This window comes from Microbacterium sp. EB106-03-03-XG65 (assembly GCF_058791955.1).
Map to the genome: position 1 here is coordinate 29,279 of NZ_JBYTEB010000001.1, position 57,377 is coordinate 86,655.

Here is a 57,377-nt window from a genome sequence, read left to right on the forward strand (position 1 = left end):
CGACGAAGCCGATGCGGCCCCCTGGTCGTTGAGCGAGGACGACGAAGTCGACCGAGACGAAACGCCCTCACCGACGCGGGACGCCACCTCGGCGACGGCATCCGCCGGCGGCCACGGCTCGCCGCCGGGCACGCGCGGCAGACCGCGCCTGAGCATCCGCGTCGCCATCGCTACTTCTTCCGGGCCTCGAGGCCCGCGATCACCTGCGGGACGATCGTGAACAGGTCACCGACGATCCCGAAGTCGGCGACGTCGAAGATCGGCGCCTCGCCGTCTTTGTTGATCGCGACGATGTTCTTCGCCGTCTGCATGCCCGCGCGGTGCTGGATCGCACCCGAGATGCCGAGCGCGACATAGAGCTGCGGCGACACCGACACTCCGGTCTGGCCGACCTGATGCGACTGCGGGATGTATCCGGCATCCACCGCGGCGCGGGATGCGCCGACCGCTGCGCCGAGAGCGTCGGCGAGCTCCTCGACGAGCACGAACTTCTCCTTCGAGGCGAGTCCGCGGCCGCCCGAGACGACCCGGGTCGCGCCGCGCAGCTCGGGCCGCGACGAGGTCGACTCGACTGCTTCGATCGCGCCGACGGTCGCCGCGGCGGCACCGGATGCCGTCACGCTCAGCGTCTCGACGGCGGGCGAGGCGACCGCCTCGGCGCGTGCATCGACCGCGCCCTGACGCACCGTGATGACCGGAGCGCCGAACGTCGGAGCCGACTCGGTGAGGTACGCGCCTCCGTACACGGAGTGGTGCGCGACCATGCCCTCGTCATCGCGCGAGACGCCCACCGCGTCGACCGACAGCGCCAGCTTCGCGCGCACCGCGAACCGCCCGGCGACATCCCGTCCGCTGATCGAGTTCGAGATCAGCACGGCATCCGGCCGCACCTGCTCGAAGGCCGCGTGCAGTGCGTCGACGATCGGCGCCGTGAGCACCGTCGGGTCGGCGTCGGCCGTGAGCACGACAGACGCGCCGGCCGCAGCCACCTGAGCCGCTGCGTCGGCGGAGCCTCCGACGACGAGCGCGACCGGAGCGCCGACCGTCGACGCGGCGCCGATCAGTGCCGCCGTGCTGCTGGCGGGGGCACCCGCGGGGTCGAGGTCGACCAGGACGAGGATCGGGTTCTCGGGGTAGGTCATGTCACACCAGCCTGTTCTGCACGAGGTACTCGACCAGCTTCTCGGCGGCATCGCCCTCATCGACGATCTTCACGCCCGCCGCACGCGGCGGCTTCTCGGCGACCGCGGTCATGATCGTGCGCGGAGCGAGGGCAGGATCGGCGGAGACGCCGAGGTCGTCGAGGGTGAGGACCTCGAGCGGCTTCTTCTTCGCCGCCATGATGCCCTTGAAGTTGGGGAAGCGCGCGTCGGGCAGCGCCTCGGTGATCGAGATGACGGCGGGGAGGGATGCCGAGATGGGCTGCGCTCCGGCATCCGCCCCTCGGGTTCCGGTGATGCCGTCCGCGGAGATCTCGACCGAGGTCAGCGCGGTCGCCTGCGCCCAGCCGAGGTGCTCGGCGAGCATCGCCGCCATCACGCCACCCGAGCCATCGGTCGACAGGTTGCCGGTGATCACCAGGTCGGGCTCGCCGCGACGGATCGCAGCGGCGAGCGTCTCGGCCGTGAGTCCGAGGTCGGCCCCCGCGAGCTGCCCGTCGGCGATGTGCACTGCGGAGCCTGCGCCGATCGCGAGAGCCCTGCGCACCGACGCCGTGGAACCGCCCGGGGCCATCGCGACCGCGACCACCTCGGTGCCCTCGTTCTTGTCGGCATGACTCAACGCCACTTCGAGCGCACGCTCCGTGATCTCATCGAGCACCACGTCGCCGGCGCCTCTGTCGGCCAGGCCGGTCTCGAGGTTCAGCTTGCGGTCGCCATAGGTGTCAGGCACCTCTTTGACCAGGACGAAGATCTTCATCGATTGCTCCTCACGACTGCGTCGATTCTAGTCCCTTGATACTGAGTTCCACCCGACGAGCGACTGAGGACCACCCGCCGTCTCGCGGGCGAGGTCCCGGCTGCGGCGACGCGATGGCCTACCGTAGAACCGTGAACCGACCGCGTCCGCTGCCCGTCGATCCGCTCGCCGAGGCGAAGCGGCAGTGGCTCGCGCACGGATGGACGGATGCCGCCGACGGCATGACCGTCGTGACCTCCGTCATGCGTGCTCAGCAGCTGCTGCTCGCGCGGGTCGATGCGACGCTCAAGCCCTTCGCGCTCAGCTTCGCCCGCTACGAGATGCTGCGTCTGCTGGCGTTCAGCCGGTCGGGTCGCCTGCCGCTGTCGAGCGTCGTCGCCCGACTGCAGGTGCACGCGACGACCGTCACGAGCACCGCCGAGAGACTCGTGCGCGACGGACTCATCGTGCGCGAACCGCATCCGCACGACGGCCGTGCGGCACTGCTCGCCCTCACCGAATCGGGCCGAGAACTCGTGGGCCGCGCCACGGATGCCCTCAACGCCGACGTGTTCGCCGACCCGGGCATGAGCCGGGATGATGCCGCTGAGCTCGTCGCGATCGTCGCCCGAATGCGCAAGGCCGCCGGCGACTTCGCCGACCCCAAGCCGCAGCCCGAGCCGCTCTGACATGGCAGAAGGACGCGGGCGTACACTGCCCGCATGAGCGAACTGCGCCTGCACACGATTCTCGAAGGACGCGGCCCCGCGGCCGCGGTCATCCTCACCGACGAGCAGGTCGCCTCGTTCGGAGCGGGGAAGACGTTCCCCGTCGCGGTCACGATCGCCGGCCGCACCGCCCGCCTGCGCCTGGCGCGCATGGGCGGCCAGAACATGATCGGGTTCAGCAAGGTCGTGCGTGCTGACCTCGGTGTCGAGATCGACCAGGAGGTCGATGCGGTCATCCGGCTGGATGCGGCCGAGCGCACTGTCGAGGTGCCCGCCGCCCTCGCCGAGGCGCTCGACGCCGACGCTGCGCTGCGGACCGCCTTCGAGGCACTCCCCTATTCCGTGCGCAAGGAGCACGCCCGTTCGGTCGCGGAGGCCAAGCAGGATGCGACCCGCGAGAGACGCGTCTCGAAGATCGTCGAGGCGTTGCGCGGCTGAGGTCCCCCGCAGAAGAAACCGTGCCTCAGCGGTTCTGGAAGTCGGGCGCACGCTTCTCCCGGAAGGCGGACATGCCTTCCTTCTGGTCAGCGGTGTCGAACAGCTCGGCGAACGCCCGCTTCTCATGGGCGAGGCCATCGGCGAGCGTCGTCTCCATCGCCGCGTCGAGCGCGGCCTTCGCGGCGAACACCGACGGCAGCGATTTCGACGCGATGGTCTCGGCGAGCGTCGTGGCCTCGGCGAGAAGCTCGGATGCCGGCACGACGCGCGACACGAGGCCCGAGCGCTCCGCCTCATCGGCGCCCATGAACCGGCCGGACAGCACGAGTTCGGCAGCCTTGTAATAGCCCACGGCACGGATCAACCGCTGCGTGCCGCCCATGCCGGGGATCACGCCGAGGTTGATCTCGGGTTGGCCGAACTTCGCCGTGTCGGCAGCCAGGATGATGTCGCACATCATCGCGAGCTCGCATCCTCCCCCGAGTGCGAAGCCCGAGACGGCCGCGATCACGGGGGTGCGCACCGCCGCGAAGTCACGCCAGACGCCGAAGTGGTCGGTCTCGCGCATCTCGGAGGCCGTCATGCCCTCCATCTCCTTGATGTCGGCGCCGGCGGCGAACGCCTTCTCCGACCCGGTCACGACGATGGCGCCGACCCCGTCATCGAGGTCGAACGCCACGGCGGCCGCGGTGACCTCGTCTGCGACCCGGCTGTTCAGGGCGTTGAGCGCCTCGGGGCGGTTCAGGGTGATCCACCCCACTCGTCCGCGCTGGTCGACCAGGATCGTCTCGTACTCGGTCATGAAAGGTCCCTCTCCGTTCGAATCGCGCACTTTGCACATCTGAGGGCCGGATCACTGCATAGTGCGCGATTCGAAAGCGCCTCTGAGACGATCGTCACACACGACCGTCGCGGATGTCGGTGATGATGCCGGAGAAATCTCGGTTCGCGCCCTCCCCGGCGGCGAAGGCGGCGTAGAGCTGCTGTGCGAGTCGGCCCATCCGCGCATCCGTCGACGTCTGCTCGATCGCCTGCAGCGCGAGGCCGAGGTCCTTGGCCATCAGCGCACCCGCGAAGCCGGGCTGATAGTCGCGGTTCGCGGGGCTGGTCGGCACAGGTCCCGGCACCGGGCAGTTCGTCGTGATCGACCAGCACTGCCCGGATGCCTGCGACACGACGTCGAATAGCGCCTGGTGCTCGAGCCCGAGCCGCTCCCCCAGCACGAACGCCTCGGCGACGGCGATCTGCGAGACCGCGAGCACCATGTTGTTGCACACCTTCGCGGCCTGGCCGAGTCCTGATCCGCCGCAGTGCACGATGCGCTTTCCCATGATCTCGAGCACCGGCAGCGCGGCGGCGAAGTCCGCGTCCGAACCGCCCACCATGAACGCGAGCGTGCCGTTCTCGGCGCCGACGACTCCCCCCGAGACGGGAGCATCGATGTTGCGATGCCCCGCGGCGAGCGCGAGCGCGTGGGCCGCCCGGGCCTCGTCGACCGCGATCGTCGACGACTCGATGAACAGGGTGCCGGGCCGGGCGGCGGCGGCGAGCAGCTCGGTACGGTACGCGTCGATCACGTGCCGTCCCGCGGGGAACATCGTGATGACGACGTCGGCGTCGGCGACGGCATCCGCTCCGCTGGCCGCGATGGGGATGCCGGCGACCCGTGCCGCCTCGACAGCCGCGGGCACCAGGTCGAAACCGCGCACCTCGTGCCCTGCGGCGACGAGGTTCTTCGCCATCGGCAGCCCCATGTGACCGAGACCGAGGAAGGCGATGCGGCTCTTCGACGACTCGTTCATGATGCGCTCCGCATCGAGGTGGACCCCGCCGGTCGGAGCATCTCGCGTCCGACGATCAGGCGCATGATCTCGTTCGTGCCCTCGAGGATCTGGTGCACCCGCAGGTCGCGCACGACCTTCTCGATGCCGTAGTCCTGCAGATACCCGTAGCCGCCGTGCAGCTGCAGCGCGCGGTTGGCGACGTCGAATCCGGCATCCGTCGCGAAGCGCTTGGCCATCGCGCAGCGCATCGTGGCATCCGGGGCGTGCTCGTCGACCGCAAGCGCCCCGTCGGTCACCATGAGGCGAGCGGCCTGCAGATCGGTGCGCATGTCGGCGATGGCGAACAGGATCGACTGCTTTTCGGCCAGCGGCTCGCCGAAGGCCACGCGCTCGTGCACGTACTGCACCGCCCGGTCGAGGGCCCACTGGGCGCCTCCGATGGAGCAGGCCGCGATGTTCAGGCGACCGCCGTTGAGCGCCGACATCGCGATCGCGAAGCCACGGCCCTCGTCGCCGAGCATTCCGGATGCCGGGATGCGGACGCCGTCGAGGATCACCTGACGGGTGGGCTGGGCGTGCCATCCCATCTTCTTCTCCGGCGCACCGAAGCTGAGCCCCTCGGCGTCACCCGGCACGAGGAAGGCGCTGATGCCCCGGGCACCCGGCTCGCCGGTGCGGGCCATCACGACGTAGACCGCGGCCTCGCCCGCGCCCGAGATGAACTGCTTCACGCCGGTGAGCAGATAGTCGTCTCCGTCGCGCACCGCGCTCGTGGCGACGTTCGCGGCATCCGATCCGACGCCCGGCTCGGTGAGGCAGTACCCGCCGAACTCCTGCATCGCGGTGAGAGCGGGCAGCCACCGGCCGCGCTGCGCGTCGTCGCCGTAGGTGTCGATCATCCACACCACCATGTTGTGGATCGAGATGTAGGCGGCGACGGCGGGGTCGCCCTTGGCGAGCTCTTCGAAGATCGCGACGGTGTCGGAACGGCTGAGCCCGGTGCCGCCGTACTGCTCGCTCACGTAGATGCCGCCGAGGCCGAGCTCTCCGGCCCTGCCGAGCGACTCGCGGGGGAAGATGTGCTTCTCGTCGCGCTCGGCGGCGAACGGCGCCAGCTCGGTGTCGGCGAACTCGCGCACCGCGTCGAGAATGGCCTCGCGCTCTTCGGCGGTGGTGGTGACGGTGGTCGTTGTCATGTCGATTCCTCGGGTCGTGCGTTTCGTCTCGGGCGGCTTCGCCGGCCTCGCTCAACGAACAAGAATTGTCAGTGCATGGTGGGGATCACGAAGCTGGCGCCCTCGCGGATGCCCGCAGACGGCCAGCGGCTGGTGACCGTCTTGGTCTTCGTGTAGAAGCGGAAGGCATCGGCGCCGTGCTGGTTGAGGTCGCCGAACCCGCTGCGCTTCCAGCCGCCGAACGTGTAATACGCGATCGGCACCGGGATGGGCACATTGACTCCGACCATCCCGACCTCGACGCGGGCGGCGAAATCGCGGGCTGCATCTCCGTCGCGCGTGAAGATCGCGACGCCGTTGCCGTACGCGTGCTCGGACGCCATGCGCAGCGCCTCCTCATAATCCGCGGCGCGGGCGATCACGAGCACCGGCCCGAAGATCTCCTCGCGGTAGATCGCCATGTCGGTGGTCACGTCGTCGAACAGCGTCGGTCCGAGGTAGAAGCCCTGCTCATGCCCGGGAACCGTGAAGCCTCGGCCGTCGGCGAGAAGCGTCGCACCCTCGTCGACACCCTGCTGGATGTACCCCTCGACGCGTTCGACCGCGGCCCTCGTGACGAGTGGTCCGTAGTCGACGTCGGATGCGAGGGACGGGCCGATGCGCAGCTGCGCGACACGCTGGGTGAGCTTGGCGGCGAGAGCATCCGCCGTCTCCTGCCCCACGGGCACTGCGACCGAGATCGCCATGCAGCGCTCGCCCGCCGAGCCGTATCCTGAACCGATCAGCGCGTCGACGGCCTGGTCGAGATCGGCATCCGGCATCACGATCATGTGGTTCTTGGCGCCGCCGAAGCACTGCGCCCGCTTGCCGCGGGCCGCGGCGGTCGAGTAGATGTACTCGGCGATCGGCGTCGAGCCGACGAAGCCGACAGCGCGGATGCGGTCGTCGGTGAGCAGCGCGTCGACCGCCTCCTTGTCGCCGTGCACGACGTTGAGCACACCCGCGGGGAGGCCCGCCTCGAGGAACAGCTCGGCGATGCGCACCGGCACCGACGGGTCGCGCTCGCTGGGCTTGAGGACCACGGCGTTGCCCGCGGCGAGGGCGGGTCCGGCCTTCCACAGCGGGATCATGGCGGGGAAGTTGAACGGGGTGATCGCGGCGACCACGCCGAGCGGCTGGCGCATCGAGTAGACGTCTATGCCAGCGCCCGCACCCGTCGAGTACTCGCCCTTGAGCAGGTGCGGGGCTCCGGCGGAGAATTCGATGACCTCGAGGCCGCGCTGGATGTCGCCCTTCGCATCGTCGACGGTCTTACCGTGCTCGCTCGCGAGCAGCTCGGCGAGGGACTGCATCTCGCGCTGCACGAGATCGAGGAACCGCAGCAGCACACGCGCGCGCTTCTGCGGATTGGTCGCCGCCCACTCGGTCTGGGCAGCCTCGGCGTTCGTGATCACGTCGGCGACGTCTGCCGCGGAGGCCAGCGGCACGCGCGCCTGCACGGATCCGGTGCTCGGATCGAACACGTCGGCGAAGCGTCCACCCTCGGGGGTGAGGTGCTTTCCGCCTATGAAGTGGGGAATGGTGCGAGTCATTGTGCGATGTCCCTTCGCGCCGTCGTTGGCACTATGTCGATGGTACTTCGATGCCCGGACATTTACTAGGACGTCCTCCTACTTTCGAATAGCGCACTTTGCAGTTCCAGGGGTGTCGTTTCTGCAAAGTGCGCTATTCGAAGCATGCAGGGGGCGGCGCGGCGCCGGAAAACGCTTGCCGATAGGGTGGGTCCATGCACTACGGCGCCGACTACAACCCGGAACAGTGGCCACGCGACGTCTGGCCCGACGACGTGCGACTCATGCGCGAAGCGGGCGTGACGCTCGTGAGCCTCGGAATCTTCTCGTGGTCGCGCATCCAGCCTGCCGAGGGCGAGTTCGACTGGGAGTGGCTCGACGAGATCATCGGGCTGCTGCACGAGGGCGGCATCCAGGTCGACCTCGCCACCGCGACCGCATCCCCACCCCCGTGGGCCTCGACCGCGTATCCCGAGATGCTGCCGCAGGATGCCGACGGCTCGACCTTCTGGCCGGGCAGCCGTCAGGCCTTCGCGCCGTCGTCGCCGGTCTACCGCCGCCTCGCCGCCGAACTCGTCACCGCTCTCGCCGAGCGCTATGCGCAGCATCCGGCCGTCGTGCTGTGGCACGTCAACAATGAGTACGGATGCCACCTGCACTACGACTACTCCGACGCGGCGCGCGACCACTTCCGCGTGTGGCTCGAGCGCAAGTACTCGACGATCGACGCATTGAACCACGCCTGGGGCACCGACTTCTGGTCGCAGCGGTACACCGCGTTCGATCAGATCGTGCCGCCGCGCAAGGCTCCGTACAGCATCAACCCGACCAGCGTGCTGGACTTCAAGCGCTTCACCTCCGACACCCTGCTCGAGCTTTACGTGATGGAGCGCGACATCATCCGCGCCTCGGGCGCCACCCAGCCGATCACGACGAACTTCATGGGTGCGTTCCCGCCGGCCGACTACTGGAAGTGGGCGGCCGAGGTCGATGTGATCAGCGACGACAACTACCCCGATCCCAACGACCCCGAGTCGTTCCGCGGGGCGGCGTTCGCACGCGAGCTGATGCGCGGGCTCAAGCCGGGGGCGCCGTGGATCCTCACCGAGCAGTCGACGAACGCGCTGAACTGGCGTCCGACGAACGCGCCCAAGGCACCGGGTCAGATGGCGGCGATCAGCGCGCAGGCCATCGGTCGTGGTGCCGACGGCATCATGTTCTTCCAGTGGCGGCAGTCGCGCCGAGGCAGCGAGAAGTTCCACTCGGCGATGGTGCCGCAGGCGGGTCTCGACACCCGCACCTGGCGAGAGGTCGTCGAGCTCGGCGGTCAGCTCGCACAGCTCCCCGAGATGCCCGATGTCGCCTCGGGGGCGAAGATCGCTCTCGTCTTCGACTGGGAGAACTGGTGGGCGATCGACGGGCGCGACCACCCGATCGCGCTCGACTACCTGACCCTCGCACACCGCTGGCATGCCGCATTGCACCGCCAGAACCTCGCCGTCGACATCGTCAACACGACCAGCGACCTCAGCGCGTATTCACTGGTGGTGGCGCCCCAGCAGTATCTGCTCGGCGACGAGGGAGCGGCGAACCTGCGGGCGTACGTCGCGCAGGGCGGCAACCTGTTCGTCTCGGCGTTCAGCGATGTCGTCGACCAGGACGACGCCTTCCGCGAGGGCGGGTTCATCGTGTCGTTGCGCGATGCGCTCGGCGTCGCCCTCGAGGACTTCGGTGCGCTGGTCCCGCCCGAGTCGGTGCGCCCGGCCGACTCTGCGGGCGAGGTGGCGAGCCACGCCCGCCCCGACGGGCCGGGCCAGTCCGAGGCACCGCTCGACGGCCCTGCAGGGCGCATCGTCGGCCAGTACTTCGCAGAAGAGCTGCTGGTGCAGGATGCCGAGGTGCTGGGTCGTTTCACCGAAGGCCGCACCGAGGGCCGAGCGGCGTTCACCCGTAAGGCGTTCGGCCAGGGCCACGGCTACTACCTCGCGACGATCCCGGACGACGCGGGCATGGCCGCCGTGCTCCGCTGGCTCGCGGCCGAGGCCGGCGTGACCGCCGAGATCGAGGGTCTTCCCGAGCACATCGAGATCGCCCGCCGCGGCAACATCCTCACGGTCATCAACCACAGCACCGAGCCCGTCACGGTCGACGTGTCGGGCACCGATGTGCTCACGGGGTCGACCGACGTGCGCCGCGACCTCGGCGCCTACGGATGGGCCTTCATCGACACGGGTGCTGCGACAGAAGTCGGCTGATCACCTGCGCTGATCGGGACACGCGGACGGATGCCGGGGCCTCACGCCCCGACATCCGTCCGTCGCCCGATCAGTGCCCGCTCAGTGCCCGCTCAGTGCACGATCACGGGGAGCGGCAGCCGCACGCGTGAGTCCTGCCAGGGTTCGGTCCCCTCGAACCGCACGGTCAGCAGGTGCAGACCGCGTCCGAGCTTCGGCACGGTCACGGTGACCCGGCCGTGGTGCTCGGACGTGACCTGCACGGTCGCGACGACTACTCCACGGTCTCGCACGACCACCTCGCCGACGGGATCGCTGCCGTCGGCCGATGTGACCTGCACCTTCACGGCGGCACTCCTGCCCGACTTCACCAGCAGGTCGGAGGTCGCGCGCACCGTCGTCTCGATCGGCTGCAGCTGGTCGTCGACGAGCACGGCGACCGACCGCGCGGGAATGGTCACGGTGCCGGTCGCGGCATCCCAGGTCGTGGCTTTGACCACGGCATCCGATCCGTTCGCCTGAGCCGGCGTCAGCGCAAACGAGCGTCCGGCCAGGCCCGCCACGGTCTGCGTGACCGGCGCGGGAGAGGAGTTGAACGCCACGAGCGCACCGTCGAGATCGGCGTCGGAATCGGGCCCGACCAGATCGTCGATCTGCATGAGGATCACGCCCGGCGCTGCGCCCTCCCCGCCGTTGGGGAACGTGACCTTCTGCTGGATCAGTTCGGCCGAGCCGAGCCGCAGCAGATCGACCTCCTCGCGGACGCGCAGCAGATCGAGAGCGGATGCCTCGGCGGCCGCCATGTCGGCCGCGGCCGGCTTGAGCGCCGGGTCGGCGAGCAGCGGCGCCATGATCGGCCACTTCTCCTGGTTGTCGGCAGCGGTGGGGAGACCCGAGCCGAACGTCGACTCCTGACCCGTCCAGTCGATGCGGTTGAACCAGTCACCCGAGTTGTAGCTGTTGCGATCGAGGGACTTCGACCGCAACAGCTCGGTGCCGGCGTGCCAGAACGACGGAGACTGCGAGAGCGTCACGGTGGCGAGTTCCACCGTGTTCATGCGCGCGCGATCGGCCATGGTGGTGTCGGCCGGGAGCTTGAGCACGGAGAGGTCGTAGAGCGTCTCGTTGTCGTGCGCGTCGACGTAGTTGATCACCTCGTCGGGTTGATCGGCATAGCCCGCCGCAGAGCCGCGGTAGTCGATCGCCTCTCCCGCCGTCACCGAGCCGTCACTCGTCGTGAACGAGAAGTCGCGCAGATTGCCCGCGAGTCCGAGCTTGACGAGATCGGTCTCGTGGCCGAGGTCGGCGAGCGCCTGCTCGACCGTGCCGTTGATCGGATCGCCGTTCGGGTCCGTGCCGAGTCCGGTGCCGAAGCCCTGACGGAACGTCGACGACGAGTCGACGGGGCTGCCGCCGTGCACGGCATCGCGCAGCCGGTCGTTGAACGTGCCGATGCCGGTGCCTCCCAATTGGCCCTGGGCGGCCTGCTCGAACAGCGCGTTGTCGGCCACCTCGCCGAAGTTCCATCCCTCGCCGTAGAGGAGGATCGCCGAGCCGTCGACGCCGTCCTTCTTCAGGGTCAGCGCATCGAGCGCGTCGCGGATCGCCTGCATGTTCGTCGTCGAGTGGTGACCCATGAGATCGAAGCGGAAGCCGTCGACCTTGTAGTCGCGCGCCCAGGTCACGATCGAGTCGACCATGAGCTTCTGCGCGGCGAGGTGCTCGGTCGCGACGTTCTGGCAGCACGTCGAGGTCTCGACGCCGCCCGCGGCGTTGAGCCGGTGGTAGTAGCCGGGCACGACCTGATCGAGCACCGAGGTCTCGGCCTGACCGGATGCCGCGGTGTGGTTGAACACCTGATCGAGCACGACCTGCAGGTCCATGTCGTGCAGCGCGCCGACCATCGACCGGAACTCGCTCACCCGCGCGCCGCCGTCGGCGTCGACCGCGTACGAGCCCTCGGGCGTCGAGTAGTGGTACGGGTCGTACCCCCAGTTGAAGCCGTCGGCATCCGCGACCGCTTGGATGCACGCCTGCTGGGCCGAGTCGGCCGGGCCGAACGAGGCGAGGTCGCAGTCGGGCACTGCTTGCGCCGCGCGGTCCTCCTCGATGGACGCGATGTCGAACGACGGCAGCAGGTGCACGGTGTTGATGCCGGCATCCGCGAGCTGCCTCAGCTGAGCCGTGCCCGCGCTGTCGCGCGTGAAGGCCAGATAGGTACCACGCTCGTCGGCCGGAACCGTCTCATCGCTGATCGAGAAGTCACGGATGTGCAGCTCGTAGATCGCACGGTCGACCGCGCGCTCGACGACGGGCGCTTTCGCCTTCTGCCACTGCTTCGGCTGCCAGGCCTTGTCGTCGAGGTCGATGGCGACCGAGCGCTGCGAGTTCAGGGTGAGCGCCGTCGAGGAGGGATCGGTGACCTGATTCGTCTCGATCGCACCGGTCGTCGGAGCGTAGACCACGACCTCCCAGAGGAACTCGTCACCCTTGAGGTCCTTCGATCCTGCGACCGACCAGACACCGGTTGCGGCATCCCACGTGGCCTCGTGCCGAGCAGGGTCACCCTCGGCACCCTCGTTCCAGGTGAGCAGCGTCGCGCTCTGCGCGGTCGGCGCCCACAACCGGAACGTCGGCTTCTTGCCCGAGAACGTCACGCCCAGATCGAGATCGTCGAGGGATGCGGCATACAGGTCGTCGAGGACTCCGGCGATCTGCACGCCCGTGAACGCCGTGAGCGCTCCGGCTCCGTCGCGCTGGGCGACCGCCAGCTGCGTGCGCAGCAGCGCCGCCGCATCGGCATCCGTCACGCGCAGCGCGAGGTAGCCGTCGAGAGCAGGGAACCGAGCGAGCTGCTCGTCGGTCAGGCCACCCTCGATCGCCTCGAGCGCGACCGGCTCGGCACCCGTGACATCACCGTCGACCACCGCGAGTGAGGCGTCTGCCGAGGAGTACAACTCGTAGGCAGCCCTGTCGGTCGCGCCAAGATTCGCGGGCCAGGCAATCGTCTCGGCATCGACCCAGTGCGCGCGCTGCTCTCCGGTGCCCGGGAGCTGCGGGTCGGCGCTGGTGACCTCGAGCACGTGCGTGGCCAGGGTGTAGCGGAACGACGTCACCGTGCCCTCGCTGGCGCTGAACGAGATGTTCGCGCCGCCCGGCACTCCGTCGGCACCGTAGTTCTCGTCCCAGCTGAGATCGTGCGCCACCTTGAGCTCGTAGGCGCCGGTCGGCAGGTCTGCGGTCGAGAACTCGTACACGCCGTCGCGGTCGCCGTCTGCCATCAGGGTGCCGAGGCAGTCGGGCGACCAGTCGGCCGCGCAGCCGAGCTCGTCCTGCAGGGACCCGGGCAGCGTCACGATGGGGCCGTCGGCCGTGGACTGCACGATGTTCGTGCGCGGGTCGAAATAGAACGTGATCGGCCCGCCCGGGTGCGTGAGCGTGACGTTCGCGCCGTCGGGCACGCCGTTCGCCCCGTAGTTGATCGCCCAGCTGCCGTTGATCGCGGCCTTGTACTCGTAGTCGCCGGCGGGCAGATCGAAGGTCCCCTCCCACACGCCGTCGGCACGCAGGGTCAGCTTCGCCTTCTCGCACGCAGGGTCCCAGTCGCCCGCACAGCCCATCTCGGAGTTGAGGCTGCCGGGCACGGTCACCATGTCGATCGGGGACTCGGGCTCCTCGCCAACCTCGAGCGTCACCGCGTTGCCGACGGATGCATCCGTCGACGCAGCCGCGTGGTTGCCTCCAGCATCGGTCGTCACCGCCCGGTACTCGAGGAGCGTGCCGTTCGCGAGGTCGCGGATGTCGTGGAAGACGCGCGGATCCGTGTCCTCCGCGGTTCCGAGCGCGTGCCATTCGTCGGAGCCGACGACCCGCCAGGCGAAGCTCGTCTGAGCCCACTGGTCAGCGATGTCGGCCTGCACCGCGGACTGTCCGGTGACACCGGCTCCGGCGGCGGGCGCGGATACCTCGACGGATGCCGCCTCGGCTGGCGCGGTGACGGTGGAATCGGCTTTCCAGACCACGGCCGACAGGGGCGGAACCGTGATCGAGGCGGCCGCACCGGCATCCGTGGCGAGGGGAGCGGCGTCACCGTAGAGCACCTCGTACGAGGCGTCGGCGGTCAGCGTCGTGACGTCGACGGTCTGCGCGGTGGCGGCGTTGTTCACCGCGACCAGGTACTCGACCTTGTCATCGGCATCCACGCGCGAGAACGCGTAGACACCCGCACCGGACGCGGCATACCGCTCGATCTGCGCGCCCTCGCTGAGCGCCGGGTTCGCCTCCCGGAGCTCCGACAGTGCGGCGATGTGCTGGTACAGCGCAGCATCCGTCGCGAAGCGGTCGACCGAGCCGGCCTGCTCGCCGGTGATGAGATTCTGGTTCGCGTAGTCGGCGACCTGCGTCGCGAAGAGCGATTGGCGTGCGTCCTTGTCGCCGCCGGGGCCGGTGAAGCCCTGCTCATCGCCGTAGTAGACGACCGGCTGGCCCCGGGTGAGGAACATGAGCTCGTGCGCCAGCTCGTCCCGCTCGAGCGGAGCATCCGTGGTCTGCAGGAACGATCCGACCCTGCCCATGTCGTGATTGCCGAGGAACGTGGGCAGTGCTGTGGACGACGAGTCGGGCGTCGTGTAGCGGTCGTCTCCCGCGAACAGGGACTGCAGGCCCTTGGCCGAGTTGCCCGACGCGTAACTGACGGCGGAGGACTGGAAGGTGAAGTCGAGGATCGAGTTCATGTCGGTGTCTCGCACGTAGGGGGCGAGCTTGACCGGGTCGGCGTCGTAGACCTCGCCGAACATGAAGAAGTCATCGTTGCCCTGCTCGTGCGCGTAGTCGAGGACGTCGGCCGTCCACTTCTCCCAGAACTCGAAGTTCACATGCTTGACGGTGTCGATGCGGAATCCGTCGATGCCGAGATCGATCCACCGGTCGTAGACCTCGACGAAGCCGTTGACGACGGTGGGGTGCTCGGTCATCAGGTCGTCGAGGCCGCTGAAGTCGCCGTATGTGACCGACTCCCCCGACCAGGTCGAGTCTCCGCGGTTGTGATAGAGCGTGGGGTCGTTCAGCCAGGCGGGAACCTTGACGTCGGCCTCGGCCTCGGCGACCACCGGCGTGTAGGGGAAGCTCGTCGTGGGGTCGAGCTCGGGGAACCCGTCGGTGCCCGCGTGGTCGGCCGGGTCGAACGCCGTGCCCGCGGCATCCGTGTAGGGACGCGTCGCCTGATCGATGTAGGAGTACTGCCCCTCGGCGTAGTCGATGACGTCGGCCGTGTGGTTGGTGATGATGTCGAAGTAGACCTTGATGCCGCGGTCGTGGGCCTCGGCGATCAGCGCCTGCAGCTCCTCGTTGGTGCCGAGGTGCGGATCGATGCGGGTGAAGTCGGTGATCCAGTAGCCGTGATATCCGGCCGAGGCGTTCGCCCCCTCGCCCTGCACGGGCTTGTTGGCGAAGCTCGGTGTCAGCCAGATCGCCGACGTGCCCAGCCCTTCGATGTAGTCGAGATTCTCTCGGATGCCGGCGATGTCGCCGCCCTGATAGAAGCCCTTGTCGGTGGGGTCGAAGCCGGTGGTGAGCCGGTCGCCCTCGAGGCCGCCGTTGTCGTTCGACGTGTCGCCGTTGGCGAAGCGGTCGGTCATCACGAAATAGAACTGCTCGCCCGCGCCGGCCTGTCGGGCCGGACTCGCGATCAGTGCGTCGTCGTCGGACGTGTAGCCCCCACGCAGATCTGTGGCCTCGAGCCCGACGCGCTTGAGGGTGTCGTCGAAGGTGAAGCGGAGAGTGGTCGGGCCGGCCACCGTCAGAGGGATGTTCTCGCCGCCGTCGAGTCCGTAAGCCTCGTCCCACGAGTCGTTCAGTGCCACCTTGTAGTCATAGCTGCCCGCGGGGACCTCGAACTCGGCGGAGTAGATGCCCTCGGCGCCCGTGGGCTCGAGCTCGGTCTCGGCGCAGTCGGGGGCCCAGTCCGCAGCGCAGCCGAGCTCGGACTGCAGCGAGCCGACGAGGGCCACCGTTCGCTCGGCAGCGGAGGCGGGAGAGCCACCGAGGGTGCCGGCTGCGCCGAAGCCCGAGACGACGAGCGCGATGGCCGAGAGAAGGGCGAGCGGACGTGATGCGGTCGTCTTCGACCGAGCCGGCTTGAACAAGTGATGCTCCCTGGGTGGCGGCGGACACGACGACGTGTCCGCAGGCTTGCGAGTGAAGCTAGCAGGGCTTGGTCGCGGACTGCAAGCGCTTGCAGAAGAGCTCTGGCGAAAAGTCAGGGGTGCACGTGATCAGGCTGGCTGAAAGTCGCAAGCGCTTCCAGGCACGCCGTCATCGCTGCGGGGGAAGGATGAAGCCCGTCTCGTAGGCGAAGACCTCGCCGTTGACGTCGCCCACCGTCGTGATCGTGTACGGGCTGAGGTTCACGGTGTCCCCGACGTGGAGGTCTGCGACGTACACCTGGGTGTCCGGATCCACGGAACTGACGCCTCCGCGCCGCACCGAGTTCAGCGCGTCCAGGTAGTAGAAGCCGACGCAGAAACGATCCAGGATGGCATCGTCATAGTCGCCGGACGCGACTTCGTACGAGGCGAGTGAGCCGTCTTCGGCGTACTGCACCGTACCCGTCGCCCCCTCGCGGGCACCGTAGTCGTGCATCCTCGAATACAGGTCGACGTTGAGCAGTCCGCTGGGCAGGATGATCCCTCCTCCGTCCGCACGCATGCAGCTCGGAGTGGGCTCGGGCGTCGGAGTGGGATCGGTCGTGAGATCGGCCTTGGCCGAATCGGGAGGCTCGGCCGATGTGGCCGACTCGGCCCGCTGCTCGGTCGAGGCCGCGCCTGACGCCGACGTGGTCGTCGGGGACGACGCGGGTGCCCCGGGCCCCGCCGCGACGCATCCGGAGAGAAGGATGGTCGTGCCCGCCAGCAGACCGAGGAGTGCTGCCCTCGCTACGACGCTGATCCGCTGTGCCATTCCTGCATTCTGGCGTGATTCGTGATCGAGCGGCCACCTTCTTTTTCTTCATCGCTACGACTCCGGGGTGTCTCCGTACCCTGAAGTGGCGGCGACAGAAGGGGGATTTCTCGCCGCGTTCACCGCCCGGACACCTTGGCGGACTACAACTGCAGGTGCGCGGACACAGACTCAGACCGGATCGGGTAGTCACGTCATCCGCGCATGACGGTGAGCGTCTGCTCCCGAAGAGACCCCCGCCGAATCGGGTCGGCGGGGGTCTTCTCTGTCCACGGTTCCCTTCGAATCGCTTGCTTTGCAGTTCTCGGCCCGCTGATTCTGCACAGTGAGCGATTCGAAGCCAGCCGGGGGCTGTGGATAACGGCATCCGCCGAGCACTGCAGCGTGTCAGCGTGTCAGCCATGACGCCACGAGAGAACCTCCCCGACGAGTTCCGCGGCACCGGATTCTCGGTGCATATCGCCCGGCTGCATGGCGTGAGCCGCAACCGCCTGCGCGGCGCCGACCTCGAAGCCCCGTTCTTCGGCGTGCGTGCTCCCGCCGGAACCGTGCCGACGTTCGACGGCATCGCGGACCCCTACGAACGGCAGCGTCGCGCGCGGGTCGGCCGTGCACGCGTCTACGCTTCGCGACTGCACGCCGGCCACTTCTTCAGCCATCAGACGGCCGCGTCGATCTGGGATGCACCGCTGCCTCTCGAGTTCAACGATGCCGAGCAGATCGCCGCATACAGCGACCTCGAGCTGCACGTCAGCGCCGCCGGGCACACGCCCTTCCCTCGCGCGAGCGGCATCGTCGGTCATCGGACGCTGTCGAGCATGACCGAGATCATGGTGCACGACGGCCTGCGCGTCACCTCACCCGCGGCCACCTGGGCGTCGCTCGGGGGACTCTCGCTGTTCGACATCGTCGCGATCGGCGATCACATGTGCCGTGTGTGGCGAGAGGGAAGGGGCAGACCGACGCCCGGACGCGCACCGCTCACGACGCTGACAGATCTGCAGACGATGCTGGATGCCGGTCGACGGCGCGGGGCGGCACGGCTCAGGGACGCACTCGGACTCGTCCGCGAGGACTCCTGGTCGCCGCGCGAGACGCGAGCGCGCTGCATCCTGGTCGCCGGCGGCCTTCCGGAACCGGAGCTCAACGTGGACCTCTACGACGAGCGCGGGCGATTCCTCGGATGCGTCGACATGGTCTACCGCGAGGCGCGTGTCGTCATTGAGTATCTCGGCATGCTGCACGGGGAGCAGTGGGCGGCGGATGTGGAGAGGCTCGCACGGCTCCGCGCCGCGGGGTGGATCGTCATCGAGGTCAGCTCACCGCTTCTGCGTCGACCGGAGGAGCTGGTGCGGCGCGTGTCGGCAGCTCTCGGCGCCTGACTCCCGCGTTCGAATCGCCTACTTTGCAAGTTTCGGCCCGTCATTTCTGCACAGTGCGCGATTCGAACGGCAGGATGCCGGTGCTACAGGCGCTCGATGATCGTGGCGTTCGCCATGCCGCCGCCCTCGCACATGGTCTGAAGACCGAATCGACCGCCGACCGCGTCGAGATGGTCGATCAGGGTGCCCAGCAGGCGGGTGCCGGATGAGCCGAGGGCGTGCCCGAGGGCGATGGCCCCTCCCCGCGGGTTGAGTCTCGCGGCATCCGCCCCGAGTTCCGCCGCCCACGCAAGCGGGACGGACGCGAACGCCTCGTTGACCTCGTAGGCATCGAGGTCGTCGATCGTCAGCCCGGTGCGGTCGAGGATCCTCCGCGTCGCCGGGATCGGTCCCGTCAGCATCATCAGCGGATCGTCGCCGACCACCGTGAACCCGTGGAACCTCGCTCGGGGCGTGAGACCCCACGCCTCGGCGCGCTCAGCGCTCATCAGCAGAGCGGCCGATGCCCCGTCGGTGAGCGGCGACGAGTTGCCCGGCGTGATGCGCCAGTCGAGGTCGGGGAACCGTGCGGCGAGCGCATCCGTGCGGAACGCGGGACTCAGCCCCGTGAGGCCGTCGGCCGTCGTCCCCGCGCGGACGGTCTCGTCCGCGACGGCATCCGGTGCCTCCGCGACCGGAATGACGGTGCGGTCGAAGAAGCCCGCGGCCCAGGCATCCGCAGCCCGCCGATGCGATTCGGCGGCGTATTCGTCGAGCGCAGCGCGGTCGATGCCCCAGCGCCGGGCGATCAGCTCGGCCGACACACCCTGGTTCACGAGCCCCTCGGGGTAGCGCGCACGCAGGCGCGGCGACATCGGCGACCCGCCCGCCGCCGACGACCCGAGCGGCACCCGGCTCATCGACTCGACCCCGCCGACGATCACTGCGTCATACGCCCCGGCCATGATCCCCTGCGCGGCGAAGTGCACGGCCTGCTGACTCGACCCGCACTGGCGGTCGATCGTCGTGGCGGGGATCGTCTCGTCGAATCCGGCAGCGAGCACTGCCTGCCGCGCGATGTTCGACGACTGGTCGCCGACCTGGCTCACGCAGCCGAGCAGCACGTCGTCGATCTGCCGGGATTCGAGCCCGCTGCGCTCGAGGATCGCGGCGAGCGCGCCCGCTGCCAGATCGACGGGATGCACGCCCGAGAGCGCACCGCCCGGCTTGCCGCGCCCGACGGGAGTGCGGACGACATCGACCAGGACGGCTTCGGTGCGCGTGCTCATGCGTCTTATTCTCGCCCTCGAGCCGCGTTCGAATCGCGCACTTTGCAAGAATCAGCCGCCGAAATCTGCAAGGTGCGCTATTCGAAAGGGTGGGTGCGGCATCCGGCATCCGAAATACAATCGTTGATGCGCCCGCATCCCGGCGCATCCCCACCGTCGAGGCGCCCGTGACCCGGGCGACCGCAGTCTCCGAGGACCCACCATGTCCAGCGAACCCATCACCGTCTCCATCCGCCGCGAGGTCGACCCCGAGCATGTGGCAGCCGCCACCGCCTGGGTGCAGACCGGCGTGAATCTGGCGCACCGGTACCCGGGATTCCTCGGTTCCGGGTGGGTGCGCGACGGCGAGGACTCGCACGTCTGGCACATGCTCTACCGGTTCTCCGACGAGAAGTCGCTCGTCGCCTGGGAGCAGTCCGGCGAGCGCGAGTGGTGGAAGTCGACCGGCGAGCAGTTCGTGCGCAGTGAGCGCGTGCGCCGCCGCACGGGCATCGAGGGCTGGTTCGACGAGCCGACCACCGACACCATCACCCTCCCCCGCGCCGACGGCTCGACGACGACCGTCGCGATGGTCAGCACTCCGCCGCGGTGGAAGCAGGCCGTGTCGATCTGGCTCGGCTTCTTCCCGCTGAACCTCGCCTTCACCTATGCGCTGAGCCCCGTGCCCGGCTGGAACGAGCTGCCGATCTGGCTGCGCGTGCTCGCGACGACCGTCGTGCTCACGCCGATCATGACCTACTGGGTGCTGCCCTGGGTCACGCGCACGCTGCGCCACTGGCTCAACCGCTGAGGCTCGGTCGCCACTGCCGCATCGGGTCTGCCGCACCTGCCGTGTGCGGTCCGTCCGTGCGTGCGTGCATGAGGTGCGTGCGTGCGTGCATGAGGTGCGTGCGTGCGTGCATGAGGTGCGTGCGTGCGTGCATGAGGTGCGTGCGTCCGTGAGGTGCGGCATCCGTCCGTCGTGTGCGTTCGCCGCGCGAGCGGCTGCACATCTGTGAGGCCGGGCGGTGCATCTGTGCGGGGCCACTACCGCATCCGAATCGGGCGTTTCCGATGCGAAACTGACCCCGCACCGAATGGTGGATGCGAAACTGACCCCGCACCGGACTCCAGATGCGCACCTGACCCCGCACCGCCGCCGCGACGAGCGTCAGAGGTCCGCGACGGCGGCGCGCAGCGCCTTCTCCACGGCCGCGCCCCCGTCGGATAGCGGACCCGGTCGCCGCACGAGATACAGCGTGTTGATCGGCGGATCCTCGGTGGGTCGCAGGTCGACGAGTCTGCCATCGGCGAGTTCGTCGGCGATCAGGTAGGTCGGCAGGGCGGTGACGCCCGCCCCCGCAACCGCAGCGGCGGCGAGCGCGCGCAGGTCGGGGAAGACGAGAGCCGGTTCCCGGTCGAGGCGGATGCCGAACACGTGGCGCCAGTACCGTCGGACGATCGGGACGTCTCGGTCGTATGCCAGCAGAGGCACGTGCGCGAGCGCGTCCGGCGAGAGGGCCGGAGACGGGTCGATGCTCAGCGACGGCGAGGCCACGAGCACGAATTCCTCGTCGAACAGCGGCATGCTCGGAAGCGCCCGTCCGCGAGGTCGCACGGCGGAGATCACCAGGTCGAGGCTGCCGACCCTCAGCTGATCGAGCAGGTCGTCGGCCAGGCCCGTGGTCACCGCAAGCCGCAGTCCGCCGGCGACAGCACTCGCGAGCGCCGGGGCTGCGACGGCGGCCAGGAACTCCCCCGCCCCGCCGAGGCGGATGACCGGCGGTTCGAGGGCCGGGTGGGTGCCGAGAGCATCCGCCAACGCGTCGAGCGGGCCCGAGAGCCGCGCGGCGAGCTCGTCGGCTCGGGGCGTCGGACGGATGCCGCGGGCATGACGGACGAACAGCGGCTCGCCGACGCTCGCCTCCAGCGCCTGCAACTGCGTCGTGACCGACGACTGCGCGAGTCCGAGCCTGCGCGCCGCCGCCGACACCGACCCGGATCGGTGCGCGATGAGGAAGGTGCGCCACAGCCCCAGGTCGGGCAATCCATCGGAATTCCGATTGCTCATATCGGCAATCTATCGGAATCGTTCGTCGCGGCGGGCCGTTGTCCTGGATATCGCATCCGCACGGCATCCGTCGTCCGAACCTTGGGAGCATCCATGTCATCCGTCCTCTTCGTCGTCTCCGGCGCCCGCACCTGGACCCTGTCCGACGGCACCGAGCACCCCACCGGCTACTGGGCCGAAGAGCTGCTCGCCCCCTATCGCCTGCTCACTGCCGCGGGGCACGACGTGGTGTTCGCGACACCCGGCGGTGTCGCGCCGGTCGCCGATGCGTCGAGCCTCGGCGACGGGGATGCCGCGGCGCTCGCGGAGATCCCGGGGCTCAGCACTCCCCTGGTGCTCGCCGATGTCGACGGCGCCGACTACGCGGCCGTCTACTACCCCGGCGGGCACGGACCGATGCAGGACCTCGCTGTGGATGCCGATTCGGCGGCGCTCATCTCGGCGACCGTCGCGGCGGGACGTCCGCTGGCCGCGGTGTGCCACGGGCTCGCGGCTCTGCTGCCCGCACGCGATGCTGCGGGCGAGCCGCTCGTCGCCGGACGGCGCATCACCGGATTCTCCGACGAGGAGGAGCGCATCGGAGGGCTCGCGGACCGCGCGCCGTTCCTGCTCGAGACCTCTCTGCGCGAGCTCGGCGCCGACATCGACGTGACCGACCCGTGGAGCGATCACACGATCGTCGACGGACTGCTCATCACCGGCCAGAACCCGCAGTCGTCGGCATCCGCAGCCCGGGCGCTGGTCGCGGCACTCGCCTGATCGGAGAGGCGCGGTGCGCAGCCGCGACATCCGTCACCCGCACCCGCACCCGCACCCTCACCCGCACCATGCGTGCGGGGCCAGTTGCGCACCGGAAACGCCCCATTCGGATGCCGAACTGGCCCCGCACCGGGTCCCGGATGCCGAACTGGCCCCGCACCGGGTCCCGGATGCCGAACTGGCCCCGCATCGGCGCCACGACCGTGCCGCGAGCGACTCGGCCGGCCGCCACGCGTCAGACCGCGGCGATCCGCCAGGATGCTGCGTGCGTCGCGCCGGGTTCGAGCACGACCAGGTCGGTCCCCGAGTTGAAGGCGTCCGGCGGGCAGGTCATCGGCTCGACAGCGAGGCCGATGCGGTGGATCGCGTCGATGCCGGGGTTGTCGGCCGTGTGCACCTGCACCCACGGGCAGCGTTCGTCGAACGTGATCGCGACGCCGGTTCCGGCATCCGTCACCACCCGCACCTCGGCCACTCCACCGTCGCGCGCGAGGCCCGTGAACGCGTGGTCGATGAACACGTCGGCGATGGGGCGCGCAGCGCGGAAGTCCCACTGCGGATGCTCGTCCACCCCCTCGAGCGCCACGGGGCTCAGCCGGTCGTCGGTCACGGTCAGGACCTCGGATGCCGGCAGGGTGAGCGTCCACTCATCCACCCGGCCGTCGGGCCCGGCCACGAGATACGGATGCGGGCCGGTGCCCCAGGGCGCAGCATCCGCCCCGAGGTTGCGCGCCGTGACGGTCTGCTGCAGGCCGTCGGCGTCGATGCGGTACTCGGTCTCGACCTCGACGCGGAACGGATATCCGGTCTGCGGCTCGATCACGGCCGCGAGCACGACGCGGTCATCGAGAACCAGACGATCCTCGAACTCGGCCCACGCGAGCAGGCCGTGCAGCGCCTGGCCACGGGCGGGCTCGGTGAGGGCCAGCTGATGCTCGGCTCCCCCGAACGTGTAGCGACCGTCGACGATGCGGTTGGGCCACGGCGCCAGGGTGGTACCCCGGTATCCGGGCCGCACCTCGTCGGCGTCGAATGGCACGACCAGGTCGCGTCCCTCGAACGTGAGCACGCGCAGCGAGGCTCCGACGCTCGCGATCACGGCCTCGTATCCGTGTCCGGCGATGCGCAGCTGCCGTCCCGAGCGCGGCCGACTCACTCCCGTCATCACAGCCCCTGCGCGAGTCGGTAGTAGGCCTGGTTCCAACGGACCTGCTTCTGGAACTCGGGGAGCGTGGTCGCATCGTCGATCACGAGGAGTTCGACCTCGGCCATCTCGGCGAAGTCGCGGAACGCCTCGAGTCCCACGGCCGTCGACATCACGGTGTGGTGCGCAGCGCCCGCGGTCAGCCAGGCGGCGGCCGAGGTGGTGAAGTCGGGGGCGGGCTTCCAGACGGCGCGACCGACCGGCAGGTTCGGCAGCGACTGGCGCGGCGGCACGTTCTCGACGACGTTCGCGGTGAGGCGGAATCGGTCGCGCATGTCGCTCAGCGCCACGACGATCGCGGGTCCGGGGTCGGCGGTGAAGACCAGGCGCACCGGGTCGTCCTTGCCGCCGATGCCGAGCGGGTGGATCTCGAGCGTCGGCTTCGCGGTCGTGAGCGAGGGCGAGACCTCGAGCATGTGCGCCCCGAGGATCAGCTCGTCGCCGGGGGTCATGTCGTAGGTGTAGTCCTCCATGAGGCTCGCCCCGCCGGGGAGGCCCGCACCCATGACGTTCGCGACGCGCACGAGGATCGCGGTCTTCCAGTCGCCCTCGGCGCCGAAGCCGTAGCCCTCGGCCATCAGACGCTGCACCGCGAGACCCGGCAGCTGCTTCAGGGCGCCGAGGTCTTCGAACGACGTGGTGAAGGCGCCGAAGCCGCCCTCCTCGAGGAACGTCCGCAGGCCGATCTCGATCGCCGCGCCATCACGCAGCGACTGGTGGCGCTCGCCACCACGGCGCAGCTCCGGCACCACCTCGTACAGCTCTTCGTACTCGGCCACGAGGGCGTCGATCTCGGAGTCGGATGCCGCGGCGACCGCATCGGCGAGGTCGTTCACGCCCCACGTGTTGACCTGCACGCCGAAGCGCAGCTCGGCCTCGGTCTTGTCGCCCTCGGTGACGGCGACGAAGCGCATGTTGTCGCCGAAGCGCGCGAGCTTGAGCGACCGGGATGCCGCGAGGCCGGCCGCCGCACGCTGCCACGTCGCGATCTCCTGACGCACACGCGGGTCGCTCGCGTGGCCGACGACGGTCTTGCGGGGCACCCCGAGACGCGTCTGGATGTAGCCGAACTCGCGGTCGCCGTGCGCGGCCTGGTTGAGGTTCATGAAGTCGAAGTCGATGTCGGCCCACGGCAGCTCCACGTTCGCCTGCGTGTGCAGGTGCGCGAGCGGCTTCTGCAGCGCGTCGAGGCCGGCGATCCACATCTTCGCGGGGCTGAACGTGTGCATCCACGCGATCAGGCCGATGACCCGGTCGTCGGCGTTCGCCTCGAGCGCGGTGCGCTTGATGGCCGCTGCGTCGGTCAGGACCGGCTTCCAGACGATCTTCACGGGCACCTCGCCCGCCTCGTCGAGGATGCGGGCGATCTCCTGCGACTGCTCGGCGACCTGCGCGAGGGTCTCGGGGCCGTAGAGGTGCTGGCTGCCCGTGAGGAACCAGACCTCGTAGCCGTCGAGCGAGGTGGTGAGCGGGGTGCGGGTCATGAGTGGTCCTTCGGTGTTCCGGTATCAGCGGGAAGAGTTCAGAGAGCCGTGGTCGCGGCGGCTTCGATCGCGAGGCCCGCGCGGTAGCGGTCGAGGTAGGCGGTGAAGCCCGCGACATCGGCGGGGTCGGGGTCGGCGACCGCGAGGGATGCCGAGGCGAAGACGTCGCTCTCGAGGTACTCCCCGAGCGACTGCGTCTCGGCGTGCGCGAGGTACGACGCGAGCACGGCGATGCCCCACGCCCCGCCCTCGGAGGCCAGCTCGCCCACCGCGACGGGAGCGCCAAGTGCTCCGGCCAGGAAGCGCTGCGCGACGCCGGCGGTGCGGAACATGCCCCCGTGCGCGAACATGCGGTCGAGCTCGACTCCCTCGGCCGCGAGCACCTGCATCCCCAGGGCGAGCGTGCCGAAGACACCGTAGAGCTGCGCGCGCATGAAGTTCGCGAGCGTGAACGCACTGTCAGGGGTGCGCACGAACAGCGGACGCCCCTCGGTGAGACCGGCGATCGGCTCGCCGGCGAGGTGGTTGTAGGCGAGCAGCCCGCCGGCATCCGCCTCGCCGTCGAGGGCCTCGCGGAAGAGTGCGTCGAAGACGGCATCGTCGCTGAGCGGCTGACCTGCCGCAGCGGAGAATCGCGTGAAGAGCCCTGCCCAGGCGGCCAGCTCGCTCGCGCCGTTGTTGCAGTGCACCATCGCGACCGCGTCGCCCGCGGGCGTGGTCACCAGATCGAGCTCATGGTGCACCTCGGCGAGCGGACGCTCGAGCACGACCATCGCGAAGATGCTGGTGCCCGCGCTCACGTTGCCGGTGCGCGGAGACACCGAGTTCGTCGCGACCATTCCGGTGCCCGCGTCGCCCTCGGGCGGGCAGAGGGGGATGCCGGAAGCCAGCGCTCCCGTCGGGTCGAGCAGCCGGGAGCCCTCCTCGGTGAGCGTTCCCGCGGCGGCACCGGCGGCCAGGACGGTCGGAAGCAGGTCGCGGGCGCTCGCCGGGAGGCGGTCGGCGGCGAGGGCGTCGTAGGCCTGCAGCATCCGATCGTCGTAGTCGCCGGTCGCCGAATCGATCGGGAACATGCCGGATGCATCGCCGACACCGAGCACGCGCTCGCCCGTCAGGCGCGTGTGGACGTAGCCCGCGAGGGTCGTGACGAAGTCGAGCTGCGGCACGTGCGCCTCGCTGTCGAGCACCGCCTGGTGCAGGTGCGCGATCGACCAGCGGAGCGGGATGTTCACGCCCAGCAGGTCGGTCAGCTCGGCCGCGGCGGCGCCCGTGTTCGTGTTGCGCCAGGTGCGGAACGGCGTGAGCAGATCGCCCTGCGCGTCGAAGGCGAGGTAGCCGTGCATCATGGCCGAGATGCCGATCGCGCCGAATGTCTCGGGGCGCACGCCGTGGCGGCGCTCTGCGTCGGCGACGAGCTCCGCGTACGCGGCCCGCAGGCCCGTCCACACCTCGTCGATCCTGTAGGTCCAGAGGCCGTCCTCGAGCCGGTTCTCCCAGGAGAACGACCCCGTCGCGAGCACCTCGGTGGCGTCGGATCCGATCAGGCAGGCCTTGATGCGGGTGGAGCCGAACTCGATGCCGAGGCTCGTGCGGCCGGCGACGATGTCATCGCGGGCGGAGGTGCCGGTGGTCGTGTCGCTCATCGTCGGGCGTCCGAGTTCTGTCCATAGACGTTCTGGTAGCGGTTGAAGAGGCTGTCGATGGCCTCCTGCGGAATCGGGATCAGCGGTCCGGCCTCGCGGGCGTAGTGCACGGTGCGGGCCACGTCTTCGACCATGACGGCGGCCTTCACGGCATCCTTCGCGTCGACCCCGATCGTGAACGGGCCGTGGTTCTGCATCAGCACCGCGCGGCTGCGGTGACCCGAGAGCGTCTGCACGATGCCGCGGCCGATCGAGTCGTCGCCGATGATCGCGAAGGGACCGACAGGGATAGGACCGCCGAACTCATCGGCCATGGCCGTGATGACGCAGGGGATCTCTTCGCCGCGGGCTGCCCACGCGACCGCGAAGGTCGAGTGCGTGTGCACGACACCGCCGACGTCGGGCATGTGGCGGTAGACGTAGGCGTGGGCGGCAGTGTCGCTCGAGGGCGAGCGGTCGCTTCCCGGAGTGCCGGGGATCACGGCGCCGTCGAGGTCGCACAGGATCATGTTCTCGGGGGTGAGGTCGTCGTAGCTCACGCCGGACGGCTTGATCACGAACAGGTCGGCGCCGGGCACACGGCCCGAGACGTTGCCGCCGGTCCAGACGATGAGGTCGTAACGGACCAGTTCACCGTGCAGACGGGCGACATCCTCGCGGACGGCCTGGATGGACGCGTCGATCTCAGGGGAGAAGACGGGGGCTTCGTTGCTCACGGATACCTCGGGGTCGGCGGTGGTCACTGTGACCGGTCACAGAAGTGTGTCACGGAGGTCGGCGGACCGTCAAGACACCGGCGACCGCTCGGCGCCGCGGTGTGCGGGGCCACTTTCGCATCTCCCGTCTCGTGCGGGGTCACTTTCGCATCGGATTCGGCGTGTTCACGTGCAGAACTGGCCCCGCATCGCGCCGCACATGCAGAACTGACCCCGTAGCGCGCCGGCACACACCCTGGCGACGTTTCAGCGCGGCGGCGCCACCGAATCGCGGGTCACGAGCACGGGTGCCACCGGCGCGAGGTCGGATGCCGCGGCTCCGGCACTGCCCGCCAGCACCGCCGCCACCGCACGACGCGCCAATTCCGAGAAGTCCTGCCGCACGGTCGTCAGCTTCGGCCAGTAGTAGGCGGCATCCGGAGTGTCGTCGAAACCGACCACGCTGATGTCTGCGGGCACCGAGAGCCCGACTTCCTGCAGACCGCCGAGCAGACCGAGGGCCATCTGGTCGTTCGCTGCGAATACCGCTGTCACACCCGAGTCGCGCACGGCGCGAGCCGCTGCATAGCCCGAGCCGGCGGTCCAGTCGCCCTCGATGACCGGTCCGGCGGCGAGTCCTCGTGCGGCGAGCTCGACCTGGAACCCCTCAGCGCGGGACTCGGCCTCGAGCCAGTCGGCGGGGCCGGCGAGGTGCGCGATGCGTGTGTGCCCGGCGTCGGCGAGTGCCGCGACGGCGAGTCGAGCCCCGGCCTCCTGATCGACCGAGAGGCCGCGCGCGCCGCGATCGGCTGCGTGCAGGGTGACGACGGGCACGCCGATGCGCACCGAGTCGAGCGCGTCGAGGGTGTGGGCGTGAGGCGCGACGACGACGATGCCCTCGACTCCCTGCATGACGAGGTGGTCGACCGCGGCGACCACGGCATCCGTGTCCCCCGCATCCGCGAAGGCCGCACTCAGCCAGTAGCCGACCTCGCGGGCCGACGCCTCGAGCGCTGCGATGCTGCGCGACGGGCCATAGTGCAGTGCGTCGGTGGCGAGCACCCCGAGCGTGCGGGAGCGGCGGGTGCCCAGCGCTCTGGCCGCGTTGTTCATGCGGTAGCCGAGTTCCGCCATGGCGGCGATGACGCGTTCTCGAGTCTCGGTAGCGACCTCGGGGTGGTCGTTGAGCACACGCGACACCGTCTGCCGAGACACCCCTGCGCGCACGGCGACGTCGCGCACGCCGATGGTGCGGGGCGGCTGGCTGCTGGTGTCACTCACGCCGACGAGTGTATGCCGAGCGGCCCCGGCGCCTCGTCTTCGTGCCACTCTGGTGACATGCGCATCGCACTCACCGGATCATCGGGCAAGCTCGGCAGCGTCGTCGCGCGGGAGCTCCGCAACCACGGCCACCGGGTCATCGGCATGGACGTCGCGGGCACTCGCGGTCCCGACTTCGTGCAGGTCGATCTCACGGATTACGGCCAGGTCGTGGATGCTTTCACAGCGGTCGGCGACCGACACGACGGCATCGACGCCGTGGTGCATCTCGGCGCGATCCCAGCGCCCGGCATCCGCAGCGACGTCGCCACCTTCCACAACAACATGCCCGCCACGTTCAACGTCTTCTGGGCGGCGGTGCGCCTCGGCATCCGCCGCGTCGTCTACGCCTCGAGCGAGACCGTGCTGGGCCTGCCGTTCGACGTGCCGCCGCCCTACGTGCCGGTCGACGAGGACTACCCCGCCCGCCCCGAGTCGGTCTACTCGCTCGTGAAGACCCTCGAGGAGCAGCTCGCGAGGGAGCTCGTGCGCTGGCATCCCGACCTGTCGATCACCGCACTGCGGTTCTCGAACGTGATGAACCCCGAGGACTACGCCGAGTTCCCCGATTTCGACGCCGATGCGCTGCGCCGCAAGTGGAACCTCTGGGGATACATCGACGCCCGCGACGGCGCTCAGGCGGTGGAGCGTGCGCTCGAGGTGGCGGCACCCGGGTTCGACAACTTCATCATCGCGGCGGCCGACACGGTGATGACGCGTCCGAACGCCGAGCTGCTCGCCGAGGTCTTCCCCGATGTGCCGGTCGCCCGCGAGTTCGGCCCGAACGAGACGCTGCTGTCGATCGACAAGGCCCGCCGAGTGCTCGGGTTCGATCCGCGGCACTCCTGGCGCGACGACGCCTGACCCTGTTCGACACGATGCTGGACAAGCAACAAGTCGGTCGCTTCTGACGAGCCGCTGCTGATAGTGGAATCCCACCATATCGGCGGTCAGCTCGTAGCCTCACCCCATGAAACGACGTAGTTTCGTTCGTATAGGCATTTTCTCTCGCAGCGGCCGTGATTGCGGTGATCGCCCTCGTGCCATTCAATAACACCGCAAGTTGTGCTCGCCGATAACGTATTAGGTCAGTACATCTGCACAAAGCGGATGCCAGCAGTCGCGCGATGCGATCAGGCCAGTCTGATATTCAATATTCGTTCGTCATGGCTGCAGGCACGCACATGGGGATGGAGCGACGGACAACTGGCAAATGCACGCAGGAACGTCCTTTGCCATGAGATGGGTCACGCCGTCGGGCTTTACCACGATACCGGCGTCGGAGGGTGCATGAATTCCACTCTATCGACGCAAGTCCTCTACTATCCGCAGCACCACGTTGACCACATCAATGCCGCACACTGATGAAGACAGGACTCATCATGAACGCACAACGCAGTCGACGATCGCATGTAAGCCTGATACTGGTGCCGGCACTGGCGCTGCTGCTGACCTCGTGTGCCACGGCACCGGGAACCGACCCGGCAGCGGCATCTGTCACGCAGGACGCAACACAATCTGACGCCGCCGAGATGCTTCTGTCTCTCGACATCAGTGCCGTCTCGACCATCATCTTCCAGAGCACGACAGATCTCGGCCAACGCTCCGCGGCTGTGATCACCGGTACCGTGCGTCGCTGGCTCGCGGGAGACACGGTCACCACCGCCACCGGAACCCCCGTCGGCGCAGCACTCCTCGCCGAAGTGGAGGTCAAGGAGGTCACGAAGAACGACGGGACGCCGCTGCACCCGGGGGACGTCATCTACATTCCCGTGATCTCTCCTTCGTTGGAGCCCCAAGAGGTCTCGGAGGCATTGCCGCGAGACCTCGACGTGGTGGCCTATCTCGACGATGAGCTGAGCCGTGAACAGCTGCAGGTGTCGGAGGAGTATCGAGTCGAAGCAGGCGACGCAGACGCTGCCGGCAAGCCGCGCTGGTCGCTTCTGAGCCCTCAGGGTTTCATCGTCACCAACCCGTCCGACACGGGCGAACAGCTGTGGCCCTTTCTGGGAGCGCGGGCGGCGGGGAAACTCATCGATGTGCTTCCCGGAGGCCGGTTGGACGGCTTGACGGAGGAGCAGCGCGCGCTCATAGTCGGCTGAGCGAAGAGGGCTGTCCTCAGCTGTCGGTATCGCGCGGAAGAACGGTGAGCACGCGCTCGATGTGGTCGCGGAACTCGGTCATGTAGGCACGGAGGAAGTCCCTCGTGCCGGCATCCGTCACCGAGCCGTCCCCGGGGAACTTCTCCGGCGAGTACTGGATGTAGGCCTCAGGCGCCGTCATCTGCCGGGCGTTGCAGAAGCTGAGCACACCGCGCAGGCTCTGCTGCGCCACCGCCGTGCCGATCTGGCCGACGGAGGCTCCGATCACGGCCGCGGGGATGTGGTCGAACGAGTTCTCGCCCCACGGACGCGAGGCCCAGTCGATCGCGTTCTTCAGACCGCCGGGGATCGACCGGTTGTACTCGGGGGTGACGAAGAGCACCGCATCGGCAGACGCGATGGCCTCTTTCAGCGCCACCGCCTCAGGCGGGTAGGCATCGTCGTAGTCCTGGCTGTACAGGGGGAGCTCGCGGATGGGTATCTCGAAGAACTCGAGGTCGTCGGGGGCGAGGCCGATCAGCGCATTCGCCAGGATCCTGTTGATAGAGGTCGACGACAGGCTGCCGACGAAGTATCCGATTCGGAATGTCATGCTCGCTCCTTTGCGTCACGCCGAGCCCTCTGCCCGGGCCTTCGCACCGAGTCTCGTCCTGCGGACGGGCGCCCGGCCACCCCCTTGCGGAAGCGGCCCGGAGGACTTTCGAATCGCGCACTTTGCAGATTTCGGGGTCCGAGATCTGCAAAGTACGCGATTCGAAGGCACCCGGGGGCGACCAACCGGGGACGACCAGCCGGAGCGACCAGCCGGAGCGGCTACTCCCGCGTGCGCGTCACGGCCCGCTGCAGCAGCACGAACACGAGCAGGATGCCGCCCGTGATGATCGTCGTCATCTCGGGCGGGATGCCTCCGTCTCGCGTGATGAGCACGTTCATCAGACCGAGCACCAGCGCACCGACGACCGAGCCGAGCACGTATCCGTAAGCCCCTGTCAACACGGTGCCGCCGATCACTGCCGCGGCGATCGCGTCGAGCTCCCACCCGATGCCGGTGATGTTCTGAGCGGTGCCGAGTCGTGCGGTGTAGAGCACCGCCGCGAGACCGGCGAGACCGCCGCTGATCACGTAGACGAGCACCTTGGTGCGCTGCACGGGCAGACCCATGAGCAGCGCCGAGCTCTCCGATCCTCCGATCGCGTACACGGTGCGGCCGGTGCGCGTGCGGTGCAGAACGAAGAACGCGGCGGCCACGACGATCACCGCGATGAGCACTGCGGGGGTGATCACGAGGTCGTTGACCTTCGGGCCGTCGATGATCTTCAGCTGGGTGCCGATCCAGCGGATCGGCGACTCCTCACCCAGCCGCTCGGGCTTGGTGCTGAGCAGCGAGGCGAGGCCCCGACCGAGGAACATCATCGCCAGTGTCGCGATGAAGGGCTGCACGTCGAAGTACCGGATCAGCACTCCCGAGACGATGCCGAAGAGCACGCCGATGCCGATCATCGCGACGATCACGGCGAAGGCGTTCCAGCCGGCGTTCGAGAGCATCACACCGGCGACCGACGAGACCGCGATGATCGATCCCACCGAGAGGTCGATGCCGCCCGTGAGGATCACGAAGGTCAGCGCGACCGCGAGCACGATGAGGTGCGCATTGTTGATGAGCAGGTTCGACAGCGTGTTGAACTGCAGGATGCGGCCGTAGGCCACCTCGCCGAAGATCACCATGCCGACGAAGATGACCACCGAGGCGATCGTCGGCAGCACCGAGGGGTTCGCCGTGATCATGCGTCGCAGCCGGTCGGCGACGCTCTCCGTCGCCTGAGGGGCCGGAGGGGCGGTCATGACGCTCATGCGGACACCTCTTCTTTCGCGATGATCTGTTCGACCGGGCGGGCTCTGCGTCGCGTCCGGAACCAGCTGCGCACGCGCTGCGACTGCAGCAGGCACAGGACGACGATCACGATGGCCTTGAACGCCGGGGTCGCCGACGACGACACGCCGAGATACAGCACGGTCTTGTCGAGCGTCGCGATGAGCAGCGCGCCGACGAAGGCGCCGCTGAGTGAGAACTTGCCGCCAGCCAGCGACGCGCCGCCGATGACGACCGCGAGGATCGCGTCGAGCTCGAGCTGGTAGCCGGTGCGGGAGATGTCGACGGTCATGACGCTGCCGACCGACATGATGCCCGCGATCCCGGCGAGGATGCCGCTCATGATGTACGCCGTGAGCAGCAGTCCCTTCGGCTTGATACCCGCCATGCGGCTGGCCCGGGGGTTGATGCCGATCGCCTCGATCATGAGGCCCAGCGCGCTGCGCCTGACCACCCAGCCGACGGCGATCACGATCAGCACCGCGAGGATGAACACCACGGGGATGCCGATCACGAAGCCGTTCGCGATCCACCGGAACGCATCGTTGGATGCCGTCGTGTTCTGCCCGCCGGTGATCACCTTGGCGATGCCTCGGCCGGCGAGCATGAGCACGAGCGTGGCGATGAAGGGCTGCAGGCCGACATAGGCGACGAGGACGCCGTTGACCGCCCCCAGGATGCCGGTGATGACCAGCGCGAGTCCTACCGCGGCGAGCGCTGCGCCGAAGGAGTCGCCTGCGGCGCTGAGGAACTCCATCGAGACGGCTCCGGCGACGGCCATCAGAGATCCGACCGAGAGGTCGATGCCACCGGTGGCGATCACGAGCGACATCCCGATCGCGATCATCATGATCGGCGCCGCCTGGCGCAGGATGTCGATGAGGTTGCCGACGAGGTTGCCGTTGTTGGGGTTGATCGAGAGCGCGAGGTACGTCGGGTCCTTGATCACGTTCAGGGCGAGCAGCGCGAAGATCGCGACGATGCCCCAGAAGAACGGCTTGTGGATCAGGTCCCGCCAGATGGTGGTGCCGGCTGACGCGGTCATCGCGCTGCCTCCTTGTCGGTCGTGGGGGCGATGCTATCGGGCACGGCGCCGTCGGTGTCGTCGAGCGTCTCGGCAGCGGCCTCGACTCCGTGAGCGGCGATCACATCGACGATCACCTGCGCGGTGACGTCCGGTCCGTTCTGGATCTCGCCGATCTTCCGGTGGTCCTTCAGCACGACGATCCGCTCGGAGAGGCGCACGACCTCTTCGAGCTCGGAAGAGATGAACACCACGGCGACGCCGTCTTCGGCGAGCTCGGCCACCGCCTCCTGGATCTCGGCCTTCGCACCCACGTCGATGCCGCGGGTCGGCTCATCGAGGATCAGCAGCTCGGGCTGCGTGGCGAGCCAGCGGCCGAGCAGCACCTTCTGCTGGTTGCCGCCGGAGAGGTTCTTGATCATCCGGTCGGGGTCGGCCGGACGGACGTTGAACTGCGCGATGTAGCGGTCGACGATCGCATCCTGCTCCTTGCGGCTCATGGGACGCGCCCATCCGCGCTCCGCCTGCACGGCGAGGATGATGTTCTCGCGCACGGTCAGGTCTCCGATGATCCCCTCGTCGCGGCGGTTCTCGGTCGAGAAGGCGATCCGACGAGGCAGCGCATCGGCGGGCGACTTGAGGTCGACCCGGCGTCCATGCAGCTCGATCGTGCCTTCGTCGGTGCGGTCGGCGCCGTAGAGCAGTCGGGCGAGCTCGGTGCGCCCGGAGCCGAGCAGCCCGGCGAAGCCGATGACCTCGCCGGGGCGGATGTCGAGGTCGGTCGCCTCGACCGCTCCGCGGCGTGCGATTCCGGATGCCGCGAGCAGCGGCTTCTCATCGGCCTCGCGCGGCGCGCGGCGGCGATTGCCTCCGAGCGACTTGAGCGCATCGAGGTCCTTGCCGATCATCTTCGAGATGAGAGCGTGGCGGTCGAGGTCCCGGGTGAGGTACTCACCCTCATACAGTCCGTTGCGCAGCACCGTCAGGCGGTCGCTGATCGCGTAGACCTGATCGAGGAAGTGCGAGACGAAGAGGATCGCGACCCCCTGGTCTCGCAGTGCCCGGATCACGGTGAAGAGGCCCTCGACCTCGGCGGCGTCGAGGCTGGAGGTCGGCTCGTCGAGGATGAGCACCTTGGCCTTGATCGCCATCGCGCGGCTGATGGCGACGAGCTGCTGCAGCGCGATCGAGAGGGTCGAGAGCGGCCGGCGGGTGTCGAGGTGCCCCAGGCCGAGTCGGGAGAGGGCGTCGGTCGCAGCGCGGTGGGTGGCCGTCCAGTTGATGCCGAACACACCTCGCGCCTCATGACCGAGCATCACGTTCTCGCCGATCGAGAGGTTGGGGGCGAGGTTGACCTCCTGGTACACCGTCGAGATCCCGGCATCCTGCGCGTCGCCGGCGCCGCCGAAGCTGCGCTCCTGCCCGGCGACGACGATCGACCCGGAGTCGATCCGGTAGACGCCGGTCAGGGCTTTGATCAGGGTCGACTTACCCGCGCCGTTCTCGCCCATGAGCGCGTGGACCTCGCCCTGGAACAGCCGGAAATCGACCTTGTCGAGGGCTTTTACGCCAGGGAACTCGATCGAGATCCCACGCATCTCGACGATGGGCAGTGCTTTGTTCATCGGTGTCTCCTCCTCCGGAAGAGCCCGGGCGGTGCGGCTGTGGCGGCACCGCCCGGGCTCACTGGCTGATCGCTCCGGCGGCGGGGTCAGTACTTGCGGTCGGCGAGCACGGCCTGTGCCGCCTCTGCGGAATCGAACGCCTCGCTGGGGACGACGATGTACGAGTCGACGTCTTCACCGGCGAGAGCCTTCTCGACGACCTCGAGGGCCGTCTCGCCGAAGAGCGGGTTGTACTCGTGCACGTAGCTGAGCTGGCCGTCGGCGAGCGCCTGCATGGCGTTCTTCGTGCCGTCGATCGTGGCGATCTTGACGTCCTCGCCCACCACCAGGCCGGCTTCCTCAGCGGCCTGCGCAGCGCCGAGACCCATCTCGTCGTTCTGTGCGAACACGAGCTGGATGTCGTTGTTCGAGGACTTGAGCATCGTCTCGAAGACGCTCTTGCCCTCTTCCGCCGACCAGTTCGCCGTCTGCGCGTCGAGCTTGGTGAGCGACGAGTCGCCGAGGCCCTCGTCGAAGCCGGTGTTGCGCTCGTTCACGACGCCGACGCCGGCCGGCCCCTCGAGCACGACGTAGTTGCCTCCGTCGGGGAACGTCGCCGCAGCCCAGGTGCCGACCTCCTTCGCGACCTCGACGTTGTCGGGAGCGATGCGGGTGACGTACAGGCTGTCGTCGTCGGGCTCGATGCCGCGGTCGAGCAGGATGACGGGGATCTCCGCCTCCTGTGCGCGCTTGAGCGAGTCCTCCCAGCCCGAGGCCTCGGTGGCCGAGAGCAGGATCACATCGACGCCCTCGTCGACGAACGACGTGAACGCGTCGATCTGCGACTTCTGGTCGAGGTTGGTGGCGGGTGCGTACTTGAGGTCGTATCCGGCTTCCTCCGTGAAGGTGTCCTGGATGTTCTGCTCGTTGGCCTCGCGCCATGCGCCCTCGGGACCGACGGCCACGAAGCCGACCGTGGTGACGTCGTCGCCGTCGCCACCCCCGTCGCCCGAGTCGCCGGTCGAGCAGGCCGCAAGGCCGATGGTGAGTGCGCCGACTGCTGCCAGGCCGAACGCGATGCGAATGCGCTTCTTCGCGGACATTTCTTCTCCTCGTTGAGATGCCGGTGGTCACTCCGGCGGTGGTGGACCAGTCATGGTCCGATCGTGATTGCAGGACACCTGCATCGCATGTCCTGCGGTGATGTTACCGGGAACAATTTCTGGAACACAAGAGGTCGAACGAAAATCAACGATGCAGGAAGCGAAAGATCTTGTTACCGATCACAGCTCGACGCTGTGGCTGAGCTCAGCGGCGATCATCTCGACCACGGTGTCGACCGTGACACCAGGACCGTTGCTGAGCTCGCCGATCTTCTCGCGGTCCTTCAGCACGATGATGCGATCACTCAGCCGCACCACCTCTTCGAGTTCGGACGAGATGAAGACCACGGCCACTCCGTCACCGGCGAGCTGGCTGATGCGTCTCTGGACATCGATCTTCGCCGCGATGTCGATCCCCCGAGTGGGCTCGTCGAGGATCAGCACGTGCGGACGCACCGCCAGCGCACGGGCCAGCAGCACCTTCTGCTGGGTTCCCCCCGAGAGCAGGCCGACCGGGCGGTCGAGGTCGGCGGGATCCAGATGCAGGGCCTCGACGTACGTCTCGACAAGCCCCCGCGACTCCGCGTGCGAGAGCGGACGAGTCCACCCGCGCAGCGCCTGCAGCGACAGGATGATGTTCTCGCGCGCCGTGAGCTCTCCGATGATGCCCTGCGTCCCCCGGTTCTCGGCCGACAGCGCGATCCGGTGTCGCAGCGCCGCCGACGGACTCCGCAGCTGCACCCGTTCGCCGTCGACCCAGAGCTCGCCGCTGTCGGCCCGCGCCGAACCGCTGAGCAGCGACGCGAGCTCGGTGCGCCCGGAACCCCGCAGCCCCGCGAGGCCCACGATCTCTCCGCGTTGGATCTCGACATCCATCTGCTCGAGCTCACCGCGTCGCCCCACACCGGACGCCTGCATCGCGGGCTCTCCGTCGTACGCGTAGTGGTGGGCCTTGCGCTCAGAGCCGAGCGCTCGGAGGCTGTCGATGTCCTTGCCGAGCATCTTCGAGATCAGGTCGGCCCGGTCGAGGTCTCGCGTCGCATACTCCCCCACGCGCCGCCCGTTGCGCAGCACGGTCATGCGGTCGCTGATCGCGAACGCCTGCTCGAGGAAGTGCGAGATGAACAGGATCGCGACCCCCCGCTGCCGCAGACCGCGGATGACGCGCATCAGGGTCGCGACCTCGGCGACGTCGAGGCTGGAGGTGGGCTCATCGAGGACGAGCACCCTCGGCTCGTCGACGACCGCGCGCGCGAGTGCGACGAGCTGCTTCTGCGCAGGCGTGAGCAGCGAGAGCGGCGTCTTCGGATCGAGGCCGTCGAGCCCGAGTCTGGCCAGCGCCTCCGCGGCATCCGCTCTCGTCCTCCGCCAGTCGATGCCGAACCGTCCTCGGCGCTCCCGCCCGAGCATCACGTTCTCCGCGACACTGAGATTCGGGCTCAGCTGGGTCTCCTGGAACACCGTCGCGATCCCCGCCGCTCGACTGTCGGCGACCCCCGAGAACCGACGGGGCTCGCCGTCGACGAGGACCGTGCCCTCCTCCGGCGCGAGGGTGCCGGTGATCACCGCGACCAGGGTGGACTTGCCGGCGGCGTTCTCGCCCATGACGGCATGCACCTCGCCGGGGAACAGCCGGAAGTCGACGTCGTCGAGCGCGCGCACGCCGGGGAACTCGACCGTGATGCCCGCAAGCCGCACGACCGGCGCGGGACCACGGTCGGAGGTCATCGCACCTCCCGAGGTGCGGCCGATGAGCCGCGGGCGACGAGCTCGGTCGGGATCCGGGTGAGCGTGGGGATGTCCCGCCCTTCGATCGCCGCGCGCAGCATCTCGACCACCGCGACGCCCAGTGCCCCGAAGTCCTGGCGCACCGTCGTGAGCGGCGGGATGAAGTGCCGCGCCAGCGGGATGTCGTCGAAGCCGACCACGCTGAGATCCCGCGGCACCTCGAAGCCCCGGTCGTGCAGGCCGTGGATCAGTCCCATCGCCATGTCGTCGTTCGCGGCGAAGATCGCCGTGTAGTCGGGCAGCCGCGTGAGCCCCTTCGCGAAGTCGTAGGCGAAGTCGGCCGACCAGTCGCCGACGACGATGGGCCGTTCGCGGATGCCCCACGACTTGGCCCGCGAATGGAAGGCCCGCTCCCGCGCCCTCGCGTCGAGCCAGTCGAGCGGACCCGAGAGGTGCAGGATATCGCGGTGGCCGAGCGCGACGAGGTGGTCGACCACGGATGTCGTGCCCGCATGCTGGTCGATCGACACGGTGAGGAACGTCGGGTCGGCGTCTGCCTTGACGACCAGCATCGGCACGGTGATGGCGATGCGGCGCAGCGCCGCCACGGACGACGAGCGGGGAGCGATGACGCAGAGCGCATCGACTCCCTGGGTCACGAGATTGTCGACCGCCTCCTGCGGAGAGAGCGCGTCGCCCTCGTGCAGGGCGATGGGTGTGACGGAGTATCCGGTAGCCCGGGCCGACAGCTCGACGGCCCGCAGGATGCTGGTCGGCCCGTGCGCGACCGCACTCTCGACGATCACGCCGATCCGGCGGGTGCGCTGCGTGGCGAGAGCCCGCGCGACGAGGTTCGGGCGGTAGTCGAGCTCCTCGATCGCCTCGAGCACGCGGCGTTTCGTGTCGGGCTTGATGTTCGGGTGATCGTTGAGAACACGCGAGACCGTCATGTGCGAGACGCCCGCGATGGTCGCCACCTGACGGATGTTGGGCTTGTCTGAACCGACGTTCGCCATGCACACCTCCGTCGGCCGAGTTCGAATCGCCCACCTGGCAGTCTTCACGACCCGGAATCTGCCAAGTGCGCGATTCGAAAGCCTCGGAGAATGTTACCGAGAACAACGCCGGCGGTGCAATGGAGCGGCTACAGCCCGAGGCGCTCCAGGTACGGGTTCACCAGTCGGCGCTCGGGGTCGAACCGGGCGGCGAGCGCCGCGAAGTCGTCCCACCGCTCATACCGCGACCGCAGCTCGGCGCCGTCGAGCGTGAACACCTTGCCCCAGTGCGGGCGGGCGGTCGCCGGCAGCAGCGCCTCGAGCGTCGGCAGGAACTCGCGCACCGCCGCCTCGTCGGGCTTCCACGTGAAGTGGATGCCGACGGCATCCGTGCCCTGCGACGAGCTGAGCCACAGGTCATCGGCCGCGACCGTGCGGATCTCGTTCACGAGCAGCAGGGGGGCGATCTGTCCGGCGAGCGTGCGCACGGCCTGGATGGCGGCCACCGCGTCGGCGCGCGGCACGAGGTACTCGGTCTGGATCTCGGCGCCGGCCGACGGTGTGAACTCGAGCTTGAAGTGCGGCAGGCGCTCGAACCAGGGGCCGGGAACCCCCAGCTGTTCGGTGCACGCGACCGGGTCGACGCCGATGATCGGATGCCGCTTCGCGGTCGCAGGCTCCGCTCCGAGTCGGTCGAAGAGATCGGCGCGGGTGTTCTCACGCGCCTCGGGCTGTCGCTGCTTGACCCAGATCTGGTCGGCGACGTCGGTGTGCTCCCACCGCGAGAAGATGCTGACGCTCGTTCCGATGCTCGTCACCTCGTCGAAGTCGGCGAGGATCGCATCCCACGACGGATGCTCGAACACGTGCTGGGCGACCTCGTAGGCGGGCTCGACATCGAGCGTCACGTCGACGACCGCTCCGAGTGCGCCGAGGCTGACGACCGCGCCGTCGAAGTCGTCGTCTCCGCGAGCGAGCGACCGGATCTCCCCTGCCGGTGTGATGATCGTCAGCGCGCGCACGGCGGAGGCCAGCGATCCCGTCGCGTCTCCCGAGCCGTGTGTGCCGGTGGCGATGGCGCCGGCGATCGAGATGTGCGGCAGCGATGCCAGGTTCGCGAGCGCGAGTCCCTCCGCACCGAGCAGCGGGGCGATGTCGCCGTAGCGCATCCCACCCGAGACCCGCACCGCGTCACGGTCCTCGTTCACCTCGAAGATCCTCGGCATCCGGTCGAGGGCGACCAGCAGTCCGTCGGTGTCGGCGATGTCGTTGAAGCAGTGCCGCGACCCGAGCATCCGGATCCGCCCGCCTCGGGCGAACACCGCCCGAAGCTCGTCGATCGACGCGGGGTGCTCCACGGCGGATGCTCGGTAGGTGAGGTTGCCTGCCCAGTTGCGTTCGATCGTCATGGCGCCATCGTAGCCAGCGCGTGAGTGACAACGACGCACCCGGCTTGCTCGGCGGGCCACACTAGGCTGACCGCATGACAGCGATGCCGCCACGCGCGACGATGAAGGACGTCGCCGCGCTCGCCGGCGTCTCGCCGAAGACGGTGTCGAACGTCGTCACGGGCACCGTCGCCGTGCGCGAGGAGACCCGGCTCAGGGTCGAAGCGGCGATGACCCAGCTCGACTTCGTGCCGAACCTCAACGCGCGCGGGCTCCGCAAGGGCCGCTCGGGCATCATCGCCGTGGCCCTTCCCGATCTCGCGACCGCGTTCTCGGCAGAGCTGCTGCACCGCATCGTCGAGACCGCCCACGAGCGCGGCCTCGCGGTGCAGATCGAAGAGACCGCCACAGATCCGGACCGCGAGAAGGAGCTCGTCTCCCGCGCCCGCGCTCACCTCGTCGACGGGCTCATCCTGAACCCGATCCGCCTCGAGGACAGCGTGCTCGAGTTCGCCGACCGCCTGCCCCCGCTGGTCGTGCTCGGCGAAGTGGAGCAGAACAGGGCCGATCGGGTGCGGATCGACAGCAGGCGTGCCGCTGCGGATGCCGTACGGCACGTGCTGTCGCGCGGCGCGACGCGCGTGGCGGTGATCGGCGCGGATGACGTGTCGTCCGTCGCGACGGCGACCAGCAGACTGCGCCTCGAGGGCGTGCACGACGCGCTGCGCGACGCCGGCATCCCGATCGATCCCGCACTCGAGGTCAACCCGATGCCGTGGTCGATGACAGGCGGGGCCACCGGCGTCGAGACGCTGTTCCGACGAGGCGTCGCGTTCGACGCGATCGTCGCCTTCACCGACACACTCGCGCTCGGGGCGCTGCATGCCCTGCACGATCACGGCATCAGCGTTCCGGACGACGTGATCGTCACCGGCTTCGACGACGTGGAGTTCTCGCGGTACACCTCGCCGTCGCTCACCACCGTCGCGTTCGACCGCCGCACATTCGCGGATGCAGCTCTCACTCTGCTGGAGTCGCGCATGGACGACCGCTCCACCCCGCCGCGGGCGCTGACCCTGTCGCACCACCTGCTCGAGCGCGACAGCACGAACGGCACCCCTCGCGGCTACCGCCCCTGACTGCATCCGCCGTTCGAATCGCGCACTGTGCAGGTTCCGGACGTCGGAAAGTGCCAAGTGCGCGATTCGAAGTTCGGGGGTGCACTTGCCGTCACGATTACATCGATGTAATGATGAGGGAAATCCGACGCAGTCACAAAGGAGTGACGATGACACCCCCCCTCGATCTGTCTCGACGGCAGTTCCTCACAGCCGCCTCCGTCACCGCGGCCGCAGCTCTGCTCGCCGGCTGTGCTCCGGGAACCGTGCGCGGCGCGAACGGCTCCGGCGCCACCACCCTGCAGTTCTGGCATCTGCTCTCGGGCGGCGACGGCGTCACCATGTCGCAGCTGCTCGACACCGCGAACTCGGCGCAGAATGCGTACCGCATCCGCCCCACGGTGCTGGCGTGGGGCACGCCCTATTACACGAAGCTCGCCATGGCGGGCGCCGGAGGTCGCGCCCCCGACGTCGCGATCATGCATGCCACCCGCACGGTCGGCTGGGCCCCCGGCGGCCTGCTCGACCCGTGGGATCTCGACCGACTGGCAGACCTCGGCGTCGACGCCTCGACGTTCCCGAAGCCCATCTGGGAGAAGGGCTTCGTCGGCGAGAACATGTACAGCGTCGCGCTCGACGCCCACCCCTTCGTCGCGATGTTCAACACCGACATCTGCGACGCGGCGGGGGTGCTCGACAGCGATGGGCGCCTGCAGGAGACGTCGTCTCCCGAAGAGTTCCTCGATCAGCTGCGCACGATCGGGGGCAAGGCCGAGGGCCACGCCCTGTCGTACGGCTACCTCGGCGACGGCGCGCAGATGTGGCGCCTCTTCTACACCTTCTACTCGCAGCACGGCGGTGCGATGGAGCTGCCCGCCGGCGGCAAGGCCGTGATCGACAAGGATGCCGCGGTCGAGTCCCTCTCGCTCATGCGCACTCTGCTCGACGGCGAGATCGCCCTCGCCCAGGCCGACTACGGCAGCGCCGTGGCCGAGTTCTCCGGCGGCAAGAGCGGCATGTTCTTCACGGGCGTCTGGGAGCTGCGCACGATGCAGAGCGCCGATCTCCCGTTCGACGCGACCATGATCCCCACCCTCTACGGCACGCCGGCGGTCTACGCCGACTCGCACTCGTTCGTGCTGCCGCACCAGACGAACGCCGACGACCACAAGCGCGAACTGACCTACCAGTTCGTCGCCGACATGCTGAAGGGATCGTTCGGCTGGGCCGAGGCCGGGCACATCCCCGCGTTCCTGCCCGTCACCGAATCCCCCGACTACGCCGACCTGATCCCCCAGGCCCACTACGCCGAGGCCGCCCAGCATGTGGTCTACGACCCGACCGCGTGGTTCACGGGCTCGGGCTCGAACTTCCAGGGCGAGTTCGGCGCCGCCGTGCAGGGCGTGCTGCTGTCGGGCGACGACCCCGCGGCCGCGATTGACCGCTTCGAGGCCCGGGTCAACACGCTGCTGCAACAGCCGAATCCGGCCGATCCCGAGGGGACGTTCGCATCATGACCCTCGCAACCGACTCCACCCGCACCATCGTCACCGGCTCGAAGTCGGCGGCTCCCGAGCGGCGCCCCGGATCCTCCCGCAACCGCGAGCAGCTCATCAGCTGGGCGTTCCTCGCGCCGTTCCTCGTCGCGTTCGCGCTCTTCCTCGTCTGGCCGATCATCCACGGCATCATCCTCAGCTTCACCGATCAGTCGCTCACGGGCGCCGGCGGCTCGTTCATCGGGTTCGCGAACTACGCCGAGGCCCTCACGGATCCCAAGATGTGGCAGTCGATGGGCAACACGGTGTGGTTCACGCTGCTGTCGACGGTGCCTCTCGTCGTGATCGCGCTGCTCATGGCCGCACTCGTCGACCGCGGCATCCCCGGCCAGTGGCTGTGGCGGCTGTCGTTCTTCATGCCGTACCTGCTCGCCTCGACCGTGATCTCGCAGATCTGGGTGTGGATCTTCAACCCGCAGATCGGTGCCGCCAACAACATCCTGGTGTTCTTCGGTCTCGAGCCGATCGCCTGGCTGCAGAACCCCGACACCAACATGCTGTCGATCGTGATCGCCACGGTGTGGTGGACGGTCGGCTTCAACTTCCTGCTCTATCTCGCGGCGATGCAGAACATCCCACCTCAGCAGTATGAGGCGGCATCGCTCGACGGCGCCGGTCCGTGGCGCCAGTTCTGGTCGATCACGCTCCCGCAGCTCGGGCCCGCGACCGTGCTGATCCTGATCCTGCAGATCCTGGCGTCGCTGAAGCTGTTCGACCAGGCGTACCAGATGCTCGGCGGCGTCGCGAGCGACACCACCCGCTCGATCGTGCAGTACATCTACGAAGCCGGCTTCGTCAGCTACCGATTCGGCTACTCGGCCGCGATCTCCTACGTGTTCTTCGCTCTCATCGTCATCATCGGCGTCGCGCAGGCTCTGATCATGCGCCGCCGGAAGGAGCAGCAGTGATGTCTTCCGCCACTCTCACCGAAACCATCACCACCGCCAAGCCCCCGCGCGCCCGTCGCTCGCATCTTCCCGGTCAGAAGCCGTTCGGCGTGCTGCGCATCAGCGCTCTCGTGGTGCTCATCGTGCTCGCGGTCGGCTGGCTGCTGCCGTTCCTCTGGGCCGTCGCCACGGCCTTCAAGACCGAGACGGATGCCGCCAGCGGCGACCCGTCGTGGATCGGCGCATCGGGCCCCACGCTCGAGGCGTTCACGGCGATCCTGTCGCAGGGCAACGTCTACATCTGGGCGTTCAACAGCCTGTGGACCTCGGTCGCGGTGACGCTGATCACCCTCGCGATCTCGGCGCTGGCCGCGTACGCGTTCTCACGGCTCGACTTCACCGGTCGCAAGTGGCTGTTCGTCGCGGTCATCGCGTCGATCGTCGTGCCTCCTCAGGTGCTGATCATCCCGCTCTTCTACCAGATGCTCACGTTCAACATGATCGACACGTACTGGGGCCTGATCCTGCCGCAGGTCGTCGCACCGGCGATGGTGTTCATCCTGAAGCGCTTCTTCGACGCGATCCCGATCGAGCTCGAAGACGCCGCCCGGGTCGACGGCGCCAGCAGGCTGCGCATCTTCTGGTCGATCGTGCTCCCGCTCTCGCGGCCGATCCTGGCATCCGTGGCGATCTTCGTGTTCATCGGCGCGTGGAACAACTTCCTCTGGCCGTTCCTCGTCATCAACGACACCACGCTGATGACGCTGCCGGTCGGCCTGCAGACGGTGATCAGCGCCTACGGCGTGCAGTACGCCCAGGTCATGGCACAGGCCGTGCTGGCAGCGCTCCCGCTGATCGTCGTCTTCATCATCTTCCAGAAGCAGATCGTCAAGGGCGTCGCCACCAGCGGCTTCGGCGGTCAGTAGTCCCCCACCCGGCTCGAGAGCCAGAGAACTAGGAGAGCAATGAGCAAGGCCCGCATCACCATCGACCGCGACTTCACCATCGCCGACGTCCCCCGGAGGCTCTTCGGGTCGTTCGTCGAGCACATGGGGCGCTGCGTGTACACCGGCATCTACGAGCCGGGGCACCCGCAGGCCGACGAGCGCGGCTTCCGTCAGGACGTCCTCGCCCTGGTGAAGGAGATGGGTCCGACCGTGGTCCGCTACCCCGGAGGCAACTTCGTCTCGGGCTACCGCTGGGAAGACGGGGTGGGTCCGGTCGAGGATCGCCCCACGCGCATCGACGGCGCCTGGCACACGATCGAGACCAACGCCTTCGGTCTGCACGAGTTCATGGACTGGGCGAAAGAGGCCGACGTCGAGGTCATGGAGGCCATCAACCTCGGCACCCGCGGCGTCGAGGAGGCGCGGTCGCTGGTCGAGTACGCCAACCACCCGAGCGGCACGTACTGGTCTGACCTCCGCCGCAAGAACGGCGCCGAGCAGCCCTTCGACATCAAGCTGTGGTGCCTGGGCAACGAGCTCGACGGCCCCTGGCAGATCGGCGGCAAGACCGCGAGCGAGTACGGACGCCTCGCGCAGGAGTCGGCCAAGGCCATGAAGCTCGTCGACCCGACGATCGAGCTCGTCGCGGTCGGATCCTCGGCGCGCTCCATGCCGACGTTCGGCACGTGGGAGCACACGGTGCTCACGCACGCCTACGACGAGGTCGACTTCGTCTCGATGCACGCCTACTACCAGGAGCACGACGGCGATGCCGAGTCGTTCCTCGCGGAGTCGGTCGACATGGATGCGTTCATCGACGGCGTGATCGCGACGATCGACGCGGTGAAGGCGGCCGGCAAGCACACCAAGCAGGTCGACATCTCGTTCGACGAGTGGAACGTGTGGGATCAGGTGAAGTTCAACGACGTCGAGTCGGTCGAGATCGCGAAGGCCGGGTGGAAGAAGCATCCGCGCCTGATCGAAGACACCTACAACGTGACGGATGCCGTGGTCGTGGGCACGCTGCTGAACAGCCTGCTGCGCCACGGCGACCGCGTGAAGATCGCCAACCAGGCGCAGCTCGTGAACGTGATCGCGCCGATCCGCTCGGAGGAGAACGGTCCGGCCTGGCGCCAGACGAGTTTCTGGCCGTTCGAGCGCATGGCACGCCTGGCGAAGGGCCGCATCCTGCGCCTCGCCGTGTCGGCACCGCAGATCGAGACGAAGCGCTACGGCGGGGTCGACGCGGTCGATGCCGCCGCCACGTGGGACGAAGAGTCCGGGCGGGTCGTCGTGTTCGTCGCGAACCGCTCGCTCGACGAGGAGAGCGACCTGACGGTCGAGCTGCGCGGTCTCACGGGCCTGCGCGTCGTGAGCGCCGAGACGCTGACGATCCCCGAGGGCGGCGACCGCCACACCGCGAACCTCGAGACCACCCAGGATGCCGTGCACATGGTTCCGCTGGCGGGTGCCGAGGTCGTCGACGGCGCGGTGCGCGCGACGCTGCCGCCGCTGTCGTGGTCGGTGATCGAGCTGGCCTGACCGCCGAACACCCCGCGCACGAAGAAGCCCGGCATCCGAGGGATGCCGGGCTTCCTCATGTCAGTCCTCGATCAGCAGATCAGCTCTCGACCGTCTGACGACGACGAGCGAGGAGCAGGAATCCACCCGACAGCAGCGCGAGAGCGATCGCCGCTGCAGAGAGCGGGACGAGCACGTCGCCACCGGTCACGGCGAGGCCGCCGTCACCACCGGGAGCAGGAGCTGCTCCGCCGCCACCCGGAGCCGGGGCCGGAGCCGGGGCCGGGGCAGCCAGCACCGAGAACGCCACGTCGGTCGGAGCCGAAGCGACTCCGGCGAGCGACTGCGTCACCGAGACGGTGTAGGTGCCGGGCTGCAGAGCAGCACCGAAGTCGACCGCCCACGATCCGCTCTCGACCGTGGTCGTGAACGTGCCGCTGGCAGCTGCGAAGGATGCCGCGAGGGCCGCCGTGGTGGCCGCCGGAGCCGGCTCAGCGCCGGTGAGCGTCACGGTGATCGTCGCGCCGGAGATTCCGGTGCCGGAGAGCACCGAGGGGCCGCCGTCGTGCGGGAACTCCGCGCCGTTCGCGACCGAGGTCACGACGGGAGCTGCGGGGATGACCGCGAAGGTCGAGGTGGCCTCGGGCGAGGTCTCCTCCACACCCTCGATGGTGCGGGTCTGCGTGACGACGATCGTGTACTGGGCCTTGTAGCCGAGCTTCAGGCCGTCGACCGTCCACGAACCGTCGGCAGCGACCACGGCGGTGCCGAGGGTCTCGCCGTCGGCATCGGTGACCGTGACCTCAGAGGTCGGGAGTCCCGTGCCCGACACCGCGGTGACAGGCTCGTTGATGGTGGAACCGTCGGCCGGCGACGCGATGACCGGTGCGAGGAGCGGGGCCGGAACGACCGTCACCTCGAGCGTGGTGGTCGGCGAGGTGCTGAGGCCGTTCACGCCGGTGATCGTGATGGTCGCGTCTCCGAGCGAGACGGGGCCGACGAACGAGAACGCTCCGTCGACGACATCGACGGTCTGCTCTGCGCCGACGCCGGTGACGGTGACGGTGTCGGATCCGGGAGCGGTTCCGGTGATGGTCGCTCCGGGGTTGACCTCAGCGCCGGCAGTCGGGCTGGTCACGACGGGGGCGTCGAGGTCGAGAGCGACCTCGTAGCCACCGGTCTTGGGGAGAGCTGCGGTGAGCGATGCAGACCAGGTCCACTGCTCGACACCAGGCGCAGCCTCGATACCACCGGAGATGAGTCCGACGGCGGTGTTGCCCTGGATGACCGCTCCACCCGAGTCGCCGGGGCCGGCGACCGTGTTGCTCGAGAAGCCCTGCACCCAGCGGTCTTCGATCCGTGCCCAGCCGTCGATGATGTGGGTTCCGTTGATCTCACCGGTCGTGAAGCCGGTCGTGCGACCGCTCTTCGAGACCGGGCCGGCAACGGCGGCACCGACGGCCTTGACCGCGACGCCGCTGTCTGCCAGCGAGTCGTACTCCTCGGTGGCCGTGGTCCAGTCGGTGACGAACGGCAGCGGGTTGGTGCCCTCGGTGACCTCGATCACCGAGACGTCGGTCGCGTTCGTGTCGCCCTCGGCGCCCGGCGCGTTGTTCGTGCTGCCGAACTGAGCGAAGCCGAACGTGCCGAGAACCACGGGCGTCGCGGGCAGCTCGTCGTCGCCGCCGGCGGCGGGCTGCTCGCTCGGGACGCTCCAGAGCGTTCCGGCCATCTTGAGGTTGTTGTCATCGAACGCGCAGTGCCCTGCGCTGAGCAGCGCCGGCGTACGGTCGGGGCTCCACGCGGCGAATCCGACGGAGCAGTTGTAGAGGAGGTCGTCCTGGCTGACGCTCAGGTATCCCTGGCCACCGACGATGTCACCCTCGGCGAACGCCTTCGGGGTGCCACCGAGCGTCACGACGGTCTCCGCCGGAATGTCGGCCCCTTCCGCGAAGGCCTTGATGGCCGCGTCATCGGTCGCGCCGTCTTCGGAGACGACCGTGATCTTCTGGCCTTCGGCGTTCGTGCCACTGGCGACGAATTCGACGCCGTGGTCGGCAGCCGAGTCGGCGACCTTGACCAGGTCGGCCGGCGGAGCATCCTGAGCGGGTGCCTCGTCAGCCGGGGCCTGGGTCTCCGACGTCGCGGTCGGAGAGGGGGTCGGGGTCGGCTCTGCGCCATCCTCGGCGTATGCCGGTCCGGCCACGAGCAGGCCCGAGAGGGCGATCGTGGCGGCGGCAGTCAACGCCAGCGGGCGCCGACCTGTCACTCTGTGCTTCATGTGATGTATGTCCTTGCTGGTCACGGATCGTCAGTCAGTTTTCGGTTCCGGCATGCGCACGGAGCACAGAACCGGCCGCCTCCCGGTGGAGGCGTGAACTGCGACGCTGGCCCCCCGACAAGCAGGATCCTGTCCGTCGGGACGAACAGGGATCTCAAGCAGAGTACCCAGTAAATCCACAGAATGGGAGAATTGTTTACCAGAATTTCGTTTCTTGACCTGGGACTCGTTGTGGGGTAAAAGCGCGAGCGACCGGCACGGCGGATGCTGCTCCGCGGAGGCTCCGAGTCCGCCGGGAAACCGATATTCCGGCGGCCGACCCGGTTAGCATGTCCTCCATGAGCACCCACCGCAGAGCACGCATTCTCGTCGGCCTCGCGATGCTGGGAGCGTTCGCGCTGGTCACGACGGCCTGCGCGACCAACTCTCCCGGCGACGCTCCGACGTCGACTCCCGAGCCGAACAGCGAAGAGGCCGCCGTCGTCGAGAAGCTCGTCGGACTCTGGGGCGAGAACACCTCGGGCCAGCCTCACCTCGAGTTCGCCGCTGACGGCACCGTCACCGGCAGCGACGGATGCAACGGCGTCAACACGACGTACTCGGTGAACGGCGACCGCGTGGACCTCGCCCAGTTCGCCTCGACCCTGAAGGCGTGCCCCGGGGTCGACGGCTGGATGCGCGGCGTACGCGCGGTCGAGCTCGACGGCGATGTGCTGGTCATCATGGATGCGACCGGCGCCGAGCTCGGTAACCTCACACGCGCGAGCTGACGCCCGGGACTTCGTTCGAGTCGCGCACTTCGCAGTTCTTCACCGAGGTTCTCTGCATAGTGCGCGACTCGAACGGATGTAGGGCCGTCTGTCAGCCCTCGACGTGCCGCTCGTCGACGCCGTCGTAGAACGACAGCGGACGGATGAGCGCATTCGCGCCCGCCTGCTCGATCACGTGCGCCGTCCACCCCGTCACCCGTGCCGCCACGAACAACGGCGTGAAGGTCAGGGTGTCGAAGCCGATCAGGTTGTACGCCGGGCCTGACGGGTAGTCGAGGTTCGGGTAGATGCCCTTGCGCGCCACGAACTCCGACTCGAGCGCGTCGTAGAGCTCTGCCACCTCGGGCTTGTCGTAGTGCTCGACGAGTGTGTCGAGCGCGGCCTTCATGGTCGGCACACGCGAATCGCCGCTCTTGTAGACGCGGTGGCCGAAGCCCATGATCTTGCGCTTCTCGGCCAGGGCTTCGTCGAGCCACGGCGCGACGTTCGATGCCTCGCCGATCTCGTCGAAGATGTGCAGCACGGCTTCATTCGCGCCGCCGTGCAGCGGCCCCTTGAGCGCGCCGATCGCACCGACCACGGCCGAGTACAGGTCGCTGAGCGTCGAGGTGATCACGCGGGCGGTGAACGTCGAGGCGTTGAACGAGTGCTCGGCATACAGGATCATCGAGCGGTTGAATGCGTCGACGACGACCGGGACGGGCTCCTCGCCGAACGTCATCCAGAGGAAGTTCGCCGAGTAGTCGAGGTCGTCTCGCGGAGCGATCGGCTCCTGACCCCGACGGCGGCGCTGCCCGTAGGCGACGATCGCGGGGAGAGCCGCGAACAGGCGGATGCTGCGCTCGAGGTTCTGCTCGGGGCTGCCCCCGGCGTCGAGCACCGACCCGCCGGCATTCGGGTCTGAGGCGCCGAGCAGGCTGACCGCCGTGCGCACCTCGTCCATCGGGTGCGCCTCGAGCGGGATCAGGTCGATCGCCGTCTTGACGTTGTCGGCGAGCGCCCGGTGCTCGCGCTCCGTCGCGCGGAACGCGGCGAGCTGTGCGGCATCCGGCAGCTCTCCGTGCCAGAGCAGGTACGCGACCGCCTCGAACGGCTGCGTGGCGGCGAGCTCCTGCACGGGGTAGCCGCGGTAGAGCAGGCTGTTCGTCTCGGGGTTGACCTTCGAGATCGCGGTCGTGTCGACGACGACCCCGGCGAGGCCCTTCTTGATGTCCGGCTCGGTCATGCTCACTCCTTCGTGACGGTGAAGCCTGCGACGCCCGAGTCGAACTGCGTGTAGGACTCGTAGTCGATCAGGTCGTAGAGATCGGCACGGTGCTGCATCTCACCGAGCTTCGAGGTGAGGTGCCCCTCCTCGTTCAGCGTATCGAGCGCACGGCCCGCCGCGCCCATCGCGATGCGCAGCAGCGACACCGGCCAGATCACCATGTTCACTCCGGCGTCGCGCAGCTGGTCGACCGAGAAGAGGTCGCTCTTGCCGAACTCGGTCATGTTGGCGAGGATCGGCACGTCGAGGGCATCCGCCATCGCCTCGAACTCCGACAGGTCGCGCATCGCCTCGGGGAAGACGGCATCGGCCCCGGCATCCACGAGCGCCTTGGCTCGGTCGATCGCCGCATCCAGGCCCTCGATGGCCCGGATGTCGGTGCGCGCCATGATGAGGAAGTTCTCATCGCGCCGGGCGTCTGCGGCGGCACGGATGCGGCGGATCGCGGTGCGCTCGTCGACGACGCTCTTGCCGTCGAGGTGACCGCAGCGCTTCGGGTTGATCTGGTCCTCGATGTGCATGCCGGCGAGCCCGGCATCCTCGAGCTCCTGGATCGTGCGGGCGACGTTCAGCGGCTCGCCGAAGCCGGTGTCGGCGTCGACGATCGCGGGGATGTCGGTCATCCGTGCGATCTGCTTCGCACGCCCGGCGACCTCGGTGAGGGTGGTGAGGCCGATGTCGGGCACGCCGAGATCGGCCGAGAGCACCGCGCCCGAGATGTAGACCCCGTCGAAGCCCTTCTGCTCGATCAGCCGGGCGCTGAGCGGGTTGAAGGCGCCGGGGAACCGCAGCAGCTCGCCGCTTGCGAGGCGCTCACGGAACAGGCGGCGCTTCTCGGCCGTCGTCGTCTGGGAATACAGCATCAGTTCTCCCTCAGCATGTCGCGCAGCGGTGCCGCGTTTCGTCTCGCTCGGCTCCGCCGTGCTCGCTCAACGACCGAGCGTTCGCCCGTTCCGGGCGTTGAGCGAGGCCCGCGCAGCGGCCCGAGACGAAACGCGGCGAGTGTCATCAGAACAGACCCTTGGGGGCGTCGGCGTCCTCGAGCAGCCCCGGCTTCGCGATGATCGACAGCTCACCGACCTCGGCCGCCGTGAGCTCGGGCAGTCGCTGCACGAGTTCGAGGAAGCGCTCGATCTCGGCGGGTTCCAGCACGGGCTCGGCCAGCAGCCGGAACTTCGCGATGTAGTTCTCGCGGGCGAACGGCCGGGCACCCAGCGGATGCGCGTCGGCGACGGCGATCTCGTCGACCACGGTCGTGCCGTCGGTGAGGCGGAACTCGACGCGACCGCCGAACGCCTTCACGTCGGGGTCTTCGGAGTGGTAGCGGCGCGTCCACTCGGCATCCTCGGCCGTGGTGATCTTGTGCCAGAGGGCGACGGTGTCTGCGCGTCCTGCACGCTCGGGGGTGTACGAGTCGACGTGGTGCCAGCCGCCGTCCTGCAGCGCGACCGCGAAGATGTACGGGATCGAGTGGTCGAGCGTCTCCCGCGACGCCGTCGGGTCGTACTTCTGCGGGTCGTTCGCGCCCGAACCGATCACGTAGTGCGTGTGGTGGCTGGTGTGCAGCACGACGGCCTCGATGTTCGCGGGGTCGCGCAGCGCCGGGTTCTCGGTGCCGAGCTTGCGGGCGAGGTCGATCCACGCCTGCGCCTGGTACTCGGCGGAGTGCTCCTTCGTGTAGGAATCGAGGATCGCGCGCTTCGCCTCGCCCGCGGCGGGGAGCGGCACCTCGTACGCGGCATCCTTGCCGTCGAGCATCCAGGCGATCACGCCGTCTTCGCCCTCGTAGATCGGGGCCGGGCTCGTCTGACCGCGCATCGCCCGGTCGACGGCCTCGACGGCGAGCTTGCCGGCGAAGGCCGGGGCGTGCGCCTTCCACGTCGAGATCTCGCCCTTGCGGCTCTGCCGCGTGGCGGTCGTGGTGTGCAGCCCCTGGCCCACGGCCTGGTAGATCGTCTCGACGTCGAGGCCGAGCAGAGTGCCGATGCCGGCGGCGGCCGACGGGCCGAGGTGCGCGACGTGGTCGATCTTGTGCTTGTGCAGGCAGATCGCGCGCACGAGGTCCATCTGGATCTCGTAGCCCGTGGCGATGCCGCGCAGCAGCGCGCGACCGTCGGCCTGAACGTGCTGGGCGACCGCGAGGATCGGCGGGATGTTGTCGCCCGGGTGCGAGTACTCGGCCGCGAGGAACGTGTCGTGGTAGTCGAGCTCGCGCACGGCCACGCCGTTGGCCCAGGCCGCCCATTCGGGGCTGGTGCGGTGGTCGAGAGCGGCGCCGAACACGGTGGCGCCGATGCCGCCGGTCGAGACGGGGTGGCTGAACGCCTGGGCACGGGCCGCGTTGATGGGGCCGCGGGTGAGGGATGCCGCGGCGACCGATGCGTTGTCGATGATGCGGTTGATGATCATGTCGGCGACATCCTGCTCGACCTCGACCGGGTCGGCGGCGACCTCGGCGATCTTCCAGGCGAGCTGGTCTTCACGGGCGAGGTTCTCATCGCTGCGGTGCACGCGGACGTGGTGGGTGACGGTCATTTCACACCTTCTGGATTGGCTGACAGGGAGTCGAGGATGCCGGCGAGCGCGTTGTGCAGGTGCACGTGCGTGGCATGAGCGGCCAGGTCGCCGTCTCGGGCGGCGAGAGCCTGCGCGATCGTGCGGTGTTCGGCGGCGGAGGCCGCGAGCCGGGCGGGCTTGTCGCGGGCCATGCGACGCACCCGTACGAGGTGGGTGCGCACGGTGCGCAGCGCCGACGCGATGTAGTCGTTGTCGACGGCCGCGTCGAGAGCGGCATCGAAGCGGGCGATCAGGGAGTAGTACGCGTCGCGGCCTTCGACGGCGGCGAGGTCGACGTGCGCGAATTCGTCGGCGAGGGCGGCGAACAGCGCGGCGTCCCCCCGCTGGGCGGCGAGTCGGGCAGAGGACTCTTCGAGCGCGCGGCGGATCTCGAACAGCGCGCGGATGTCGTCGGCATCCAGATCCGCCACGACCGTCACCCGGGGCGACTGCTGCACGACGAGGCCGTCGGCGGCCAGGCGGCGCAGCGCCTCACGCATCGGGGTGCGGCTGATGCCGAGGCGGGCGGCCTGCTCGACCTCGCCGAGCACGAAGCCGGCGGGGAGGGCGCCGGACTGGATCTCCTCGAGCAGCGCGGCATGGGCTCGATCGCTCGCGGTGATGCGATCGGCGACGGAGCTCATTCCCTCAGTGTATACACAAGATGGCTACAACAGCTCTGGAGGTCGGCGAATGCCTCGTCCACGTATACACAAGCGTCAGCTCCCGCTCAGATGCTCAGTTGGCACCTGATGTCGCTATTCGCGAGGGATTCCGACCTCAGGTGCCAACTCAGCCTCGGCCGCCGTCGCTCACCTGGCACCTGATGTCGCTATTCGCGAGGGATTCCGACCTCAGGTGCCAACTCAACGTCTGCGGTGAGGCACCTCCGCGGCACCGGACACCCACGCGGCGAGCTACGGACGCGGCGCCGCCACGGCATCCGGAATCGGCTCGACGAACTCGGCGGGGCGGGGCTCGCCGAGCTTCACGACGACCACGCCGACCAGCACGAGCGCTCCGCCGAGGGCTTGCAGCAGATCGGGCAACTGTCCGAGCAGCAGCCATCCGAAGAGCAGCGCCGCGACGACCTCCGAGAGGGCGACGAAGGAAGCGAGGCGAGAGCCCAGCATCCGCGTCGATGCGATGCCGAGCACATACGCGAGGGCCGTCGCGATGAGGCCGATCGCGAGCACCGGCACGAACCACGGCACGGTGCCGAAGCGGTAGGCGATGTCGTCGGTCGTCCAAGCGAGGGGCAGGATGCCGACGAGCCCGGCAATGGTGAGAGCGACCGCGCCGAGCAGCAGCCCTCCTCCGGCGAGCGCGATCGGCGGCAAACCTGTGTCTGCCTTGGCCGAGAGCAGGAAGTACGTCGCCGCCCCGACCATCGCGGCGAGCGCCCAGAGGATGCCGGCGACGTTGACCTCGGCGCCGGTGATGATGTCGAGCATCAGCACGAGACCGACGAACGCGATGGCCGCGCCGATCACGCTGCGGCGGCTCGGGCGCTCACCACGCCGCAGCCACAGCCACAGGATGACGGCGATCGGCGCGGTGTACTCGATCAGCAGGGCGAGGCCGACGTCCATCACGGCGACGGCCTGGAAATAGCAGAGCTGTGTGGCGGTGACGGCGAGCAGGCCGTAAGCGGCGACCATGCCCGCGTTCTTGCGGAGCACACCCCAGCGCCCGCGCAACGACAGAACCGTCGGCACGAGCAGCACGAGCGCGGCGACCCAGACCCTCGCGGTGACCGCAGCACCGGGGGTCCACCCCGCGTCGATGAGTCCGCGGGCCCAGGCGCCCGACATCCCGAACGCGAATGCGGCCCCGATCGCCAGCGGCAGACCGAAGCGCACACCCGGCGCCGTGACGTCATCTGCAACCTTGCTCATGACAGGTGACGCTACTCGCGCTCGATGTAAGGTGTCAATATGACGTTCGCGAATGACACCGAGGAGGCGCTCCGCGCTGCCGTCTGGCTGGTGAACTCCGCAGAAGAGCCCGAGACCCTCGAGACGCGCGCCGATCACGACGCTTTCCTCGCGCAGTTCCCCTATTCGGGGCGACTCGACCGCGACGATGCCGAGCTCGCATCGCTGCAAGGGCTGCGCCCACGCCTGCGCCGGATGCTCATCGCACCACGAGACGAGATGGCCGAGCACGTCAACGCCGCCCTCGCCGACGCGCACCTCGCTCCGCGACTGGTTCGCCATGACGATGTGGACTGGCATCTGCACGCCGTCGCCGACGAGCGCCCGCTCGCCGAGCGCGTGCTCATCGAGACCGCGATGGCATTGATCGACGTCATCCGCGCTGATGAGGGATCGCGCATCTCGATCTGCGCGGACGACACCTGCGACGCGCTCGCGCTCGACCTGTCGCGCAACCGCTCGAAGCGGTACTGCTCGACCACCTGCACCAATCGCAACGCCGTCGCGGCCTATCGCGCGCGCCGCGCCCACGCCTGAGCATCCGCACGCCCGAGCATCCGCACACCTGAGGGCCGGCGCATCCGAGCGTCGCCCGCCGAGATCCGGTCAACCGCGCGAGATGCGGACTTCTCGCGCGACTCCATCCGCATCCGGGTCGGTGTGCCGGATCTCGGCACCCCGCGGCACCCCGCCCCGCAGCCGCGCCACAGCCGCGCCACAGCCGCGCCACCAGTCAGGCCCTCACCAAGTTCCCTAAACCCACCACTTCTTAACAGTTTCTACCTATTCCGCGCTGCAGTTGACGCCGCCCCGCTCCGCCGAAATACTGTTAACCGCCCGAAAGCACAGCGATTGTGCGACTGTTCACCCCAAGGCCAAGGATGACCTAGATGACAGAAACGATCAGTTCTACACAGTTAGACACAGATCGAAAGCCGCGACGGCTGTCCGATGGCATGTTCGCTCTGCTGCTCACGGCCCCCGGGCTGGCGTTGCTTGCGGCGGTCGTCGTCTATCCGCTGATCACGGCGCTCATCACGGCCTTCTACAAGCAGAGCCTCGTCGAACCCGGGCGCGAGTTCGTGGGGTTCCAGAACATCATCGACGTGCTGACCGGCGACTTCTTCCGCCTGCTCGGGCAGACGCTGGTGTTCACTCTCGGCACCACCATCGCGCCGTTCGTCATCGGGTTCGGTCTGGCGCTCGCGCTGAACACCCGCATCCGCGGTGCCAAGGTGATGCGCGGGCTCATGCTCATCCCGTGGCTGATCCCCGGTGTCGTCGTCTCGTTCTTGTGGATGTGGATCTTCAACGCCAACTACGGCGTCCTGAACTCCCTGTTCGAGAGCCTCGGACTGATCGATGAGCCGCAGGCGTGGCTCGCGAACCCGACCAGTGCGATGGTCGCCGTGATCGTGGCGAAGACCTGGCAGTCGTTCCCCTGGATGATGGTGATGCTGCTCGCAGGCCTGCAGACGGTGCCGATCGAGCTGCACGAAGCCGCCGAGATCGACGGCGCCGGCACGATCCGCCGCTTCTTCTCGATCACAGTTCCGCAGATGCAGGGGATCATCGGGCTCGTCCTGCTGCTCGAGTTCATCTGGAACTTCCAGCACTTCGACATCATCTACGTGCTCACCGGCGGAGGCCCCGCCGGATCCACCCAGACGTTCGCGACAGCCGTCTACGAGACCGCGTTCGACGGGTTCGACCTCGGTCGTGCCGGCGCGCTCGGACTGCTCTGGATGGTACTGCTGATGGGGCTGGTGGTCGTCTACGTCCGCCTCTCCGAGAAGGGAGAGAAGCGATGACCGCCGTGCTCACCGAGACCCCGGCGGCTGTCGCCGCCCCGATCGCACCCGCCCCGCGCCGTCGACCGCGGCGCGCCGACCGGCGGGCCGTCACGATCAGCGCGTGGGTGGCTGTGGTGGTGTTCGGCGGATTCGCCCTGCTGCCGGTCTACTGGCTGCTGGTGACCTCGCTCACCCCGCGCACCGAGGTCTTCTCCTACCCGCCGAAGCTGTTCCCCTCCGAGATCACGTTCGACGCGTACCTCTCGCTGCTGAACAATCCGGCTCTGTTCGGCTATCTGCGCAACAGCATCGTCGTCTCGGTGATCACGGCGATCCTGT

At 68.6% G+C, this 57,377-nt stretch carries 46 protein-coding genes (1 of these 46 cut by a window edge); 17 read left to right on the plus strand and 29 right to left on the minus strand.

Annotated features, from left to right (window positions below):
* Positions 1-170 precede the first annotated feature (170 nt).
* Together AC3WS6_RS00140 and AC3WS6_RS00145 are read right to left on the minus strand one after the other, a co-directional pair.
* The gene (locus tag AC3WS6_RS00140; protein ID WP_492499046.1) at positions 171-1,142 is read right to left on the minus strand and encodes an electron transfer flavoprotein subunit alpha/FixB family protein; all 972 of its coding nucleotides are present in this window, start codon (positions 1,140-1,142) and stop codon (positions 171-173) included.
* A 1-nt stretch (position 1,143) separates the two neighbouring features.
* Positions 1,144-1,920 (minus strand): electron transfer flavoprotein subunit beta/FixA family protein, encoded by a 777-nt coding sequence (locus tag AC3WS6_RS00145; protein ID WP_492499047.1) that lies wholly within the window; start codon positions 1,918-1,920, stop codon positions 1,144-1,146.
* A gap of 131 nt (positions 1,921-2,051) precedes the next feature.
* Here AC3WS6_RS00145 and AC3WS6_RS00150 point away from each other — a divergent pair, with 131 nt between their 5' ends.
* Complete coding sequence (locus AC3WS6_RS00150; protein WP_492499048.1) at positions 2,052-2,588, plus strand: MarR family winged helix-turn-helix transcriptional regulator; 537 nt, start codon at positions 2,052-2,054, stop codon at positions 2,586-2,588.
* Positions 2,589-2,621: 33 nt separating this feature from the next.
* Positions 2,622-3,065 carry a YdeI/OmpD-associated family protein gene (locus AC3WS6_RS00155; protein WP_492499049.1) on the plus strand — a complete coding sequence of 148 codons (444 nt, stop codon included), beginning with the start codon at positions 2,622-2,624 and terminating at the stop codon, positions 3,063-3,065.
* Positions 3,066-3,090: 25 nt separating this feature from the next.
* On the opposite strand, the gene AC3WS6_RS00160 is transcribed toward AC3WS6_RS00155, so the two are convergent.
* From AC3WS6_RS00160 to AC3WS6_RS00175, 4 genes are all read right to left on the minus strand, one after another.
* Entirely contained in the window at positions 3,091-3,867 is a 777-nt protein-coding gene (locus AC3WS6_RS00160; protein WP_492499050.1) for an enoyl-CoA hydratase-related protein, read from the minus strand.
* A 94-nt stretch (positions 3,868-3,961) separates the two neighbouring features.
* Entirely contained in the window at positions 3,962-4,867 is a 906-nt protein-coding gene (gene mmsB, locus AC3WS6_RS00165; RefSeq protein ID WP_492499051.1) for a 3-hydroxyisobutyrate dehydrogenase, read from the minus strand.
* Positions 4,864-6,045, minus strand: a complete 1,182-nt coding sequence (locus AC3WS6_RS00170) for an acyl-CoA dehydrogenase family protein (protein WP_492499052.1) — start codon at positions 6,043-6,045, stop codon at positions 4,864-4,866. Before AC3WS6_RS00170 ends, mmsB begins: the two co-directional genes overlap by 4 nt.
* Before the next feature lie 68 nt (positions 6,046-6,113).
* Positions 6,114-7,616: a CoA-acylating methylmalonate-semialdehyde dehydrogenase gene (locus tag AC3WS6_RS00175; protein WP_492499053.1), complete on the minus strand. Its 1,503-nt coding sequence runs from the start codon at positions 7,614-7,616 to the stop codon at positions 6,114-6,116.
* A gap of 194 nt (positions 7,617-7,810) precedes the next feature.
* On the opposite strand from AC3WS6_RS00175, the gene AC3WS6_RS00180 reads away from it, so the two are divergent.
* A complete protein-coding gene (locus AC3WS6_RS00180) occupies positions 7,811-9,850 on the plus strand; it encodes a beta-galactosidase (RefSeq protein ID WP_492499054.1) in 2,040 nt (679 codons plus the stop codon).
* Positions 9,851-9,942: 92 nt separating this feature from the next.
* On the opposite strand, the gene pulA is transcribed toward AC3WS6_RS00180, so the two are convergent.
* Both pulA and AC3WS6_RS00190 read right to left on the minus strand, forming a co-directional pair.
* Positions 9,943-15,972 carry a pullulanase-type alpha-1,6-glucosidase gene (gene pulA, locus AC3WS6_RS00185; protein WP_492499055.1) on the minus strand — a complete coding sequence of 2,010 codons (6,030 nt, stop codon included), beginning with the start codon at positions 15,970-15,972 and terminating at the stop codon, positions 9,943-9,945.
* Between the two features lie 169 nt (positions 15,973-16,141).
* The gene (locus AC3WS6_RS00190) at positions 16,142-16,786 is read right to left on the minus strand and encodes a hypothetical protein (protein ID WP_492499056.1); all 645 of its coding nucleotides are present in this window, start codon (positions 16,784-16,786) and stop codon (positions 16,142-16,144) included.
* Between the two features lie 401 nt (positions 16,787-17,187).
* On the opposite strand from AC3WS6_RS00190, the gene AC3WS6_RS00195 reads away from it, so the two are divergent.
* On the plus strand, positions 17,188-18,168 hold the full coding sequence (locus AC3WS6_RS00195) for a putative endonuclease domain-containing protein (RefSeq protein ID WP_492499058.1): 981 nt from the start codon (positions 17,188-17,190) through the stop codon (positions 18,166-18,168).
* 83 nt (positions 18,169-18,251) lie between these two features.
* Here the strand turns inward: AC3WS6_RS00195 and AC3WS6_RS00200 are convergent, their stop codons facing one another.
* Complete coding sequence (locus AC3WS6_RS00200) at positions 18,252-19,436, minus strand: thiolase family protein (protein WP_492499059.1); 1,185 nt, start codon at positions 19,434-19,436, stop codon at positions 18,252-18,254.
* 202 nt (positions 19,437-19,638) lie between these two features.
* Here AC3WS6_RS00200 and AC3WS6_RS00205 point away from each other — a divergent pair, with 202 nt between their 5' ends.
* Positions 19,639-20,226, plus strand: a complete 588-nt coding sequence (locus AC3WS6_RS00205; RefSeq protein WP_053097861.1) for an antibiotic biosynthesis monooxygenase — start codon at positions 19,639-19,641, stop codon at positions 20,224-20,226.
* Between the two features lie 360 nt (positions 20,227-20,586).
* Here AC3WS6_RS00205 and AC3WS6_RS00210 read toward each other — a convergent pair whose 3' ends face one another.
* Positions 20,587-21,486 (minus strand): LysR family transcriptional regulator, encoded by a 900-nt coding sequence (locus tag AC3WS6_RS00210; RefSeq protein ID WP_492499061.1) that lies wholly within the window; start codon positions 21,484-21,486, stop codon positions 20,587-20,589.
* A 93-nt stretch (positions 21,487-21,579) separates the two neighbouring features.
* On the opposite strand from AC3WS6_RS00210, the gene AC3WS6_RS00215 reads away from it, so the two are divergent.
* Positions 21,580-22,245: a type 1 glutamine amidotransferase domain-containing protein gene (locus tag AC3WS6_RS00215; RefSeq protein ID WP_492499062.1), complete on the plus strand. Its 666-nt coding sequence runs from the start codon at positions 21,580-21,582 to the stop codon at positions 22,243-22,245.
* A 235-nt stretch (positions 22,246-22,480) separates the two neighbouring features.
* On the opposite strand, the gene AC3WS6_RS00220 is transcribed toward AC3WS6_RS00215, so the two are convergent.
* The 5 genes from AC3WS6_RS00220 to AC3WS6_RS00240 all read right to left on the minus strand — a co-directional run bounded on the left by AC3WS6_RS00220 (position 22,481) and on the right by AC3WS6_RS00240 (position 28,552).
* Positions 22,481-23,410, minus strand: a complete 930-nt coding sequence (locus tag AC3WS6_RS00220; protein WP_492499063.1) for an aldose 1-epimerase family protein — start codon at positions 23,408-23,410, stop codon at positions 22,481-22,483.
* Positions 23,410-24,933 carry an L-arabinose isomerase gene (gene araA / locus AC3WS6_RS00225; protein ID WP_492499065.1) on the minus strand — a complete coding sequence of 508 codons (1,524 nt, stop codon included), beginning with the start codon at positions 24,931-24,933 and terminating at the stop codon, positions 23,410-23,412. The genes AC3WS6_RS00220 and araA overlap by 1 nt, the downstream gene beginning before the upstream one ends.
* 38 nt (positions 24,934-24,971) lie before the next feature.
* Positions 24,972-26,576: a xylulokinase gene (locus AC3WS6_RS00230; RefSeq protein ID WP_492499066.1), complete on the minus strand. Its 1,605-nt coding sequence runs from the start codon at positions 26,574-26,576 to the stop codon at positions 24,972-24,974.
* On the minus strand, positions 26,573-27,292 hold the full coding sequence (locus AC3WS6_RS00235) for an L-ribulose-5-phosphate 4-epimerase (RefSeq protein ID WP_072591958.1): 720 nt from the start codon (positions 27,290-27,292) through the stop codon (positions 26,573-26,575). Before AC3WS6_RS00235 ends, AC3WS6_RS00230 begins: the two co-directional genes overlap by 4 nt.
* Positions 27,293-27,538: 246 nt before the next feature.
* Positions 27,539-28,552, minus strand: coding sequence for a LacI family DNA-binding transcriptional regulator (locus AC3WS6_RS00240; RefSeq protein ID WP_320488869.1), 1,014 nt, complete (start codon positions 28,550-28,552; stop codon positions 27,539-27,541).
* Positions 28,553-28,609: 57 nt separating this feature from the next.
* On the opposite strand from AC3WS6_RS00240, the gene AC3WS6_RS00245 reads away from it, so the two are divergent.
* Together AC3WS6_RS00245 and AC3WS6_RS00250 are read left to right on the plus strand one after the other, a co-directional pair.
* Complete coding sequence (locus tag AC3WS6_RS00245; RefSeq protein WP_492499067.1) at positions 28,610-29,455, plus strand: NAD-dependent epimerase/dehydratase family protein; 846 nt, start codon at positions 28,610-28,612, stop codon at positions 29,453-29,455.
* 518 nt (positions 29,456-29,973) lie between these two features.
* The gene (locus tag AC3WS6_RS00250; protein ID WP_492499068.1) at positions 29,974-30,693 is read left to right on the plus strand and encodes a hypothetical protein; all 720 of its coding nucleotides are present in this window, start codon (positions 29,974-29,976) and stop codon (positions 30,691-30,693) included.
* Between the two features lie 16 nt (positions 30,694-30,709).
* On the opposite strand, the gene AC3WS6_RS00255 is transcribed toward AC3WS6_RS00250, so the two are convergent.
* The 8 genes from AC3WS6_RS00255 to AC3WS6_RS00290 form a co-directional block, all read right to left on the minus strand.
* Positions 30,710-31,285: an NADPH-dependent FMN reductase gene (locus AC3WS6_RS00255; protein ID WP_492499069.1), complete on the minus strand. Its 576-nt coding sequence runs from the start codon at positions 31,283-31,285 to the stop codon at positions 30,710-30,712.
* Positions 31,286-31,506: 221 nt separating this feature from the next.
* Positions 31,507-32,544, minus strand: coding sequence for an ABC transporter permease (locus tag AC3WS6_RS00260; protein WP_492499070.1), 1,038 nt, complete (start codon positions 32,542-32,544; stop codon positions 31,507-31,509).
* Positions 32,541-33,608, minus strand: coding sequence for an ABC transporter permease (locus tag AC3WS6_RS00265; RefSeq protein WP_053097897.1), 1,068 nt, complete (start codon positions 33,606-33,608; stop codon positions 32,541-32,543). Before AC3WS6_RS00265 ends, AC3WS6_RS00260 begins: the two co-directional genes overlap by 4 nt.
* Positions 33,605-35,212, minus strand: a complete 1,608-nt coding sequence (locus AC3WS6_RS00270; RefSeq protein WP_492499071.1) for a sugar ABC transporter ATP-binding protein — start codon at positions 35,210-35,212, stop codon at positions 33,605-33,607. The genes AC3WS6_RS00265 and AC3WS6_RS00270 overlap by 4 nt, the downstream gene beginning before the upstream one ends.
* Positions 35,213-35,298: 86 nt before the next feature.
* Complete coding sequence (locus AC3WS6_RS00275) at positions 35,299-36,294, minus strand: substrate-binding domain-containing protein (RefSeq protein ID WP_053097901.1); 996 nt, start codon at positions 36,292-36,294, stop codon at positions 35,299-35,301.
* Positions 36,295-36,474: 180 nt separating this feature from the next.
* On the minus strand, positions 36,475-38,022 hold the full coding sequence (locus tag AC3WS6_RS00280) for a sugar ABC transporter ATP-binding protein (protein WP_056280582.1): 1,548 nt from the start codon (positions 38,020-38,022) through the stop codon (positions 36,475-36,477).
* Positions 38,019-39,038 carry a LacI family DNA-binding transcriptional regulator gene (locus tag AC3WS6_RS00285; protein ID WP_492499072.1) on the minus strand — a complete coding sequence of 340 codons (1,020 nt, stop codon included), beginning with the start codon at positions 39,036-39,038 and terminating at the stop codon, positions 38,019-38,021. The genes AC3WS6_RS00280 and AC3WS6_RS00285 overlap by 4 nt, the downstream gene beginning before the upstream one ends.
* A gap of 128 nt (positions 39,039-39,166) precedes the next feature.
* Positions 39,167-40,426 (minus strand): D-arabinono-1,4-lactone oxidase, encoded by a 1,260-nt coding sequence (locus tag AC3WS6_RS00290; RefSeq protein WP_492499073.1) that lies wholly within the window; start codon positions 40,424-40,426, stop codon positions 39,167-39,169.
* A 74-nt stretch (positions 40,427-40,500) separates the two neighbouring features.
* Here AC3WS6_RS00290 and AC3WS6_RS00295 point away from each other — a divergent pair, with 74 nt between their 5' ends.
* The 5 genes from AC3WS6_RS00295 to arfA all read left to right on the plus strand — a co-directional run bounded on the left by AC3WS6_RS00295 (position 40,501) and on the right by arfA (position 46,455).
* Positions 40,501-41,544, plus strand: a complete 1,044-nt coding sequence (locus AC3WS6_RS00295; RefSeq protein ID WP_492499074.1) for a LacI family DNA-binding transcriptional regulator — start codon at positions 40,501-40,503, stop codon at positions 41,542-41,544.
* 149 nt (positions 41,545-41,693) lie between these two features.
* A complete protein-coding gene (locus AC3WS6_RS00300; protein ID WP_492499075.1) occupies positions 41,694-43,040 on the plus strand; it encodes an extracellular solute-binding protein in 1,347 nt (448 codons plus the stop codon).
* Positions 43,037-43,987: a carbohydrate ABC transporter permease gene (locus AC3WS6_RS00305; protein ID WP_492499076.1), complete on the plus strand. Its 951-nt coding sequence runs from the start codon at positions 43,037-43,039 to the stop codon at positions 43,985-43,987. The genes AC3WS6_RS00300 and AC3WS6_RS00305 overlap by 4 nt, the downstream gene beginning before the upstream one ends.
* Entirely contained in the window at positions 43,987-44,892 is a 906-nt protein-coding gene (locus tag AC3WS6_RS00310) for a carbohydrate ABC transporter permease (protein WP_492499077.1), read from the plus strand. The genes AC3WS6_RS00305 and AC3WS6_RS00310 overlap by 1 nt, the downstream gene beginning before the upstream one ends.
* Before the next feature lie 39 nt (positions 44,893-44,931).
* The gene (gene arfA, locus AC3WS6_RS00315; RefSeq protein WP_492499078.1) at positions 44,932-46,455 is read left to right on the plus strand and encodes an arabinosylfuranosidase ArfA; all 1,524 of its coding nucleotides are present in this window, start codon (positions 44,932-44,934) and stop codon (positions 46,453-46,455) included.
* Between the two features lie 79 nt (positions 46,456-46,534).
* Here arfA and AC3WS6_RS00320 read toward each other — a convergent pair whose 3' ends face one another.
* On the minus strand, positions 46,535-48,715 hold the full coding sequence (locus tag AC3WS6_RS00320) for an Ig-like domain-containing protein (protein ID WP_492499079.1): 2,181 nt from the start codon (positions 48,713-48,715) through the stop codon (positions 46,535-46,537).
* 338 nt (positions 48,716-49,053) lie between these two features.
* On the opposite strand from AC3WS6_RS00320, the gene AC3WS6_RS00325 reads away from it, so the two are divergent.
* On the plus strand, positions 49,054-49,485 hold the full coding sequence (locus AC3WS6_RS00325; protein ID WP_492499080.1) for an META domain-containing protein: 432 nt from the start codon (positions 49,054-49,056) through the stop codon (positions 49,483-49,485).
* Positions 49,486-49,576: 91 nt separating this feature from the next.
* On the opposite strand, the gene AC3WS6_RS00330 is transcribed toward AC3WS6_RS00325, so the two are convergent.
* From AC3WS6_RS00330 to AC3WS6_RS00350, 5 genes are all read right to left on the minus strand, one after another.
* Positions 49,577-50,710 carry a bifunctional 2-methylcitrate synthase/citrate synthase gene (locus AC3WS6_RS00330; RefSeq protein ID WP_492499081.1) on the minus strand — a complete coding sequence of 378 codons (1,134 nt, stop codon included), beginning with the start codon at positions 50,708-50,710 and terminating at the stop codon, positions 49,577-49,579.
* Between the two features lie 2 nt (positions 50,711-50,712).
* On the minus strand, positions 50,713-51,615 hold the full coding sequence (prpB, locus tag AC3WS6_RS00335; RefSeq protein WP_492499082.1) for a methylisocitrate lyase: 903 nt from the start codon (positions 51,613-51,615) through the stop codon (positions 50,713-50,715).
* Between the two features lie 145 nt (positions 51,616-51,760).
* The gene (locus AC3WS6_RS00340; protein WP_492499083.1) at positions 51,761-53,287 is read right to left on the minus strand and encodes an MmgE/PrpD family protein; all 1,527 of its coding nucleotides are present in this window, start codon (positions 53,285-53,287) and stop codon (positions 51,761-51,763) included.
* Complete coding sequence (locus AC3WS6_RS00345) at positions 53,284-53,952, minus strand: GntR family transcriptional regulator (protein WP_492499084.1); 669 nt, start codon at positions 53,950-53,952, stop codon at positions 53,284-53,286. Before AC3WS6_RS00345 ends, AC3WS6_RS00340 begins: the two co-directional genes overlap by 4 nt.
* 273 nt (positions 53,953-54,225) lie before the next feature.
* Positions 54,226-55,206: an EamA family transporter gene (locus tag AC3WS6_RS00350; RefSeq protein ID WP_492499085.1), complete on the minus strand. Its 981-nt coding sequence runs from the start codon at positions 55,204-55,206 to the stop codon at positions 54,226-54,228.
* Positions 55,207-55,245: 39 nt separating this feature from the next.
* Here AC3WS6_RS00350 and AC3WS6_RS00355 point away from each other — a divergent pair, with 39 nt between their 5' ends.
* From AC3WS6_RS00355 to AC3WS6_RS00365, 3 genes are all read left to right on the plus strand, one after another.
* A complete protein-coding gene (locus AC3WS6_RS00355; RefSeq protein ID WP_492499086.1) occupies positions 55,246-55,782 on the plus strand; it encodes a CGNR zinc finger domain-containing protein in 537 nt (178 codons plus the stop codon).
* Positions 55,783-56,201: 419 nt separating this feature from the next.
* On the plus strand, positions 56,202-57,056 hold the full coding sequence (locus tag AC3WS6_RS00360; protein ID WP_492499087.1) for a carbohydrate ABC transporter permease: 855 nt from the start codon (positions 56,202-56,204) through the stop codon (positions 57,054-57,056).
* On the plus strand, positions 57,053-57,377 hold the beginning of the coding sequence (locus AC3WS6_RS00365; RefSeq protein ID WP_492499088.1) for a carbohydrate ABC transporter permease. Its footprint extends 581 nt past the window's final position; only the first 325 of its 906 coding nucleotides appear in the window; the start codon lies at positions 57,053-57,055; its stop codon lies off the right edge, out of view. Before AC3WS6_RS00360 ends, AC3WS6_RS00365 begins: the two co-directional genes overlap by 4 nt.

Excerpts from the sequence above, each read along its gene's own strand:
- araA (WP_492499065.1), bottom strand. The coding sequence starts at position 24,933 with ATGACCCGCACCCCGCTCACCACCTCGCTCGACGGCTACGAGGTCTGG.
- AC3WS6_RS00210 (WP_492499061.1), bottom strand. The coding sequence starts at position 21,486 with ATGAGCAATCGGAATTCCGATGGATTGCCCGACCTGGGGCTGTGGCGC.
- AC3WS6_RS00290 (WP_492499073.1), bottom strand. The coding sequence starts at position 40,426 with ATGACGATCGAACGCAACTGGGCAGGCAACCTCACCTACCGAGCATCC.
- AC3WS6_RS00175 (WP_492499053.1), bottom strand. The coding sequence starts at position 7,616 with ATGACTCGCACCATTCCCCACTTCATAGGCGGAAAGCACCTCACCCCC.
- AC3WS6_RS00305 (WP_492499076.1), top strand. The coding sequence starts at position 43,037 with ATGACCCTCGCAACCGACTCCACCCGCACCATCGTCACCGGCTCGAAG.
- AC3WS6_RS00350 (WP_492499085.1), bottom strand. The coding sequence starts at position 55,206 with ATGAGCAAGGTTGCAGATGACGTCACGGCGCCGGGTGTGCGCTTCGGT.
- AC3WS6_RS00330 (WP_492499081.1), bottom strand. The coding sequence starts at position 50,710 with ATGACCGAGCCGGACATCAAGAAGGGCCTCGCCGGGGTCGTCGTCGAC.
- mmsB (WP_492499051.1), bottom strand. The coding sequence starts at position 4,867 with ATGAACGAGTCGTCGAAGAGCCGCATCGCCTTCCTCGGTCTCGGTCAC.
- AC3WS6_RS00285 (WP_492499072.1), bottom strand. The coding sequence starts at position 39,038 with ATGGCGAACGTCGGTTCAGACAAGCCCAACATCCGTCAGGTGGCGACC.
- AC3WS6_RS00340 (WP_492499083.1), bottom strand. The coding sequence starts at position 53,287 with ATGACCGTCACCCACCACGTCCGCGTGCACCGCAGCGATGAGAACCTC.
- AC3WS6_RS00245 (WP_492499067.1), top strand. The coding sequence starts at position 28,610 with ATGCGCATCGCACTCACCGGATCATCGGGCAAGCTCGGCAGCGTCGTC.
- AC3WS6_RS00260 (WP_492499070.1), bottom strand. The coding sequence starts at position 32,544 with ATGAGCGTCATGACCGCCCCTCCGGCCCCTCAGGCGACGGAGAGCGTC.
- AC3WS6_RS00250 (WP_492499068.1), top strand. The coding sequence starts at position 29,974 with ATGAACGCACAACGCAGTCGACGATCGCATGTAAGCCTGATACTGGTG.
- AC3WS6_RS00195 (WP_492499058.1), top strand. The coding sequence starts at position 17,188 with ATGACGCCACGAGAGAACCTCCCCGACGAGTTCCGCGGCACCGGATTC.
- AC3WS6_RS00180 (WP_492499054.1), top strand. The coding sequence starts at position 7,811 with ATGCACTACGGCGCCGACTACAACCCGGAACAGTGGCCACGCGACGTC.
- AC3WS6_RS00280 (WP_056280582.1), bottom strand. The coding sequence starts at position 38,022 with ATGACCTCCGACCGTGGTCCCGCGCCGGTCGTGCGGCTTGCGGGCATC.
- AC3WS6_RS00220 (WP_492499063.1), bottom strand. The coding sequence starts at position 23,410 with ATGACGGGAGTGAGTCGGCCGCGCTCGGGACGGCAGCTGCGCATCGCC.
- AC3WS6_RS00145 (WP_492499047.1), bottom strand. The coding sequence starts at position 1,920 with ATGAAGATCTTCGTCCTGGTCAAAGAGGTGCCTGACACCTATGGCGAC.
- AC3WS6_RS00140 (WP_492499046.1), bottom strand. The coding sequence starts at position 1,142 with ATGACCTACCCCGAGAACCCGATCCTCGTCCTGGTCGACCTCGACCCC.
- AC3WS6_RS00295 (WP_492499074.1), top strand. The coding sequence starts at position 40,501 with ATGACAGCGATGCCGCCACGCGCGACGATGAAGGACGTCGCCGCGCTC.
- AC3WS6_RS00200 (WP_492499059.1), bottom strand. The coding sequence starts at position 19,436 with ATGAGCACGCGCACCGAAGCCGTCCTGGTCGATGTCGTCCGCACTCCC.
- AC3WS6_RS00215 (WP_492499062.1), top strand. The coding sequence starts at position 21,580 with ATGTCATCCGTCCTCTTCGTCGTCTCCGGCGCCCGCACCTGGACCCTG.
- AC3WS6_RS00170 (WP_492499052.1), bottom strand. The coding sequence starts at position 6,045 with ATGACAACGACCACCGTCACCACCACCGCCGAAGAGCGCGAGGCCATT.
- AC3WS6_RS00205 (WP_053097861.1), top strand. The coding sequence starts at position 19,639 with ATGTCCAGCGAACCCATCACCGTCTCCATCCGCCGCGAGGTCGACCCC.
- prpB (WP_492499082.1), bottom strand. The coding sequence starts at position 51,615 with ATGCTGTATTCCCAGACGACGACGGCCGAGAAGCGCCGCCTGTTCCGT.
- AC3WS6_RS00190 (WP_492499056.1), bottom strand. The coding sequence starts at position 16,786 with ATGGCACAGCGGATCAGCGTCGTAGCGAGGGCAGCACTCCTCGGTCTG.
- AC3WS6_RS00160 (WP_492499050.1), bottom strand. The coding sequence starts at position 3,867 with ATGACCGAGTACGAGACGATCCTGGTCGACCAGCGCGGACGAGTGGGG.
- AC3WS6_RS00230 (WP_492499066.1), bottom strand. The coding sequence starts at position 26,576 with ATGAGCGACACGACCACCGGCACCTCCGCCCGCGATGACATCGTCGCC.
- AC3WS6_RS00155 (WP_492499049.1), top strand. The coding sequence starts at position 2,622 with ATGAGCGAACTGCGCCTGCACACGATTCTCGAAGGACGCGGCCCCGCG.
- AC3WS6_RS00355 (WP_492499086.1), top strand. The coding sequence starts at position 55,246 with ATGACGTTCGCGAATGACACCGAGGAGGCGCTCCGCGCTGCCGTCTGG.
- AC3WS6_RS00325 (WP_492499080.1), top strand. The coding sequence starts at position 49,054 with ATGAGCACCCACCGCAGAGCACGCATTCTCGTCGGCCTCGCGATGCTG.
- AC3WS6_RS00360 (WP_492499087.1), top strand. The coding sequence starts at position 56,202 with ATGTTCGCTCTGCTGCTCACGGCCCCCGGGCTGGCGTTGCTTGCGGCG.
- AC3WS6_RS00265 (WP_053097897.1), bottom strand. The coding sequence starts at position 33,608 with ATGACCGCGTCAGCCGGCACCACCATCTGGCGGGACCTGATCCACAAG.
- AC3WS6_RS00270 (WP_492499071.1), bottom strand. The coding sequence starts at position 35,212 with ATGAACAAAGCACTGCCCATCGTCGAGATGCGTGGGATCTCGATCGAG.
- arfA (WP_492499078.1), top strand. The coding sequence starts at position 44,932 with ATGAGCAAGGCCCGCATCACCATCGACCGCGACTTCACCATCGCCGAC.
- AC3WS6_RS00300 (WP_492499075.1), top strand. The coding sequence starts at position 41,694 with ATGACACCCCCCCTCGATCTGTCTCGACGGCAGTTCCTCACAGCCGCC.
- AC3WS6_RS00310 (WP_492499077.1), top strand. The coding sequence starts at position 43,987 with ATGTCTTCCGCCACTCTCACCGAAACCATCACCACCGCCAAGCCCCCG.
- AC3WS6_RS00320 (WP_492499079.1), bottom strand. The coding sequence starts at position 48,715 with ATGAAGCACAGAGTGACAGGTCGGCGCCCGCTGGCGTTGACTGCCGCC.
- AC3WS6_RS00255 (WP_492499069.1), bottom strand. The coding sequence starts at position 31,285 with ATGACATTCCGAATCGGATACTTCGTCGGCAGCCTGTCGTCGACCTCT.
- AC3WS6_RS00345 (WP_492499084.1), bottom strand. The coding sequence starts at position 53,952 with ATGAGCTCCGTCGCCGATCGCATCACCGCGAGCGATCGAGCCCATGCC.
- AC3WS6_RS00275 (WP_053097901.1), bottom strand. The coding sequence starts at position 36,294 with ATGTCCGCGAAGAAGCGCATTCGCATCGCGTTCGGCCTGGCAGCAGTC.